Genomic DNA, 42,843 nt, shown 5'->3' with positions numbered 1-42,843 from the left:
ACCTTCAAAGCGATAACCGCCCCCAACGGGGCCAACATTGCAGGCGATCTCACAAACCCGGAGATTGCCGCACGGGCCTTGGCGCTGCACTTCGGGGACAAGCTCGACGAAGTCTTTCGGGAACTGCAGGGATACGTCGGGCAGCGGGGCGACGAGGAAGAGGACGACTTCTGAGGCTGCCCTCTGCATCCCCTTGATGTGCATTCTGCATAGGCTGTCGCTTTCAGGCCTGCCTTGGGAACTTCGCCATGGCCAGCGCCATAGCGGCCACCGTTACGTCCCCGTAGTCGTCCCCTGCGGTCCTCGGGGCGTGGCCTTGAATGGCGTCCACCACCCGACCGTCCATGCCGACCGAACGGGCGACCGTCTTGAACCGATGTCGCCAGCCGTGGTTGGGCTGCACTCTCGGATCCTTGACAGTTTCCCGTGCGGCCTCCGCAAGGCGGTTCTTGACGCCCTGTAGGGGGCCGAGAACGTCGCCCTCCTTCGCCGGGGTGAGGAACAGGTGCCCGTCCTTGCTGCCCCAGGCGAACTCGGGGAACCCCTTGCCGACAAGGTGATCGTGCAAGACGACATCCCGCGCCTGATCAGTCTTCACCGTCCCGGCTTCCGGGCTGATGTGGATCACCCAATGGCCGGAGACTTGCCGCACATCTTCCTTACGGAGCTGCGCCACTTCGCCGACACGGGCTCCCGTATAGGCGCACAACCACGGCACCCACCTCTTGGCGGCGAAGGTCTTCGGGCGCTCGTTCCCCCGCTGGTGCGCGTCGGCCGCCTTCAGGAGCGCCCCGGCTTCGTCATCGGTGAAGCCCTTCGGCCGCGTCACCTTCCGCTTGCCGAGCTTGATCGTGATGCCTTCGGCGGGGTTGCTTGGAAGCCGCTTGTTGGTGACGGCCCAGCCGAACAGGGTCTTGAGCCCGGATAGGTCGCTGTCCTTCACGGTCTTCGCGGAGATGGGCTTGCCGGTTCTCGGATTGACCGAGGCCAGCCGGTGATCCTTGAAGCCGACGACATCCTCCGGTGTCACCCGAGTGGCATTGTTGTGGCCGAGGAAGGCGACGAAGTTGTCCACCGTGTTGCTGTAGCTCTCATAGGTGCTTGGCTTGCGACCTGTCGCCTGCGCCTCCCGCCACCAGTCGGCGAGGATGTCCGTCAGGCTGGCCTTGTCTCTGGCCACCGCTGCGGGCTTGGGGGCTCCCTTCGGCGCCCACTCCGGGAACCGGGAAGCCCTCGGGTCGGGACTGTAGTCCCCTTCGGCGTTGCGCTTGAGCTGCTCGCCGGCCTGCTGAGAGGCTTCGCTGATCGCGACGAGGAGCCGGGTCCGCGAGGCGGCATCGATGTTGAGGCCGTGCTGCGCCAACAGGAGATCAACCGTGGGCCCGAACCATTGCTCCAGCTTTCCGGCGTCCCGCGCCTCCCGGTCGAGCCGCAGCCAGTGATGCCATATGGTCGGCTCGCCGGGCTCTTCCGCCATCTGCGTCGTGATGTCCCGGTAGAATACCCCAGCGAGCGCGACGATCTCTTTCTGCGTGAGAGCCACTGCGGGCGAGCGCAAAGCCTGCCAATGCCGGTCTACCTCGGCGGCGATTTTCGCGTGCTGTGTGCGTGCCTCGGCAGGGTCTTTCGTGCGGAGTGTGCGAAGCTCTTCCAGCTTGCCAACTACGGCCCGGAGGTCCTTCGGAACCACCTTCCGAAACCAGTAGACGCCAGTCTTGGGATGCTTGAACGGACGCGCCATCGAAAGAACCATTGGACCACCCGATTGTATCACTCGGGTGTCCGCAAGTCGCTGATTTTCGCTAAGTTCTTGAGGTTGGTAGTCCTCAAAGAAAAGTGGTGCCCAGGAGAGGACTCGAACCTCCACGCCCTTGCAGGCGCCAGCACCTGAAGCTGGTGCGTCTACCAATTCCGCCACCTGGGCAACGGCGGTTCGTTTACGGGGGCAGAGTCGTCCTGTCAACGGCCCTGTCGCGGCGAAATGAATTTGTTTTCGCAGCCCTGTGGAAACCGCCTTCGCCGCCAGGGTGAATTGTTGGCTGTTTCGGCCCGGAAGCGGCGGATCGGCGTCAAACGCGGTCAAAGCCGCGCGGCGGATAGGGCGGAACGCCGCAGGGAGCGGGATAGGAGAGGCGCAGGCCGCAAAAGGCATTTCCACTTTGGCGGAACATGATCTAGGAGGGCAGAAGCATTCTAAACGGAGCTTTCGCGATGGCTTCCCAGGCCCCGGCCCAGCAACTCGTCACGGTCTTCGGCGGCTCCGGTTTCGTCGGGCGCCATGTCGTGCGTGCGCTCGTCAAGCGCGGCTACCGGGTGCGGGTTGCCGTGCGCCGGCCGGACCTCGCCAATTTCCTCCAGCCGATCGGTACCGTTGGCCAGATCCACGCCGTTCAGGCCAACCTGCGCTATCCGGCTTCCGTCGCTGCGGCGGTGAAGGGGGCTGATGCCGTCGTCAATCTCGTCGGCATCATGCAGGAGCAGGGCCGCCAGAGCTTTGCGGCCGTGCAGGCGAACGGCGCGCGCGCCATCGCCCAGGCCTGCGCCGCTGCCGGCATCGCGCGGCTGGTCCATGTCTCGGCGCTCGGCGCCTCCGCCGAATCGGCTTCCACCTATGCTCGCTCCAAGGCTGAGGGTGAGGCGGCGATGTTCGCCTCCGTTCCCGGCGCGGTCGTGCTGCGTCCGTCCGTGATGTTCGGCCCCGAGGATACATTCTTCAATCGCTTCGCCTCGCTCGCCCGCATGCTGCCCATCGTGCCGCTGGTCGGCGATGGCGCGACGAAATTCCAGCCGGCCTTCGTCGGCGATGTCGCCGAGATCGTTGCTCGCGCCGTCGATGGCGTGGTGGCGGGCGGCCGCGTCTACGAGCTTGGCGGGCCTGAGGTGCAGAGCCTGCGCGAGATCGTCGAGGAGGTCTGCAAGGTGACCGGCCGCAAGCGTCTGCTCGCGCCGCTGCCGTTCCCGCTGGCCCGGATCATGGGCAGCGTCCTGCAGGTCGCCGATCCCCTGACGCTCGGCCTGATCCCGGACGAACTGGTGATGACGCGTGATCAGGTCACTCTGCTCGAGAGCGACAATGTCGTCTCAGCGGAAGCCAAGGCAGAGGGCCGCGATTTCGCCGGGCTCGGACTGGCACCGACCTCGTCCGAGGCGGTCATCTCCTCCTATCTCTGGCGCTTCCGCAAGACCGGCCAGTTCGACACGCTCCAGGCCCGCTGAGCGGCGGACGGAGCAGCCCTGTGTCGTTCGATCTCGTCATCTACGATTGCGACGGCACGCTGATCGATACCGAGACGCTCTATGGCGAGGTCAGCCTCGCCATGTGCCATGAGGCCGGTCTCAGCCACTGGACGCTCGACCATTATGTCGATCAGCTCGTCGGCATCCCCTGGGCCGACGGCATGAAGATCATCGAGGCGGCGCTGGGACGGCCTCTGCCGGGTGATTTCGAGACGCGTATCGAGGATGCGGTCGCTCTCCGCCTGGAGGCCGAACTGCGCGCGCTTCCCGGGGTGCGTGAGGCGCTGACCGAGATGGCCGGGCGTCGCTGCGTCGCCTCCTCGACGGTGCTGGAGCCGCTCAGGCGCAACCTGGGGCTCGCCGGCCTGATCGATCTGTTCGATCCTCATGTCTTCTCGGCCTCGCAGGTCGCGCGCGGCAAGCCGGCGCCGGATGTCTTCCTGTTCGCGGCGTCGCAGATGGGCGCTGAGGCCGGGCGCTGCCTCGTTCTGGAAGATTCGGTGCCGGGCGTACTGGCGGCGCGGGCGGCGGGCATGCAGGTCGCCGGTTTCACCGGTGTCGCCCATGACAAGGGGCGCATGCGCGAACGCCTGCTGGCCGCAGGTGCTGCGGGCGTCATCGACGATTTCAGGGAGTGGCCGGCGGAAGCGGCGCGCCTAGCGGGACTGCGCGCCGCCTGAAACCTGCTCTCAGAGCATGCTGGGCAGCACGCGATCCGGCGGCTTGTGGCCGTCCATGAAGGTCTTGATGTTGACGATAACCTTCTCGCCCATGTCGGCGCGGCCCTCATGAGTGGCCGAGCCCATATGCGGGAGGACTACGACCTTGTGCTGGCGCGCGAGCTTGAGCAGGCGCGGATTGACCGCTGGCTCGCTCTCGAACACGTCGAGGCCGGCACCGGCGAGCTCGCCGGCTTCCAGCATGCGGGCGAGCGCCGTCTCGTCGACGACCTCGCCGCGGGCCGTGTTCACCAGAATGGCGTCCGGCTTCATCAGCTTGAGGCGGCGCGCCGAGAGCAGGTGATAGGTCGCCGGCGTGTGCGGGCAGTTGATCGAGACGATGTCCATCCGCGCCAGCATCTGGTCGAGCGAATCCCAATAGGTCGCGTCGAGCTGCTCCTCGATGCGCGGATCGACCCGGCGGCGGTTATGGTAGTGGATCGAGAGGCCGAAGGCGGCGGCGCGCTTCGCCAGCGCCTGGCCGATGCGGCCCATGCCGACGATGCCGAGGCGCTTGCCGGTGATGCGCCGGCCGAGCATCCAGGTCGGCGACCAGCCGGCCCAGTCGTCGTCGGGGATGACGCGCGCCCCCTCGGCGATGCGGCGGGCGACGGCGAGAATCAACGCGATCGTCATGTCGGCGGTGTCGTCGGTCAGCACGCCCGGCGTGTTGGTGACGGTGATGCCGCGCTGCACCGCGCTGGCGACGTCGATATTGTCGACGCCGTTGCCGAAATTGGCGATCAGGCGCAATTGGTCGCCGGCCTGCGCGATGATGGCGGCGTCGATCTTGTCGGTGACGGTGGGCACGAGCACGTCGGCGGTCTTCACGGCCTCGACCAGCGCTGCCTGCGACATCGGCTTGTCGTCGATATTGAGCTGGGCGTCGAACAATTCGCGCATCCGGGTTTCCACCACGGCGGGCAGCTTGCGCGTCACCACCACCACCGGCTTCTTCTTCGTCATGGCGGCACCCCTCCGTCATCAGCCGTATCGGCCTGATATCCTCAACCCGTCATTAACCCTGGTGGCCCAGGAATGGGAGTTGCTGCGCGGCAGCATGACTGTGTCTAGGCGGCAGCGCGGCGGATGACAACTTGCCCCTTCGCCGGGGGTAAGCGGATACGAAGGAGAGTGGCGGCATGAAGGTCTCGTCGATGCGCTGCCTGGCCCTGGCGGCGCTGGCCCTGATCGGCTTGCCCGCGATCGCGTCCGCGCAGGACATGCAGGCCGGCTCGGTCACCGGTTTGCCCGTGCCGCGCTATGTCAGTCTGAAGACGGACCGCGTGAACCTGCGCGAGGGCCCCTCGAAGGAGCACCGCACGCGCTGGGTCTATCAGCGTGCCGGCCTGCCGGTGGAGGTCACCGCCGAGTTCGAGACCTGGCGCCGTGTCCGCGATGCAGACGGCACCGAGGGCTGGGTGCTGCACAGCCTGCTCTCCGGCCGCCGCACCGCGCTCGTCGCCCCATGGTCGAAGAAGAAGGACGAGAATTTCCCGATGCGCAGCGCCGCGAGCGAGGAATCTGCCGTCGTCGCCCGGCTGCAGCCCGGCGTTGTTGCCAGCGTCGCCTCCTGCGCCAACACCTGGTGCCGCGTCAGCGTCGGCAACATCAATGGCTTCATCCGCCAGGAGCGCCTCTGGGGCGTCTATCCCAACGAGAAGGTCGACTGAGGCCAGCCCGGCGTTACTGCGACGTCAGCGCCATCAGCGGACGGCCGCCGCGATCGAGCAGGACGAGCCGGCCCGTTCGGCGTTCGAAGCTCCAGCGATGCACGCGCTCCAGCGTTTTGAGGAAACGCTGCTCCTGCGCCATCTTATCGGGTTCGCAGGCCATCATCGTCGAGACCATGCGCGAGAACCGGATCACCCGGCCCTGAATGGTCGCGGTGCCGCCGAAGCCGTTGCAGCCGCCGCGGCCCGACACCTTGCCGTCCGCCGCGATGACGAGTGTGGTCGCGATCGAGGCCGGGGTCTCGGCGCCGCCGAGGCTGGCGAGGCGCCAGCTGCCGACCGGTGAGTTGGCGGGCGCAGGAGGCTGCTCCTGTCCGGCCACGCGCTGGACCCAGATATCGGTATTGTCCGGTCCGCCCGTGAAGACGCTGTGCCGCTCCGTAGTGATGAAGAGCAATTGCCCGCGATGGGTGATGCGCGCTTGCAGCGCGTAGCTGTGCCGGGGATCGATCCGCCTGCTATCGAAGCGCAAGGTCCATGGCGCCGGGATGCGGCGGCCGGACACGCGGGTCTCCGCGATGGTGCGCGCCGGCGCGTCGGCCAGCGAGACGTCGAGCAGCTTCACCTCCACGATGGCGCCGGGCGGCAGGGCCATGCGCTCGCGAAAGGAGACGGTGCCGCGCAAGCTGCGCGGCGCGGCGAGAGCGGGCGTAGCGGGGAGGGCGGCCGCCAGCAGAAGCCCTGCCAGTGCGCGGCGCGAGATCGGCGAATCGGTGAAAGCCATGCTCATCGTCTCCGGAACGGGCGGAGCTTCTGTCAGCTGTCGATCTTGCGCAGCCGGACGACGACGTCGACCCGCGCGATTTCGTAGCCGGCGGGCGGAACCGGCAGGCTGGCGACATCGATCTCATCGGCGGGGATGTCGATCACCCGGTTCTCACCGTCGACGACGAAATGATGGTGATCGTGGTCGGCCGTGTCGAAATAGGCCTTGGCGCCATCGAGCGTGAGCTCGCGCAGGAGGCCGGCTTCCGTGAACTGGCGCAGCGTGTTGTAGATCGTCGCGAGCGAGACCGGGATGCGCTCCTTCATCGCCTCTTCGAACAGCATCTCGGCGCTGACATGGCGCTGGCCCTTGGCGAAGAGCACCCAGCCGAGGGAGACGCGCTGGCGGGTCGGCCGCAACCCGACGCGCCGCAGCTTCTGCCGGACGTCATGGAAAGGACAGCCTTGCCGCGCGGCCGATCCATTGCCCTGATTCTGCGCGGTCAGATCGTTCATGCCTCTTCCCGTGTCCTTTTCCGCAACGGACGCCCGAGGCCCCGCCTGTTGTTTTGAAATTGTCAGAAGAAATGTAGGCCCTCGGCCCCCCTGTCGCAAGCATGGCTCCTGCTATCCTGGAGGCTTGGGGAGCCTGTGCCTTTGATCTGGCGCATGACGGGAGCGGTTTTTACCGCCGGCATGTGGGTCTTGGGACGTGCTGCCCTTTCGTTTCCTGCTCCCGCCGTGTTAGGCACGGCAGGCGAGACACCAGCCGAATCCGGCTTGTGCCAGGGAGCCTCACGGGAATGCAGCGTCAGTCGTCTTTCAGCTACGAGGAGATCCTCGCCTGCGGTCGTGGGGAACTGTTCGGGCCGGGCAATGCGCAGCTGCCGCTGCCACCGATGCTGATGTTCGACCGGATCGTCGAGATCGCCGAAGAGGGCGGTGAGCACGGCAAGGGCCTCGTCCGCGCCGAGTTCGACATCAAGCCCGACCTCTGGTTCTTCGACTGCCACTTCAAGGGTGATCCGGTGATGCCGGGCTGCCTCGGCCTCGATGCTCTGTGGCAGCTCACCGGCTTCTTCCTCGGCTGGCTCGGCCTGCCGGGCCGCGGCCGTGCGCTCGGCGTCGGCGAGGTCAAGTTCGCCGACCAGGTGCTGCCTTCGGTCAAGAAGGTCGTCTACGGCGTCGACTTCAAGCGGGTCTTCAAGTCCAAGCTCGTCCTCGGCATCGCCGATGGCTGGCTGGAGGCCGATGGCAAGCGCATCTACACGGTCAGCGACATGCGCGTGGGCCTGTTCAAGCCGGAAGCGGCCTGAGGAAAAACGTAGCCCGGCCTTGCGTGCAGCTGCCGCTCGGTCCATTTGCGCGGTATGTATGCAGGGCGGTCGGGCTTGTCCCGCCGTGCGCTGACAGCTGGAGTAAGCGAGCATGAGACGCGTCGTCGTCACCGGGATGGGCATCGTCTCGTCCATCGGCAACAACACGCAGGAGGTCCTGGCCTCGCTGCATTCGGCGAAATCGGGCATCTCCCATGTCACCGAATTCGCCGAGCACGGCTTCCGCAGCCAGGTCGCGGGCGTGCCGACGCTGGACCCCGCGACGGTGCTCGACCGGCGCGCGATGCGCTTCCATGGCGGCGGTTCTGCCTGGAACCAGGTCGCGATGGAGCAGGCGATCGTCGATGCGGGCCTGGAGCCCGCCGAGATCAGCAACGAGCGCACCGGCATCATCATGGGCTCGGGCGGCCCTTCGACCCGCGCCCTGATCGACGCCTATGACAAGGCCCGCGAAAGCGGCTCCTCCAAGAAGGTCGGCCCCTTCGCCGTGCCCAAGGGCATGTCCTCGACCGCTTCGGCGACGCTGGCGACCTGGTTCAAGATCAAGGGCGTCAACTATTCGATCTCCTCGGCCTGCGCGACCTCTAACCACTGCATCGGCAACGCCTATGAATTGATCCAGTGGGGCAAGCAGGACGTGATCTTCGCCGGCGGCTGCGAGGAGCTGGACTGGACGCTCTCCGTCCTCTTCGACGCCATGGGCGCGATGTCCTCCGACTTCAACGGCACGCCGGCCCGCGCCTCGCGCGCCTATGACGTCGCCCGTGACGGCTTCGTCATCGCCGGCGGCGCCGGTGTCGTCGTGCTCGAGGAGCTGGAGCATGCCAAGGCGCGCGGCGCCAAGATCTATGGCGAGATCGTCGGCTATGGCGCGACCTCGGACGGCTACGACATGGTCGCCCCGTCGGGCGAGGGCGCGGTCCGCTGCATGCGCATGGCGCTCGAAGGCGTGAAGAGCAAGGTCGACTACATCAACCCGCACGGCACCTCGACCCCGGTCGGCGACGGCAAGGAGATCGAGGCGATCCGCGAGGTCTTCGGCGCCGGCGACAAGGCGCCGCCGATCTCGGCGACGAAGTCGCTGACCGGCCATTCGCTCGGCGCCACCGGCGTGCAGGAGGCGATCTACTCGCTGCTGATGCTCAACAACGACTTCATCTGCGAGAGCGCCCATATCGACGAGCTCGACCCGGCCTTCGCCGACATGCCGATCGTGCGCAAGCGCATCGACAATGCCGGCCTCGGCACCGTGCTTTCGAACTCCTTCGGTTTCGGCGGCACCAACGCCACCATCGTGATGAAGCGCCTGGAGGTCTGAGAAGCGCCATGCTCTTCATGGTGATCGAGCATTTCGATCAGGCCCGCGTGAAGGATGTCTACGCCCGCTTCCAGCATAGCGGGCGGATGGCTCCGGCCGGCGTGCGCTATGTCGAGAGCTGGGTCTCGGCCGATCTCGGCCGCTGCTTCCAGATCATGGAATGCGACGATATCGCCCTGCTGCAGGAATGGGTCCTGCAGTGGAACGACCTTGTCCGTTTCGAGATCGTGCCGGTCTCCACCTCGAAGGCCGCCGCTGCCGCGATCACCAAGACCGACTAGCCAAGACGACCATGCTGGTGTCGGCAATGACCCGGCAATGTTGATGCGCCGTTCAGAGTTCGACCGATCAGATCCGCCGACTTTCCTCCGTTTCCCGCCTTCGGGCCAAGCCTGAAGACCCTTCCGAGTTTGCCATGCTCCCGCTGATGCACAACAAGCGCGGCCTCATCATGGGCGTCGCCAATCAGAATTCGATTGCCTGGGGCATTGCCCGCACCCTCCACGCCCATGGCGCCGAGATCGCCTTCACCTATCAGGGCGATGCGCTCGGCAAGCGCGTCCGGCCGCTGGCGGAGAGCATCGGCTCGAAGCTGGTCGTGCCCTGCGATGTCGAGGACACTGTGTCCGTCGATGCCGCCTTCGCGACCCTGGACGAGGCCTGGGGCGGCGACCCCGAGCGCAACACGCTCGATTTCATCGTCCATGCCATCGGCTTCTCCGACAAGAACGAGCTGAAGGGGCTCTATGCCGACACCAGCCGCGAGAATTTCTCGCGGACCATGGTGATCTCCTGCTTCTCCTTCACCGAAATCGCGAAGCGCGCGGCCGAGCGCATGCCCAAGGGCGGCAGCATGATCACGCTGACCTATGGCGGCTCGACCCGGATCATGCCGAACTACAACGTCATGGGCGTCGCCAAGGCGGCGCTGGAGGCGAGCGTGCGTTATCTCGCCGGCGATTACGGCCCGCGCGGCATCCGCGTCAACGCGCTCTCGCCCGGGCCGGTGCGGACGCTGGCCGGCGCCGGTATCTCCGATGCGCGCGCCATGCTGTCCTGGCAGCGCGCGAATTCGCCGCTGCGCAAGTCGGTTTCGCTTGAAGAGATCGGCGGCTCGGCGCTCTATTACCTCTCGGATCTCTCCGGAGGTGTCACCGGCGACGTCCATCATGTCGATGCCGGCTATCACATCACCTCGATGCCGGCGCTGGATTCGCTGCGCGCGGCCGATAGCGGCAACGGCGACTAGCCGGAACCCCATGGCCGGGGCGCGGTTTTCCTTCGAGCGAAAGGAGGGTGCGCGATGGTCATGGTCAAATACGAGGTGGTCGAGCACGACGGCGGCTGGGCCTACAAGGTCGACGGGGCTCTGTCCGAGACCTTCCGGACGCATGACGCGGCGCTGAAGGCGGCGACCCGTGCCGCCGCGCGCCAGACGGTCGCCGGCAGCACCGACGGGATCGTCTATCAGGACCAGAGCGGCCGCTGGCACGAGGAGCTGGCGGATGGCCATGACCGGCCCGCGACCCGGGTCGTTGACGGAAGCTGAGAGGCGCTTTCGCTCCGATGAATGGCTATGGGGCCGCCACGCGGCCCTTTCGCTTGCGCCTGGGCGTCAGCGTGCCGTGAAGAATGTCAGGAGCACCTTGTTCTTCTCGCCGAGCAGGCAGAGGAAGCGGCGCGGCTTGTCCGACCGGTCGGTGCGCAGATAAGCCTCGCCCATGACGATGCGCGTGATCGGGATATCCTCGATCTTCGATTCCGACACCGCGACCGTGGCGCCGTCCTCGTCGATATAGATGTCCTTGATCTCCGGCTCCTTGGCGTGGAGCGTCTGCAGCGCGGCGGCCTTGCAGGTCGCGATTTCCGGCGTCGCGGGTTTCTCGCTCTTTGGTGGAACTTCTTGGGCTAGAGCCGCGATGGGGACATAGAGGGCGGCGGAGATCAGGGCCGGGGCGAGGAAGCGCAGCATGCTGGGAGCACTCAGGTTGATCGGTGAGTGCTGAACGCGCGAGCGCGGCGTGGGTTCATGAAGCGGTGCTTTTGAAGGGTGTCATCCCGTGCGCGCTGCGGCGCGAAGTGCCGCTGCGCAGACACGGGACCGTGCGCAGGATAGGGTGCTGTCTCGCGCTCACCGCGAGGCCTGCATGACCGCTCGCATCTATGCCGTCTACATCCTCGCCATCCGCAAGGACGGCCCGCTTTATATCGGCATCACAAACGACCTGGAGCGCAGGATCGCGGAGCACAAGAGCCACGCGATCAAGGGACATGCGGCGAATTACAACATCGACCGGCTCGTCTATGTCGAGACCTTCGACGATCCCACCCATGCGATCGAGCGCGAGAAAGTCCTCAAGACATGGCGCCGCGCCTGGAAGGTTGCGCTCATAGAAAAGGAAAACCCGGCGTGGACGGACCGCGCCGGGTGAATTCAGCCTCACTTGTCATGCGGTCCCGTGTCTGCGCAGCGGCATTCACATGCCGCAGCGCGCACGGGATGACGCGCTTCAAAGCGGGGTTTTTACAGCCCCAGCTTCTTCTTGCGCTGACCGAGCGTGCGCAGGCGCAGCGCGTTGAGCTTGATGAAGCCGGCCGCGTCGCGGTGGTCGTATGCCACGGCGCCTTCCTCGAAGGTGACGAGGTCCTGGTCGTAGAGCGAGTAGTCGCTCGACCGGCCGATGACATGGACGCCGCCCTTGTAGAGCTTCAGGCGCACGTCGCCGGTGACGAATTCCTGGCTCTTGTCGATCAGGGCCTGCAGCATCTCGCGCTCCGGCGAGAACCAGAAGCCGTTATAGATCAGCTCGGCATATTGCGGCATGATCTGGTCCTTGAGATGCGCCGCGCCGCGGTCGAGCGTGATCGACTCGATGGCGCGATGCGCCGCATGCAGGATCGTGCCGCCGGGCGTCTCGTACATGCCGCGCGACTTCATGCCGACGAAGCGGTTCTCGACGAGGTCGAGCCGGCCGATGCCGTTGTCACGGCCGAGATCATTGAGCTTGGCGAGCAGCGTCGCGGGCGAGAGCTTCTCGCCGTCGATCGCGACTGCGTCGCCCTTCTCGAAGGAGACCGTAACGATGGTCGGCTTGTCCGGCGCGTCTTCCGGCGAGATCGTGCGCGAATACACGTAGTCGGGCACTTCGACCGCCGGGTCCTCCAGCACGCGGCCCTCGGAGGAGGCGTGCAGCAGGTTGGCGTCGACCGAGAACGGCGCTTCGCCGCGCTTGTTCTTGGCGATCGGGATCTGGTGCTGCTCGGCGAAAGCGATCAATTGCTCGCGCGAGCGCAGGTCCCATTCGCGCCAGGGCGCGATCACCACGACATCGGGCTTGAGCGCGTAAGCCGTCAGCTCGAAGCGGACCTGGTCGTTGCCCTTGCCGGTCGCGCCATGGGAGACGGCGTCGGCGCCGGTCTTCTCGGCGATCTCGATCAGCTTCTTGGCGATCAGCGGGCGCGCGATCGAGGTGCCCAGCAGGTAGACGCCCTCATAGGCGGCATTCGCGCGGAACATCGGGAAGACGTAGTCGCGCACGAATTCCTCGCGCAGGTCCTCGATATAGATGTTCTCCGGCTTGATGCCGAGCAGCAGCGCCTTGTCGCGCGCCGGTCCGAGCTCCTCGCCCTGGCCGAGATCGGCGGTGAAGGTCACGACCTCGCATCGATAGGTGGTCTGCAGCCATTTGAGGATGATCGAGGTGTCGAGACCGCCGGAATAGGCGAGGACGACCTTTTTCACGCTGCTGTCAGCCATCTGTCTGTTTTCCTTCTGGCAGCCCCCATGGGCCGCGTTTCGGACGCAATGGCGCACTATCGCAGCGTTCGGGGCGAAGCAATCGGAACCTTCTGATCGATCCCGCGTCGTCCGGTGATGGATGGGCGCGGGTGAACGCGTCGTCCCTCCATTCCACAGGCGCCATTCGCGGCGCTTGCGGTCGCGTTGCGAAGAGCGCAGGCTCGATCGGGCGCGACACGACATGACGACCTGTTCGGAGGCTGAATGCCGAATCGTCCCGTTCTGGACTTCTGGTATGAGTTCGCGTCGCCCTATTCCTGCCTGAGTGCCCTCAGAATCGAAGAGTTGGCCGATAAAGCCGGCGTCGCCTTGCGCTGGCGTCCCTTCCTGCTCGGGCCGATCTTCGCGGCGCAGGGCTGGAACACTTCGCCCTTCGCGCTCTATCCCAGCAAGGGCCGCTACATGTGGCGCGATACGGCGCGGCGTGGGCGGCGCCAGGGCGTCACGATCGTCAAGCCCGAGAATTTTCCCCAGAATTCGCTGACGGCCGCGCGGCTGGCGCTCGCCGGCCGCGATGGCGGCTGGACGCCGACCTTCTCGAAGGCGCTGTTCCGCGCGCATTTCTGCGAGGGCCGCAACATCGCCGAGGAGGCCGTGCTGAGCGCCGCGCTGAAGGAGGCGGGCAGCGATCCCAATGTCGCGCTGCCGCTCTCGCGCAGCGAGGAGGTCAAGGGCCGCCTCAAGGCCGAGATCGAATATGCCAAGTCGATCGGCATCTTCGGCGCGCCCTTCTTCGTAGCTGGCGACGGTGAGCTCTTCTGGGGCGACGACCGCCTCGAGGAAGCGCTGGGATGGGCGACGGAGGGGCGGTGACCCTCGCCCGGCGCCACCCTCGCGCGCTGTCCGGCGCCCGGCGGCTTCAGAATCTCGGCCTCGCAGTGGAAGTCAGGCTCTGGGCGATCGGCGAAGCCGGCGCGCAGCGCTGGAATCGCTGGAGCACTTTCTATCCGCTGGTCATTGAGATCGATCCGGCGAAGCGCGCCGCCTGAGCCATGCCGCTCGCCGCTGTCAGCTCCGGTTGTTCGTCTTCAGGCAGGTCGGGCTGGAGGCTGATCTCCAGATGCCGTTGATCTTGCACCCGCTATAGGGGGTCGAGCAGAGGCGTGCCACGCAAGCGCTGGGATTGTTGCCGGTCTTGCATTTCTGCTCGCAGGAGGCGTTCATCTGCGAGCATGAGCTGCGCGCGGGTTGGCATGCTTCCTGTGCGCCAGCGTTCTGATAGCCTGCGACAAGAATCCAAAGGCCGAGCGCGATCGCGAGGGCCGCTTTCATGGCCGTTCTCCGTCTTGACCAGGGGGTAAGATAGATCGGCGGCGCTTTTATCGTCCACGGCTCGCGCGATGCAGATGGGTTACCCGGCCGGAGGCCTCTGCCAGGGACCGCGCGCCGCAGTCTCCTCGACCATCGTCGGCAGGTCCTGACGCTCGCCGATCTTCGGCGGATGCGGCGGCATCGCTGGCATCCGCCCGCCGGCGGTCTCGACCAGCGCCTGCACGCGCTTGGTGACGGAGGGGTGGGTCGAGAACAGGTCGGCGAAATCATCGGGGTCGTTCTCGAAGCACATGTCCATCACGCCGGACGGCACGCCCTCGATATCGGCCCGGCCGGAGATCTTGAGCAGGGCCGAGATCATCGCATCCGGATTCTTGGTCAGTTCGACCGCGCCGGCATCGGCGAGATACTCGCGCGAGCGCGACAGCGAGAGGCGGATCAGCACGGCCAGGAACCAGGAGATCGCGATCACCGCGATTCCGACGATGATGGCGAGCCCGTTGCCCTTCTTGGCATCGTCGGAGGACACCCTGATCCGGCTGCGCCCGAGGCCGCGGAAGACGAGCTCGCCGATGAAGGAGACGATGCCGGCGATCACCACGGCGATCACCATCAGGCGGACGTCGCCGTTGCGGATATGGGTGAGTTCATGCGCCAGCACGGCCTCGACCTCGGCGTCGTTGAGCTGGGCGAGAAGCCCGGTCGTCACGCTGACGGTGAACTGGCTGTCATTGACGCCGCTGGCGAAGGCGTTGAGCGCGTCACTCTCGATGATGGCGAGCTTCGGCATCGGCAGACCGCGCGAGATGCAGAGATTCTCCAGCATCCGGTAGAGCTTGGGATTGTCCTCGCGCGCCAGCCCCTTCGACCCGGTGACCGCATTGATCATCGCGACATTCATGCGGAAGCCGATGAAGACCCAGAGCATCGCGCCCGCGGTAATGAAGGGGAACCACGAGCGGAAGACGCGGCCGGCCTCGCCGAAGGCGGTGCGCCCGCGCGGCACGCCGCCATAGCCGAAGGCGACGAGCAGCAGGCCCCAGGCGGTGAGATAAACCAGCAGGAAGAGCCCGACGATCAGGAGGTTCGACCTGATCCGGTTGTTGCGCTGGTGGGTATAGAGCCCGAAGGCCTCGGCCATCGCAGCTGCTCCGCCTGCTGGAAGTGTTATTCCGCCGTCAGAATTTCACTGTGGGTGCGACTTCGATCTGAGCCCGCGTCTGTTCGCCGACATCGAAGAATTCGCGCTGGGTGAAGCCCATCTGCGGCGCGAACAGCACGGCCGGGAAGGCCTGGATCGCGGCGTTGAACTCGCCGACCGCATTGTTGAAGAAGCGCCGTGCCGCCGCGAGCTTGTCCTCGACATTGCCGAGGTCGACCTGGAGCTGCTGGAAATTGGCACTGGCCTTGAGGTCGGGATAGGCCTCGCCCAGCGCGAGCAGCCGGCCGACGGCGCCGGAGAGCTGCTGCTCGGCCGCCGCCTTGTCGTGCACGCCGGTTGCGCCCTGCGCCGCGTTGCGCGCGGCGATCACCGCGTCAAGCGTCGATTTCTCGTGGGTCGCATAGCCCTTCACCGTCTCGATCAGGTTCGGGATCAGGTCGTGGCGCTGCTTCAGCTGGACGTCGATATCGGCGAAGGCCTGGTTCACGCGCTGCCGCATCGCGACGAGCCCGTTATAGGTCATGATCAGGTAGACGACGAGAACGACGATCAGCCCCAGAATGGCCCAGCCCATGGCACCCCTCCCAAATCGTGGACGAAATCCGCCCGCAGCCTCGCACGAAGCGTGAGGCCGGGGAAGCTATGCGATATCGGCAGGTGCCGGCTCCCTCGAATAGGGGATACCCCGCGAGCAAATGGCGCCCTTGGGACAAATAAAGAGGAATAAGATCGGCTCCCCAGGCAGGGCTTCGGCTTGCCCTGATGGCCGGCTTGCATTACATCGCCCCTGTCCGAAGGGCCGTGATCGATCATGCGCCGGGGGCGGTCTGCAAGACCTGCTCCCGTTTCGTGCTTGAGACGCGCCGTCCGGATACGGATCGAGCCGCTGGTCCTGGCGCCTCCGCCGGCCCCGTCTGACGGGGAGGCGGATACCTCCGAGAGGAGGTGCCGACGGCCGCGATCCGGAACGCAGCACCAACCACGGCGCCTATAGCCGGACATCCGCGGGATACGCGGCCGGCTCCCAGGAGATTACATGTCTGCAGTTGAAAGCTACAGCGCGGGTCGCGAGGATTTCGCCGCCCTGCTCGAAGAGTCCTTCACCCGTAACGAGGCTCTCGAAGGTTCCGTCATCAAGGGCAAGGTCGTTGCCATTGAGAAGGACATGGCGATCATCGACGTCGGTCTGAAGACCGAAGGCCGTGTCGCCCTCAAGGAATTCACCGGCCCCGGCCGTGACCAGGAACTGAACGTCGGCGACGAGGTCGAGGTCTATCTGGACCGGATCGAGAACGCGCTCGGCGAAGCCGTCATCTCGCGCGACAAGGCTCGCCGCGAAGAGAGCTGGGTCAAGCTCGAGAAGGCCTTCGAGGCCCGCGAGAAGGTCACCGGCATGATCTTCAACACCGTCAAGGGCGGCTACACCGTCGACCTCGACGGCGCCGTGGCCTTCCTGCCGCGTTCGCAGGTCGACATCCGCCCGATCCGCGACGTCGGCCCGCTGATGGGCCAGCCGCAGCCCTTCGAGATCCTCAAGATGGATCGCCGCCGCGGCAACATCGTCGTGTCGCGCCGCACCGTCCTCGAAGAGACCCGCGCCGAGGCTCGTTCCGAGCTCGTCGCCTCGCTCGAAGAGGGTCAGGTCATCGACGGCGTCGTCAAGAACATCACCGAATACGGTGCGTTCGTTGACCTCGGCGGCATCGACGGCCTGCTGCACGTCACCGACATGGCGTGGCGCCGCGTGAACCACCCGTCGGAGGTCGTGACCATCGGCCAGACGGTCAAGGTCAAGATCATCAAGATCAACCAGGACACGCACCGCATCTCGCTCGGCATCAAGCAGCTGCTGGCCGATCCGTGGGATGGCATCGCCGAGCGTTACCCTGTCGGCACCCGTCTCAAGGGCCGCGTGACCAACATCACGGATTACGGCGCGTTCGTCGAGGTGGAGCCGGGCATCGAAGGCCTGATCCACGTCTCCGAGATGTCCTGGACCAAGAAGAACGTCCACCCCGGCAAGATCGTCTCGACCTCGCAGGAAGTCGACGTCGCGATCCTCGAGGTCGATCCGGTCAAGCGCCGCATCTCGCTCGGCCTCAAGCAGACCCTGCGCAACCCGTGGGAGCTCTTCGCGGAGCAGCACCCGTCGGGCTCGACGGTCGAGGGCGAGGTCAAGAACAAGACCGAGTTCGGCCTGTTCCTGGGTCTCGAAGGCGATATCGACGGCATGATCCATCTCTCGGATCTCGACTGGAACCGTCCGGGCGAGCAGGTCATCGAGGAATACAAGAAGGGCGACGTCCTGCAGGCCGTCGTTCTCGATGTGGACGTCGAGAAGGAGCGCATCTCGCTCGGCCTGAAGCAGCTCGGCGGCGATCCCTTCGTGGATGCCGGCGAGTTCAAGAAGGGCCAGATCGTCACCTGTGAGGTGGTCGAGGTGAAGGAGTCGGGTCTTGACGTGAAGATCGCCGACACCGACATGATGACCTTCATCAAGCGCGCCGAGCTGGCTCGCGATCGCTCCGAGCAGCGCCCCGAGCGCTTCGCGGCCGGCGAGCGCATCGACGCCCGCGTGGTGCTCTTCGACAAGAAGGCCCGCAAGATCCAGGTCTCGATCAAGGCCCTGGAGATGGCTGAGGAGAAGGAGGCGATGGCCCAGTACGGCTCCGCCGATTCCGGTGCCTCGCTCGGCGACATCCTGGGCGCTGCGCTCAAGAAGGCCACCGACAAGAAGTGAGGTTTCGGCCGCGAAAGCGGCCGGCCTTTGAATTCGGCCCGCGCGGAGCGATCCGCGCGGGCTTTTGTTTCGGTTGATTTTGCCCAGCCCTCATCCCGAGGCACGCTGCAACATGCTTCGGGATGAGGGCTGGGTCGTCTGTCCCGCAAGAGGAGAAGCGCCATGACCCCCGCCGCTATCGGCATCGACTTCGGCACCACCAACAGCGTCGTTGCGCTGGCGGGGCCGGACGGTTCGGTCATGACGCGCTCCTTCGCGACGAAGCAGGGCGCGGTCGACGCCTATCGCTCGGCGCTGATGTTCTGGCGCGAGGGCCGTCCGCCGGAGACCAGCATCACCCATGTCAGCGGTCCCGATGCGCTCGACATGGCCCTGGGGATGACGACCGAGCATCGCTTTCTGCAATCGCTCAAGACCCATCTCTCCAGCCGCGCCTTCCAAGAGACCCGGCTCTTCGGCAAGCTCTTCCGGCTGGAGGACCTGATCGGCGTCTTCCTGTCCGATCTCACGGCGGATCTGCCGGGCCATGACGCGCTGCCCTTGGTCTCCGGCCGCCCGGTCGTCTTCGCCGGCGAGCGGCCGGACGAGGAGCTTGCGGTCGGCCGCCTGAAGGGCTCCTACGGCAAGGCCGGCATGAACCAGGTCGATTTCGCCTATGAGCCGCTCGGCGCCGCCTACTGGTACGCCCGCGACCTGAAGACGCCGCAGACCATGCTGGTCGCCGATTTCGGCGGCGGCACCAGCGACTTCTCGGTGATGCGCTTCGAGCCCGGCCGGAACGGCGGGCTGGAGGCGATCCCGCTCTCCCATGCCGGTGTCGGCGTCGCCGGCGACACCTTCGACTACCGCATCATCGAACATGCGGTGTCCCCGGCGCTCGGCAAGGGCACGGATTATCGCTCCTTCGGCAAGCTCCTGCCGGTGCCGGCGCATTATCACGCCGCCTTCGCGCAATGGCACAAGCTCTCGTTGATGAAGAGCCGCGAGACCATGGCCGAGCTCAACGCCCTGATCCGCGAAGCCGTCGAGCCCGGCAAGCTGGAGGACCTGCTGACGGTCATCGAATACGATCTCGGCTACGAGCTCTACCGCGCTGTTTCCGCCGCCAAGGTCGCTCTCTCCGATAAGGAGGAGACGACGCTGAGCTTCAACCAGATGGGCGTCACCATCGAGAAGCCGATCCGCCGCACCGATTTCGAGCGCTGGATCACTGATGATGTCGGCGCCATCGAAACCGCGCTCGACCGCGCGCTGGCCGAGGCCGGGCTTGGCGGTGAGCGCATCGAGGCGGTCTTCATGACCGGAGGCACCTCCTATGTCCCGGCCGTGCGCAGCCTGTTCGACCGTCGCTTCGGCGCCGGCAAGGTGCATATCGGCGACGCCTTCCGCTCGGTCGCCAGCGGCCTCGCGCTGCTCGCGCTCGACCGGGCGCGCGCCTCGGTCGCGGCCTGAGGCGGCGCCTCGCGCCTTGCCCGGCCGGGCCAGCAGGTCTACATCACGGACCCAGCCGCCAGGAGCCTTCCGATGTCATCCGATGCCGATCTGCTCGCAGACCGCCGCAGCCTGCGCCGCAAGCTGACGCTCTGGCGCGTCCTCGCCGTGCTCGGCGTGATCGTCGCGGCGGTGATCGGCGGCCTCGCCTGGAAGGGCGACAGCACGGGCAGCCTGTCGAGCGCCCATATCGCCCGCATCACCGTTTCCGGCTTCATCTCCGGCGATCGCCGCACGCTCGACCTGATCAAGTCGGTCGAGGACAGCAAGGCGGTTTCCGCCGTCGTGCTCCGCATCGACAGCCCCGGCGGCACGACGTCCGGCTCCGAGGCGCTGCACACGGCTTTGCGCCAGCTCGCCGCCAAGAAGCCGATGGTCGCGGTCGTCGACGGCGTCGCGGCGTCGGGCGGCTATATCGCCGCGATGGGTGCCGACCGCATCGTCGCTCGCCAGACCTCGCTCGTCGGCTCGATCGGTGTGCTCTTCCAGTTCCCGAACGTCTCGAACCTGCTCGACACCGTCGGCGTCAAGGTCGAGTCGATCAAGTCGAGCCCGCTCAAGGCGGCGCCCAGCGGCTTCGAGCCGACCTCGCCGGAGGCGCGCGAGGCGCTGCAGCGCGTCGTCAACGACAACTACACCTGGTTCAAGGACATGGTCCGCGATCGCCGTCGTCTCGCCGAGGGCGAGGTCGCCACGGTTTCGGACGGGCGCGTCCATTCCGGCCGCCAGGCCGTGAACCTGAAGCTCGTCGATCAGATCGGCGGCGAACCTGAGGCGATTGCCTGGATGGAGCGCGAGAAGAGCGTCGCCAAGGACCTGAAGGTCCGCGACTGGCGCCGTCGCAGCGAATCCTCGTCCCTGGGCCTGTGGAGCTTCGCCGAGGCGATGGCGCGCGGCGCCGGCCTCGATGCGCTCGCGGCGACGATCGCGCGTGCGGCGGATCAGCCGGTCGGCTTGCGGCTTGACGCGCCCTTGGCGCTCTGGCAGCCTGCCGCTGAAAAGTGATGTTGATACAAATGGTTATACTCCAGCGATGATTAAATCCGAACTCGTTCAGCGGATCGCCGACCGCAACACCCACCTCTACCAGCGCGACATCGAGAACATCGTCTCGGCTATTCTGGACGAGATCGTGAAGGCGTTGGCGCGGGGCGACCGGGTGGAGCTGCGCGGCTTCGGCGCCTTCTCGCGCAAGGGCCGCTCGGCCCGCATCGGCCGTAATCCTCGCACGGGCGACGCGGTGGAGGTCGAGGAGAAGTTCGTCCCCGTCTTCAAGACGGGCAAGGAGCTGCGGCTGCGCCTCAACGGCAAGGATTGAGCGCAAGCGTAAGGCCCCGCAGCCGCACGGAGATTGTGATGAAGGCCTTTTTCAAGGCGCTGGTGCTGGTTCCCGTCGCGCTGGTGATCGTGCTGTTCTCGATCGCCAATCGCGGCCCGGTGCGCGTTTCGCTCGATCCCTTCAGCCGCGACCTGCCCATGCTCTCCTACGAGCTGCCGCTTTTCGCGGTCGTGCTGGCCGCCATCGCCGTCGGCGTGCTCGTCGGCGGCCTGGCTTCCTGGATCGCGCAGGGCAAGCACCGCAAGGCGGCGCGCCGCAATCGCCGCGAGGCGGAGGCGCTGCGCTCCGAAACCCAGGCGCTGCGCTCGGCCGTGCCCGACTCCGCGCTGCCGGCACTGACCAACGGACGGAATTGATGCGACTTTTCGATGTGGCCGAGATCGATGCGGCCCTGAGTTACCCCGGCCTCATCGACATCCTCGACGACGCCTTCCGCAGCGAGGTCATCGCGCCCAAGCGCGGCCAGTACGCGATCCAGCGCCCGGACGAGACCGACGCCATCCTGCTGACCATGCCGGCCTGGAGCGGGCCGGACGTCGCCAATCCCTATATCGGCACCAAGATCGTCTCGGTCTTCTTCGGCAACGGCAAGCGCAACCTGCCGGGCGTGATGGGCGCCTATCTGCTGATGGACGGCGCGACCGGCAAGCCGCTCGCGGTGATGGACGGCAACCGTTTGACGACCTGGCGCACGGCGGCGGCCTCCGCGCTGGCCTCGCGCTACATGTCCAATCCCGAATCCAGCCGCATGCTGATGGTCGGGGCCGGCGCGCTTGCGCCCTTCATCATCAAGGCGCATCGCTCCGTCCGTCCGCTGACCGAGATCGCGGTCTGGGCGCGGCGGCCTGAAGCGGCGGAGGCCACCGTCGCCGAACTGGCGAAGGACGGCATCGAGGCCCGCGCTACGACCGATCTCGAAGGCGAGGCCCGCACCGCCGACATCATCTCCTGCGCCACGAACGCGACCGAGCCCTTGATCCACGGCCACTGGCTGAAGCGCGAGGCGCATCTCGATCTGATCGGCGGCTTCACCATGCAGATGCGCGAGGCCGATGCCGACGCCCTGCATCGCGCCCGCGTGATCGTCGATTCCAGCAAGGCGATCGATGAGGGCGGAGACGTCGCCGTCGCCATCGCCGAAGGCAGCTACAGCGCCGACAGGATCGCGGGCACGCTGGCCGATCTCTGCCATGGCCGGATCGCCGGGCCGGTCGAGGGCGGCGGCATCACGCTGTTCAAGTCGGTTGGCGTCGCGCTCGAGGATCTGGCGGCCGCCGTCGCGGTCTGGGAGCGTCGCGCCTAAGCGGCACTCTGCTTCGGTCCGGGGAGGGATAGCCGGTGGCGATCGATCTGACGGACGAAGAGCGAAGCTATGTCGCGCAGGCGGCAGCGGCCGATGCCGGCTTCCTGCCGGCTTTCCTGTCGTCCCTGCCTTATCTCGCGCCGGTCGTGCTCTTCGGCACCTACGGCGCCTGGATCGGCGACGTCACGGCCGTCGCGCTCGCTCTGGCCTGTCTGGTGGCACTCAACCTGTGGTGGATTCAGAGCCAGTGCCGGTCGGCGGTGCTGTTCAAGGCGATCTGCGCCAAGATCGCGGCCGAGCCCGCCGCAACCGATCGGCCTGACGCGACCTGACCGGTCACAGCCGTCCCGGATCAGGCGATCCTTGCGCCGCCGATGGCGCCGAGCAGCCACAGGATCAGCACGATCGTCAGCACGAGGCCGAGCACGCCGCCGAGCCCTGCCGTTCCATAGCTGCGATGGCCGTAATAGCCGCCACCGCCCAGAAGCAGGACGAGCAGCACGACGATGAGGACGGTGGACATGGCGAACTCCCGTTTCGTGACGCCCGTTCCGGGCGCGGTCTGACGGGAAACGCCAGCTGCGAACGCTGGGTTCCGCAGCGTGAGCGTGGCGTCACTCCACCTTGAGCCCGACCTCCTTGATCAGGTCGCCCCAGCGCTTCATTTCAGCCTGCAGGAAAGCACCGAGCTCTTCGGGACTGTTGCCGACGGGCTCGGCCGCGAGCGCATCCATCTTGGCGCGCACCGCCGGGTCGGCGATCCCCGCCTTGGTATCGGCCTGGATCTTGGCGATGACGGCGGCCGGCGTTCTGGCCGGCGCGAACAGCGCGAACCAGGAGGAGACGTCGAAGCCCGGCACGGTCTCGGCGATCGGCGCGAATTCCGGCGCCGTCGGCGAGCGCTTCGCCGTGGTGATGCCGAAGCCGCGGATCGAGCCGGCGCGCACATGGGGCAGCGCCTGCGGGATATTGTCGAAGATCAGGTCGATGCGCCCGCCGATCAGGTCCTGCGTGGCTTGGGCCGTGCCGCGATAGGGCACATGCACCATCTTGGTGCCGGTCAGCTTCTGGAACAGCTCGCCGCAGAGATGCACGGAGGTGCCGACGCCGGATGAGCCATAGGTCAGCTTGCCGGGATTGGCCTTCGCATAGGCGATCAGCTCGGCGACATTGTTCACCGGCAGGGTCTTGTTGGCGACGAGCAGGTTGGGAACCATCGCGACCATGGTGATCGGCGCCAGGTCCTTGGCCGGGTCGTAGGTCAGCTTCTGATAGAGATACTGGTTGGTCGCCATGCCCACCGAGACGATCAGGAAGGTGTCGCCGGTCGGCTCGGCCTTGGCGACGGCGTCGGTGCCGATATTGCCGCCGGCGCCCGGCCGGTTCTCGACCACGATATTTGTGCCCCAGGTCTGGCCGAGCTTGTCGGCGACGAGCCGCGCCAGCACGTCGGTCGCGCCGGCCGGCGGGAACGGCACCACGAGCTTGAGCAGCCGCCCCTGCGGCCAGGGTTGCTGGCCAAAGCCTGCGCTCGGCGCCGCGAGAAGGGCGCCAGCGCCGGCAAGAACACTGCGGCGGTCGATCATGGCCGTCATCGATATCTCCCTGAAGGGCGCGTCTTGCGTCGCCGTTGCGCAAGGCTGCAATTCGTTGCGCCGCTTGTCCAGCCATCGCGCTTGACCGCCATGGACGGTCGCGGCGATTCTCACGCCATGCGCATCATCTCCCGAATCGCGGTTCTATTAGTGCCGCTCGTCCTTCTGCCGGCAGCAGGTCAGGCCCAGTCGACGGCTGACCAGGAGGCGAAGACCCGCGCCGCCAATATCGCGGCCTGGCCCGATGCCGCCCGCTCGCTCTTCGGTCAGAAGACCGAGCCGGCGAGCATGCAGGCGCGTGCCATCGGCTCCTATGCACGCGGCTGCCTTGCTGGTGCCGAGGCGCTGCCGGTCGATGGGCCGAGCTGGCAGGTCATGCGGCTGAACCGCAACCGCAACTGGGGCCACCCGATCCTCATCGACTATCTGGAGAAGCTCGCCCGCGACGTGCCGCGCATCACCGGCTGGGCCGGGCTCCTCGTCGGCGACATGTCGCAGCCGCGCGGCGGCCCGATGCTGACCGGTCATGCCTCGCACCAGATCGGGCTCGATGCCGATGTCTGGCTGACGCCGATGCCGCGCGGCCGGCTCGACCGCGAGCAGCGCGAGAACATGTCGGCGGTCAACATGGCCCGCTCCGACTGGCGCGATGTCGATCCCCGCCACTGGACGCCGGCCCATACCCGCCTGATCCGCACCGTCGCGGCCGAGCCGAAGGTCGAGCGTATCTTCGTGAACCCTGCGCTCAAGGTCGCGCTCTGCCGCGAGGCCGGCGCCGACAAGAGCTGGCTGGAGAAGGTACGGCCGATCTGGGGCCACAACTATCATTTCCATATCCGGCTGGCCTGCCCGGCCGGCATGGCGAGCTGCCAGGGGCAGGAACCGCCTAATTTCGGCGATGGCTGCGGAGCGGAGCTCAGCGGCTGGGTCGAGCGCCAGCACGAGGCGATCTTCAATCCGCCGAAGCCCAAGCCCGGACCGAAGCCCAAGCCGAAGCCGCCGATGTCGCTGGATGCCTTGCCGCCGGAATGCCGGCAGGTTCTTGTCTCGCGCTAGGCCGGCGGTTTATCGCCGCGGCGGCGTGCGGCCGGAGCTATAGGCGAAAGGATCGTTCCGGGGATTGATCGGCAACGCTTCCTCGGAATCCTGCTGGTCCATGACGCCGGAGCCGCCGCCATCGCCGAAGGCGGCCTCTTCCTCCGAGGGCTCGACGGCGCCCGGCAAGGCGAGTGGCCCGCGGTTCTCACTCGGCAAGGGCTGCGGCTGGTAGCGCCCTTGCTTCTGGCGTGCGTCGTATTGCTCGAGGAAGCGTTGCTGCGCATCGAGACCTTGCGGCTGGCCGCGGCCGTAGCTCGCGACCGGATAGCCGCCCTGCACGGCGCCGGGCGGACGCAGGCCTTCGCTCGGCTGCCGCATCAGCCCGCCGCCAGCGACCATGGTGCCGGCCGGCGCCACGCCGCGCGGCAGCGTCTGGGCCGACGAATAGGAGCGTGCCGGGTCCGGCGGCTGCAGGTTGTAGTTCGGCGTGTACTTGATCACCGGCTTGCAGATGTGCCGGCCCTTCGAATGCCGGGCCAGGTCGATATGGAAATGATCGTAGTGGAAGGGGTCTGCGCCCGGGCCGAGCACCGTCGAGAAATGCTCGCAGGCTCCGACGAAGACCTCGCGCAGGAAGTTCTGCTCCTCGGGCGAGCCGCGCCAGCCGTCCTTCACCGTGATCACGCGGTTATCGTTGAGCCGGAAGGAGAAGATGTCGACGGCATTGCCGAAGGCGTGCTCCGATGTGCGCGACGTGCCCGTGCCGTTGTTCATCGCGCGGCAGGAATAGGAGCCGGCCCGCATCTCGATGACCTGGGCGCCGAGCACGTTCATCGCGGCCGGCTGCACCACCTCGGCCAGCCACTTGTCGGTGGTCGCGACGACCGGGCAGGAGAGGGTGGCCGAGCTGGTCAGCCCGATGCCGCCGTTGGAGAAAGCCGAGACCTTCAGCGGCTGCTGCATGCCGCAGGTGCCGGGCCCGTCGATCGCCTTGCCGCGCAGGCTGACATAGGACGAGATCTGCACCTGGCGCGAGGCCATGCAGGCCGCCTCCGCCTGGTCGCGCCAGGCGGCGCGCTGCGGCTTCTGGAACTTGCCGCAGCCCGCAAGGCCGGCTGCGCCGACGATGCCGAGTGCGATGAGGGCGAGATGAGCGCGTCGCATGACCATTCAAATGCGAACCGCTTGGTGAACGGTTTCTCAACCGAGTGCGCCCTGGCCGCCACAGGCGGATTAACTTTGGCACCGTGGTGAACCGGGCCTTAATGCGCCGTTTTCGGCCTTAACCGGTGCCTTTTCGGCAGCTTGCCGGTGCTTTCTGGATGTCGCCAAGATCAGCCTGTCGAGCTCGCAGGTCGAACCGTGGCGAAGCCGTGGCGGCGCGCTGGAGAGTGCTCGCGGCGAAATCGCGCAGTGAGAAATATCCCCAAATCTATTCAATGATTTAACCGATGATTAAGGGTGATCTAGCCTCCGTCCGGGTCCCGCCATGATGCCGCCCCCTTGCGGCCTTCGTCAGTTCTGGTAGCCTCCACGACAGGTCAATGACACAGGAGGGTGTGATGAGTGTCACGCTACGTCTCGACCGATTGATCATGGGTGCGGCCTTCGTTTTCATGATGGCGATCGTTCTGGGAGCGTTCTGACAACGGGTCAGTCTCGAAGTCGCTAGGACCACAAGAGCCATGAAAAACAGCGCCGCCGGGACCAATCCCGGCGGCGCTTTTATGTGCGTAGGCCGTTTTCCGATTCGGAAGGCTCAGCTTTGCGGGCAGGCGGTTTCCGTCACTTCCCAGGACATCATGTTCACTACCCGCCCGCAGGTCGCGACCCGTCGCCCCTGCGTGGTCCTGATGCATGATTTCGCGCCCTCGGCGATCTTGCGGCCGTCGTTCCAGCAGAAGCAGAGCGGCTCCGGCGCCTGGGCGAGGCGCGGCTTGTCGAGGGCGATCGCAGGGTCTCCGGCCGCAGCGGCTTCGCTCAGCAGGAACAGAACCGCTAGCGCGAGCATCCAGCTCAGCATGCGGTGTCGGTGAGGCCTCGGTCCGGATCCGATCATGGCTCTCTTCCCGCGTCTCGTGTCGCGAGACGGTTCGTCAGCCTATCATATCGGTCCGATTGCAACGAATGATTATGTGCCGATTTGAAATAGTAAGACTTTTCAGTCTGTTAGCCGGAAGGGGCCTTGCGCGGGGTGTCGGCTCTCTCCATATTGTGCGGCGGTGGGCCCATGGTGGGCTCCGGGAGGAACAATGTCTCTGATTTCGCTCGCCCGTCGTGGACGTGCCGTCGCCCTGGTCGCCGGGGCCCTGTTGCTCGTGCCGCTCGTTGCCGAAGCCCGTCCGGGCGGCGGCCGCAGCTCGGGCAGCCGTGGGTCGTTCACCAATAGCGCGCCGCCGTCGACCAATACGACGCCGGGCGGCGCCCAGACTTTCCAGCGCTCGGCTCCGGCTTCGCCCTCCATGGCTGGCCCCGCGGCTGCCGGTGCGGCGGCGCAGGCCGCGCGCCCGTCCTTCGCGCGCAACATGATGATGGGCATCGGCGCCGGCCTGCTCGGCGCGGGCCTGTTCGGCCTGCTCTCGGGCTCCGGCTTCTTCAGCGGCCTGGCCTCGCTGGCCGGCATGCTCGGCTTCGTTCTGCAGCTCGCGCTGATCGCCGGCATCGTCGTGCTCGCCATCCGCTTCTTCCGTCGCCGCTCCGAACCGCAGCTCGCCGGCGCGGGCGCGCCCTATGCCCGTCAGGGCTATGATGCGCCGCAGCCGCAGCCTGCCGCCGCCCGCATGGGCGGTTTCGGCGGCGGTGCCGCCGCTGCTGTCGTCCAGCCGCAGCCGATCGAGCTGTCGGGTGACGACTTCAATGCGTTCGAGCGCCTGCTCGGCGAGATCAACACCGCCTACTCGAACGAGGATGAGGCCGGCCTGCGCCAGCGGACGACGACCGAGATGTTCGGCTATTTCGACGAGGATCTCAGCGACAATGCCCGCCGCGGCGTCGCCGACCGCGTCTCCGACGTCAAGCTGCTGCAGGGCGACCTGTCGCAGGCCTGGCGCGAGGGCGATCTCGACTACGCGACCGTCGCGATGCGCTTCAGCCTGATCAACGCGGCCTATGACCGCAAGACCGGCAAGATCGTCGACGGCAGCGCCACGCAGGCTCAGGAGGTCAGCGAGTACTGGACCTTCGTGCGCGAGCGCGGCGCAGCCTGGAAGCTCTCGGGCATCCAGCAGGCGGCCTGAGCGCCGTAAACGTCTGATAATGAGAAACGGCCGGGGCAACCCGGCCGTTTTGCTAAGCGCGGCTTTCGGGTGGGCCGCTGGCGGAGCGGAGCCTATTGCGCTACTGGCGAACAGAGCCAGCCCGGAGCCCGCCTTCCATGAGTGATATGCGTCTCGTCGTCGTCGGTGCCGCCGGGCGGATGGGCCGGATGCTGATCCGCGCCATCGATCAGGCTGAAGGCTGCACGCTCGTGGCGGCGATCGAGCGGCCGGGCTCGGCCGCGCTCGGCGAGGATGCCGGGGGTCTCGCCGGCCTGCCTGCGTCCGGCGTCAAGGTGACGAGCGATGCCGCTGCCGCCTTCGCGGCCGCCGATGGCGTTCTGGATTTCACCGCGCCAGACGCGACGGTCGCCTTCGCCAAGCTGGCGGCCGAGGCGGGCATCCTGCATGTCGTCGGCACGACCGGGCTGGAGCCCAGGCATCTTGCCGAGCTGGCCGAAGCGGCGAAGCGCACGCCGATCATCCGCTCCGGCAATATGAGCCTCGGCGTCAACCTGCTGGCGGCGCTGGTGCGGAAGGTCGCGGCGACGCTCGGCACCGACTGGGACATCGAGATCGTCGAGATGCATCACCGCATGAAGGTCGATGCGCCTTCCGGCACCGCCGTCCTGCTCGGCGAGGCGGCGGCAGAGGGCCGCGCCGTCGATCTCGCGAAGGCGCGCGTCGCTGGCCGCGACGGCATTACCGGCGTACGCGAGCCCGGCACGATCGGCTTCGCGGCGCTGCGCGGCGGCACCGTTATCGGCGACCACAAGGTGATTTTTGCGGGTGCCGGCGAGCGGCTCGAACTCGCCCATGTTGCGGAGGACCGCAGCCTCTTTGCGCAGGGGGCGGTCAAGGCGGCGCTCTGGGGCAAGGGGCGTGAAGCGCGCCTTTACTCCATGGCTGACGTGCTCGGCCTCGACGCGCTCTGACCATGACCCGGGTTGTCGTCGCTCCGGGCGTCGTCCACTGGCCGGGCAAGCTGGCGCCAGAGGAGCAGGCCGCGCTGGTGGCGGAACTCAGGGCGGTCGCGCGCAAGGCGCCGTTCTTCCAGCCGCGCATGCCCAAGAGCGGCAATCCCTTTTCGGTCCGCATGACCAATTGCGGCTCGCTCGGCTGGGTCTCCGACATCAACGGCTATCGCTACCAGCCCGAGCATCCCGAGACCGGCGAGCCCTGGCCGATCATGCCGGCGCCGCTGCTCGACCTCTGGCGGGAACTGGCCGGCTATCCGCATCCGCCCGAGGCCTGCCTCGTCAATTTCTATGCGGCCGGCGCCAAGATGGGCCTGCATCAGGATCGCGACGAGCAGGATTTCGATGCGCCGGTCCTGTCGGTCTCGCTCGGCGATGCCGCGCTCTTCCGCATTGGCGGCACGACGCGCGGCGGCAAGACGACCTCGCTCAAGCTCGCTTCAGGCGACGTGCTGCTCTTCGGTGGCGAGGCGCGGCTGGCCTATCACGGCATCGACCGCATCCTGACGGGCTCGTCCACGCTGCTGCCGGAAGGCGGACGGATCAACCTGACGATGCGACGGGTGACGAAGCCGAAATCTTAGTCCGGCGCTTTGCCGGGCAGGTTCGGGAACGACCAGCCGAACAGCAGCGAACCGGCTCGGAGGCCGAAGCAGGCTGCGATACCTCCGAGCATCACGACCGGTCCGGAGAGACCAAGCCCGGTCAGCAGCGCCGTCATGGCGGCGCCTGCAGTCGCGGCGGTGACGTAGAAATCGCGGCTCCACAGCACCATCGGCCGGTCGCCCGCGAGAATGTCGCGCAGGATGCCGCCGAAGGTTGCGGTCATCGCGCCGAGCGCGACGGCCGAGAGCACGGGCACGGCCGCGTCGAGGCCCTTGAGCGTGCCGATGACGGCGAAGAGCGAGAGGCCGGCGGCATCGGCCCAGAGCAGCAGCTTGCGCCCGGCCCAGCCTTCGAGCATGCCGGGCCGGATATAGGCCAGTCCCCAGGCGCAGAGCGCGACCGTCGTGCAGACGATGACGTCGCTGGGGTCGCGCACCCAGAAGATGCCGCGCCCGAGCAGGACGTCGCGCAAGGTGCCGCCACCGACGCCGGTGACGGTCGCGAGAAGGATGAAGCCGAACGGGTCCATGCCCTTGCGGGCGGCGACGAGGGCGCCGGTCAGCGCGAAGATGGCGACGCCGGCGGCCTCGAACACGGCGTCAGTGCTGGGTCGGCTCGCCGGCCGGCGCGTCCGGAGTCTTCGGCGCTCCCGCCGAGACGCCGACCAGGGCCGGACGCAGCACGCGCTCGCCGATCTTGTAGCCGATCTGCACGACCTTCGAGACCAGCCCCTTGGCGATCGAGGCGTCGGGCGCCTCGAACATGGCCTGGTGCAGGTTGGGGTCGAACTTCTCGCCCTGCGGATCGATCCGGCGCACGCCGTGGCGCTCCAGCGTCTTGAGCAGTTCGCGCTCGGTCAGCTCGACGCCCTCATGCAGTGCCTTCACCGCGGCATCGGCCGTCTTCATCGCGTCGGCCGGCAGGCTTTCCAGCGCCCGGCGCAGGTTGTCGGAGGAGCCGAGCATGTCGCGGGCGAAGCTGGTCACGGCATAGGTCTTGGCATCGGCGATCTCGCGCTCGGTGCGGCGGCGCAGGTTTTCCATCTCGGCGAGCGTGCGCAGCAGCTTGTCCTTAAGGTCGTCGCGTTCGGCCTGGAGCTTGGCGAACTGCGCCGCGAGGCCTGCCTCGGCGGTGGCCGCCTGCTCGGGCGCATCCGCGCCGGCTTCGAGGTTGGGGTCTTCCGTCGCAGGGTTCTGCGTCATTTTATCGTCACGTCCCTTTCTCAGCATTTTCAAGCGAAGTGGATACCGGTTCGCGTGAAGAAAATGCGGCAACTAAAGAGCTGGCTGCGCCGCCCCTTGCGGGGCCCAGGCCGGTCATGCCGGGTTGCAGCCGCGTTCGTGCCGGATATCGGCCTTATGGTCGTTTAAATCAAGCGCGGGCCGGCACTTTCGCCCTGGCCGCCGCCGGCTTCTCGGCCTCGAACTTGAAGACGTCGATGAGTGCCTTGCGGATCGTCAGTTGCCGGCCGGTCGTGACGATCTTCGCATGGGTCAGGTCGGTGATGTAGAACACGTCGACCGCCTTCTCGCCGAAGGTCGCGATATGGGCCGAGGCGATGTTGAGGTTGAGCTTTCCGATCGCCGTGGTGAGATCGTAGAGCAGGCCCGGTCGGTCGAGGCCGGACACTTCCAGCACCGTGTGGCGCGCCGAGAGCACATTGTCGATCACGACCTCCGGCTCGACCTGGAAGGTCTGGCCGCGCGGCGGCGGGGCGCGGCGCTGCGCCACGAGATCGGCGATCTTGATCTCGCCCTTCAAGGCTCGCTCGATCGCGGCGGCGATGCGCTCGGCCCGGCGCAATTCGTCGTCGTCACGGTCGAATGCGCGCGAGACCGAGATCGTGTCGAGCACCAGCCCGTCGCTGGTCGTGAAGATCTGCGCATCGACGATATTGCCGCCGGCCGCCGCGCAGGCGCCGGTGACGATGGCGAGCAGGCGCGGATGGTCGGGCGCTAGCACGGTGAGCTCGGTCACGCCGCGGAACTTGTCGGTCTCGACGATCGTCGCCGTGGTGCGCCCGGCCTGTTCGGCCTCGCGCAGGAAGCGCGCATGCTTCTCCTGCTCGTCCGGATCGACCTTGATCCAGTAGGCCGGGTAGTGCCGCGCGACATAGGCGTCGCGTTCCTCGGCGCTCCAGTCGGCGAGGCGCCGACGCAATTCGTCCTGCTTCATCGCGACGCGCGCCTTGCGCTCGACCGCCGAATGCCCACCGGCGAGCACAAGCTCCGTTTCGTAATAAAGCGTGCGCAGCAGCTGGCCTTTCCAGCCGTTCCAGACGCCGGGGCCGACCGCCTTGATGTCGGCGACGGTGAGGACGAGCAGCAGCTTCAGCCGCTCCAGCGTCTGCACGGTCGCGGCGAAGCTCTCGATCGTCTTGGGGTCGCCGAGATCGCGGCTCTGCGCCACCGTCGACATGTCCAGGTGATGCTCGACCAGCCAGGCTACCGTCTCTGTCTGCGCGGGCGTCAGGCCGAAGCGTGGTCCGAGCTTGCGGGCGATCCGCGCACCGGCGATCGAATGGTCCTCCGGCCGGCCCTTGGCGATGTCGTGCAGGAAGAGCGCGACATAGAGCGCCCGCCGGTTGGCGATGGTCGGCATGATCTCGTTGGCGAGCGGATGCTCGGCCTCCAGCACGCCGGCATCGATCTCAGCCAGCACGCCCATCGCGCGGATCAGGTGCTCGTCCACCGTGTAGTGGTGGTACATGTTGAACTGCATCATCGCGACGACGCGGCCGAAATCCGGGACGAAGCGGCCGAGCAAACCGGATTCGTTCATGCGCCTGAGCACGACTTCGGGGGAGCGCCGGCCGGTCAGGATCTCCAGGAAGATGCGGTTGGCTTCCGGCTCGTTGCGCAGGCCCGGCGTGATCAGCCGGAGCGACTGCGTCACGAGGCGGCTGGCATCCGGGTGGATGGCGAGGTCCTCGCGGCTGGCGATGGCATAGAGCCGGAGCAGGTTGACCGGATCGCGCTCGAAGGCGCTGTCATCGACGACATCGAGGCGCTGGCTCGTCAGCTTGAAATCGGCATGGCCGAGCGAACGCTCGCGCTTGCGCTTGGCGAAGGTGCCGAGCAGCTTCGACAGGCTGGCGCGCGGCTTCTGCTGGCGGGCCTCCAGCGCGGCGCAGACGATGGCGGTGAGATCGCCGACATCCTTCGCGATCAGGAAGTAGGCCTTCATGAAGCGCTCGACCGGTGCCTGCCCGCTGCGGCCGGCATAGCCGATTTCCGCTGCGACCTGCCGTTGCAGGTCGAAGGACAGTCGCTCCTCGGCCCGGCCGGTGATGAAATGCAGCCAGCAGCGTACGCGCCAGAGGAATTCCTCCGAGCGCTGAAACATCTGGAGTTCCTGTTTGTCGAACAGCCCGGCTTCGACGAGGTCGCGTACGTCATGGACGCGGTAGGCGTATTTGGCGATCCAGAACAACGTGTTGAGGTCGCGCAGGCCGCCCTTGCCGTCCTTGACGTTGGGCTCGACCAGATAGCGCGAGGCGCCCGCTCGCTGCACCCGGAGCTCGCGCTCGGCGAGCTTGGCCTCGGTGAAGGCCTGGGCCGTGCCCTCGACCACTTCGGCATCGAAGCGGCTGACCATCTCGTTGAAGAGCGAGCGGTCCCCCACCAGAAAACGGGCTTCCAGCAGGGCTGTGCGGATCGTCATGTCGGCACGGGCCTCGCGCACGCAATCGTCGATCGAACGCACGGAATGGCCGGTTTTCAGCTTCAGGTCCCAAAGCGGATAGAGCATCGACTCGATGACGCTCTCGCCCCAGGCCGTCTGCTTGTGCGGGAACAGGAAGAGCAGGTCGACATCCGAGCCCGGCGCCAGCGTGCCGCGCCCGTAGCCGCCGACGGCGACCACAGCGATCCGCTCCGATTGCGACGGGTTGTCGGCCGGATAGAAATAGCTGGTCGCCGCGCTGTGCAATCCGAGCACCACGGCATCCATCACCGCCGAGAGCCGATGCGCACAGGCCAGGCCGGCGCGCGGCCCCGCCAGGATCGCTCGCGCGGAAGCGTGGCCTTCGTCGAGCACCTGCCTGAGCCCGGTGACCAGGGCTTGCCGCATCTGCGCCTTGTCGCGCCGGCTGATGGTCTCGAACAGCCGCGCGATCCCGGCCTCGGGGCTGTGCAGCATCTCGGCGAGCGACAGGGCGGGCTTGGCAGGAGGCGTGGTCACGAAGGCTCCGGTCCGGCGAGCATCGCCTTTCGTAACATGGGTAAGGGGGTAGGGAGAGGATAAAATTAAACGCTACAAGATGTGAAACGCAGATAAAAACACATTCAAGCGTGTTGTTTGACAAACAGAACGACCAGACCTATAGATCGGATACGCGCCGATTTGAGCCACCAGCTTGCGGGCGCGAAACAAGTGCAGCTAAAGCATGGGGCAAAGGACGCCACCCGTCCCGATCCCTCGCACCATCGACAGAGGGATAAGCCCCATGACCAGCATCACCCGCCGCCTCGCGCTCGCCTTTGTTGCCGCTGCCGGCCTTGCCGCGCCGGCCTTCGCGCAGGCACCCAAGGAAATCCGGATCGACTACGCGACCTATAATCCCGTCAGCCTCGTGCTGAAGGAGCGCGGTATTCTCGAGAAGGCGCTTGAGGCCGATGGCATCAAGGTGCGCTGGGTGCTGTCCGCCGGATCGAACAAGGCGCTCGAATTCCTCAATGCCGGATCGATCGATTTCGGCTCAACCGCTGGCGCCGCCGCGCTGATCGGCAAGATCAACGGCAATCCGATCAAGTCGATCTATGTCTATTCCCGGCCGGAATGGACGGCGCTGGTCACCGGCGCCAAGAGCGAGATCGCCAAGGTCGCCGATCTCAAGGGCAAGCGCGTCGCCGTCACCCGCGGCACCGATCCGCATATCTTCCTCGTCCGCGCGCTGGCCGATGCCAAGCTGACCGAGAAGGACGTCAAGCTCGTCCTGCTCCAGCATGCCGATGGCCGCCTCGCGCTGGAGCGGGGCGATGTCGACGCCTGGGCCGGGCTCGACCCGTTGATGGCCGCTGCCGAGGTCGAGAGCGGCGCCAGGCTGTTCTACCGCAAGGCCGAGGACAACACCTGGGGTATCCTCAATGTCCGCGAGGCCTTCGCCAACGAGAACCCGGCGCTGGTGAAGAAGGTGCTGGCCGCCTACGAGGAGGCCCGCGCCTATGCGCGCGCCAATCCGGCCGAGCTCAAGAAGGTTCTGGTCGAATACACCAAGCTCTCCGAGCCGGTGATCGAGCGCCAGCTCACCCGCACCGAATTGACCCATTCGGCGATCGGCCAGGCGCAGGTCGACACCATCACCGCCGCCGGTCTTGCACTGAAGGAAGCCGGCGTGCTGCCGGCCACGACCGATGTGAAGGCCGCCGTCGACAGCCTCATCGACCGGCGCTTCGCCGCCACCAACTGACGGGCGAGCGCACGGCGATGAGCGTCCTGGAGATCGCAACCGCCGTGGACGAGCCGGAGCGGCGCCCCGCCGCCCCGCGCCGCTCCTACCGGCTCGCGATCGCCGGTTTCGTTCTGCCGGTCGTGCTGGCCATCCTCTGGGAAGGGCTCGTCGCGGCCGGCATCGCCAATGGCCGCCTGATGCCACCCCCAAGCGTCGTCGGCCGCACGCTCTGGGGGCTCGCGGCCTCGGGCGAGCTTCTGACCCATGCGGGAGCAACGCTCTGGCGGGTCGCCGCCGGCTTCGGCCTCGGCGCGCTCGCCGGCACGGTCCTCGGAGCGGTGACGGGCGCTTTGCCCGTCGCCCGCAGCCTGCTCGACCCGACTTTGCAGGCGCTGCGCGCGATCCCCTCGATCGCCTGGGTGCCGCTCTTCATCCTCTGGCTCGGAATCTTCGAGGCCTCGAAAGTGGCGCTGATCGCGGTCGGCGTCTTCTTCCCGGTCTATCTCGGCGTCGCCGCGGCGATCCAGGGCATCGACCGCAAGATCATCGAGGTCGGCCGCGTCTTCCGGCTCTCGCGCCTCGCCATGGTCCGCCGCGTTCTGCTGCCGGCGATTCTGCCGGCCTGGATCACGGCTCTGCGCTCTGGGCTCGGCCTCGGCTTCATGTTCGTGGTCGCGGCCGAGATCATGGGGGCGAGCGAGGGGCTGGGTTATCTGCTCGTGGACGGCCAGCAGCTCGGCCGCCCCGATACCATCATCGCGGCCATCATCAGCTTCGCCGTGCTCGGCAAGCTGGCGGACGGCCTGCTCGTCGCCATCACGCGGCCGTTCCTCGCTTGGCAGGATACGGCGCGCGACAAGCTTTGAGGGGCGTCCCGGTGCTGAGCTTCGACCGGCTCTCCAAGACCTATGCCGACGGCACGCGCGCCTTGTCGGCGATCACGCTCGATGTCGGGCGCGGCGAGATCGTCGCCCTGCTCGGCGGCTCCGGCTGCGGCAAGACCACCTTGCTGCGCCTTGTCGCCGGGCTCGACCGGCCGAGCGAGGGCGCGATCCGCCTCGATGGCGAGGCGATCGCCGAGCCGCGTGCCGATGTCGGCGTGATCTTCCAGGAGCCGCGGCTCTTCCCCTGGCTCAGCGTCGCCGAGAATGCCGGCTTCGGGCTGTCGCATCTCTCCGCCTCCGAGCGCGACGGGCAGGTGACCAGCGCGCTCGTCCGCGTCGGTCTCGCCGGCCACGAGGAGCGCTGGCCGCGCGAGCTTTCCGGCGGCCAGCAGCAGCGCGTCGCCATCGCGCGGGCCCTCGTCACTCGGCCGAAGCTCCTGCTGATGGACGAGCCCTTCTCGGCGCTGGACGCCACGACGCGGGCGAGCCTGCACGGTCATCTGTTGGCGCTCTGGCAGGAGAGCCGGCCGACCGTGGTCATGGTCACGCACGATGTCGAGGAAGCCGTGACGCTGGCAGACCGCATCGTCGTGATGCAGCCCAAGCCCGGCCGCATCTTCGACGAACTCGACAATCCGCTCGCCCGCCCGCGCGACCGGCTCTCGCCGGCCTTCGAGGCGACGAAGCGCGAGGTCTTGCGCGCGCTCGACCGTTCCTTGCGCGACGAGGCCCCCCATCAGGAGAAGGCGGCCGAGACCGCCGGCATGTGGTGGTGAGTGCCGTTTGACAAAACGGACGCTTAGACCTTAGAAGAGGACACGCGCCGATTTGAGCCTCAGCTTGCGGGCGCGAAACAAATGCAGCTAAAGCGCGGGACGACGGGACGGCTGATGCCGTCGACGCTCCTTCCGCTTTGTCATGGATGGAGCCAGCGATGTCCGGCACGCTTCACGATTTCTCCCGCTCTCCCGAACATGCCCTGCCGCGTCCTCGGGCCGGCGAGATCGTCGCCCTGCTCGGTTCGCCCGAGGCACGCAAGGTGGCGCTGCGCGCCTTCTCCGGCCTGCAGACCGAAGAGGGAGCGGTGCCGACGGCCGAGATTGGCCTGCTCTGCGCCCGGCCGCGTTTCTTTGCCTGGCTCGATCTCACCGAGAACCTCGCTTTCGCCTTGCCGAAGGCAACGCCGTTCGAACGCGAGGGCTTGATCGCCAATGTGCTGGTCCGCCTTGGCCTCGCCGGTCAGGCGAAGCAGCGGCCGGTAGAGCTCTCGCCGGAGGGGCTGCTGCGGCTCGCCATCGCTCGTCTCCTGCTGGTCCGGCCGCGCCTGCTGCTGATCGACGAGCCCTTTGCCGTGCTCGAGGCCGAGGCGCGCGCGCGGCTTGCCGCCTTCCTGCCGGAACTCTGCACGCAGGCGCGCCCCGCTGTCGTCATCGCCACCGGCTCCGTCGAGGAGGCGCTGCGCCTAGCTGATCGCATCCATGTCCTACCGCAGGCGGGACCGGCCGCTTTCAGCCTCGACAACCTGCTGGCGCGCCCGCGCGAGGAGCGCTCGGTCGGTTTCGTCACCCTGCGACGGGAATTGCGCCGGGCGCTCGAAAAGGAGACCCGGCCGGCCGCGCCGGAGGTGGAGGCGGCGGCCTGAACCGGCTACAAGCCGCCGGGCCGCCTTAGGAGAAATACGATCATGGACGTCACCGCGCTGCGCGCCTTGCAGGCCCCGCTCAAGGATGAGTATCGCACCAATCCTGAAGCCGCGATCATCACGCTCAAGGCCCATGGCGAGCTCGACGACCAGCATATCGCCTGCAAGGTTGAGACCGGCCGTGCCATCGCGCTCGCCGGCCTGCATCCCGCCACCGGCGGCTCCGGCGCCGAGCTTTGCTCCGGCGACATGCTGCTGGAGGCGCTGGTCGCCTGCGCCGGCGTGACGCTGAAGGCGGTCGCGACCGCGCTGGAGATCGAATTGAAGAAGGGCGCTGTCCGCGCCGAGGGCGATCTCGATTTTCGCGGCACGCTCGGCGTCGCCAAGGATGCCGCGGTCGGCTTCAAGGCGATCCGCCTGTTCTTCGACGTCGAGAGCGACGCGCCGCAGGACAAGCTCGACACGCTGCTCAAGCTCACCGAGCGCTATTGCGTGGTCTTCCAGACGCTGAACGTGAAGCCGGAATTGTCGGCGACCTTGCAGAAAAACGCCTCCTGACACGGGTCAGGAGGCGCCTGGAGACACGGTTGTATGGGGAGGAGCTAGAACTCTTCCCAGCCCGTGCTGCCGTTGCGGGCATTCACTGCGCGCTTGGCGGGGGCGGGCTCGGCCTTCGCTGCGGCGGGGCGCCGCGATTGCTGGAAGGCCGCTTCGGCGAGCTGGCGCAGACGATCCGGTTCAGATGCAGCCGAGCTGATCGAGGCGGGTGCGCGCGACGCGGCAGCACCGCCCTGATTGGTCCGGAAGGTCGCGACCAGCGCATTGAGCTGCTCGATCCTGCCCGAGAGCGAATTCGCCGAAGCCGCGCTCTGCTCGGACAGGGCCGCGTTCTGCTGCGTCATCTCGTCGAGATGCGCGACGGCCTGGCTCATCTCGTCGATGCCGTTGGCCTGCTCACCCGAGGCCGCCGAGATGTCGGCGATGGTCGCAGCCACCTTCTGCGAAGCCGCCAGAATCTGCGTCAGGGATTCTCCGGCCTTGCGTACCAGCTTCACGCCTTCGCCGACCTCGGTATTGGACGAGGAGATCAGGGCCGAGATGTCCTTGGCGGCTTCGCTGGAACGCTGCGCCAGGGTCCGCACCTCGGAGGCGACGACGGCGAAGCCCTTGCCGGCGTCGCCGGCGCGCGCCGCCTCGACTGCCGCGTTGAGCGCGAGCAGGTTGGTCTGGAAGGCGATGTCGTCGATCACGCGGATGATATCGGAGATCTTCTGTGAGGCGGTCTCGATCCGGGCCATGGCATCGACCGCCTGCCCGGCGATGGTGCCGCCGGAGCGCGCAGCGCTCGCCGCCTCATCCGCAGCGGTCGCCGCCGAGCGGGAAGCCTGGGCGGAGGCCTTGACCGAGGCTGCGAGCTCCTCGGTCGTGGCTGCGGTCTGTTCCAGCGAGGAGGCCTGTTCCTCGGTGCGCTTCGACAGATCGTCGGCGCCCATGCTGATCTCGCGCGCGGCGAGCCCGACATCGGCCGAGGTGGTCTGGATCGTCGCAACCGTCGCCGAGAGGCGGTCCACCGTCTCGTTGATCGCGCCCTTCAGATCGGCGAAGCGGCCGCGATAGCCGGTTCCGATCTGGCGGGTCAGGTCGCCGCCTGCGATCGCCTGGAGGATGTCGGCGAACTCGGTCGTGGCGCTGTCGACGACACGGTTGATCTCGTTGATACCGGCGACCAGCCGCTGCATCTGCTCGTCGCCGTCATCGATCTGGAGGCGAGCCGAGAAATCGCCGGCCGCAGCCGCTGCAACGACCTCGCTGACATCCGAGACGACCGCTTCCATCGACTGCGCACGGGCGAGGCGAGCGGCTGCCGCGGCGCGCTCCTGCTCCTCCAGCGCCCGCACCCGAGCTGCATTCTCCTGGAAGATCTGCAGGGCTCCGGCCATGTCGCCGATCTCGTCGCGGCGACCGATGCTGGGCACCGTGACGTCCTGCTCGCCGCCGGCGAGGCGCTTCATCGCGTCGGTCATCCCGGCGAGGGGACGCACGATGCCGCCGATGACGAAGGCCAGCGCCAGCGCGGCGACCAGCAGGGCGCTGCCGGCCATGACCAGCAACAGGATGCTGGCTGAGCTGGCGGTAGATTGGGCCACGATGCCCTGGTTGCGCGCCTGCGACAGTTGCAATGCGGTCAGCTCGCCCAGCTTGGCCGTGATGGGGTCGATCGCATTGTAGAGTTCGTCGGTGGCGAACATCCGCAGCGCGCTCTCGTCGCGTTCCTTCAGGATACCGATCAACTTGGCGACGGCAGCATCGCCAGTCTTCATCAGCGCTGTCGCCTGCTCGGAAAGCTGCTTCTCGTCGGCAGAAGTGACACTCGGTAGGTAGGCCTTCCAGCCCTTGTCGATGTTCCCGACTGCTTCCTGGACGCTCTTCAGCGCGTTCGTCCAGGTGATCTGGTTGCTCTGCGCTTTCCAGATCGTGTCAACGACATTGACCGCATACATCTCGCTGACGACGCGCAACTGCTCCATCGGGATGACATTGCTCTGGACTACGTCATCGATCCGCTGCGTCACGGATCGAAGGGCCAGGAATCCACAGGTGCCGACGATAAGGACGCAGAGGGTCAGCGCGACGAGCGCGCCCGCCAGCTTGGTCTTGATGCTCAGGGCCATGATGAACTTTCCGGGAAGAGGCCGCGATGGTGAGGAGAGGCGGTGGGGTCTATGCGGTCATGCCTATTTTCGAGGCAGTCGTCGGGCTCGTCCGGTTCGAATCATGGCAGGCGACTGTATTTGGGTGGCGATTTCTCCTGAAATTTTCAGAGAATGCTTAAGGTTGCTCTAACGGAAATCGGGGGCGGGCACGCAAGGATTGCGTTGCCTGTTCGGCAACATCAATTCCATCTGTGCTTGTATTGAATTTTACAAGACAAGTCCTGGGCGAAAATTTCGGCTGCAAAGCGAGCTGCCGCTATTCGGCCGCGCGCTTCAGCTCCAGCCCCTTGGCGAAAGGTAGTTTTGGTTCGCTCTTCTCGTCGTCGAAATCGAGCGCGCCGATCTTCTCGGCGCGGCTGGTGACCTTGCCGGCCGAGGTCTTGATCTGGCCGACATCGTCCTGCGCCTGCCGGAAATGGTTGTCGAGCTTGTCGACGCGCTCGCCGAGCCGGCGAACGTCGTCGAGCAGCTTGCCGACTTCGGTCTGGATGACCTGCGCCTCCTCGCGCATCCGGGCATCGCGCACCAGCGATTGCATCAGCTGGATCGCCAGCGCCAGCAGCGAGGGCGAGACGATCATGATGCGGGCCCGGTGCGCCCGCTGCACGACATCGTCGAAATGCTCGTGCAGGTCGGCATAGATCGATTCCGACGGCACGAAGAGCAGTGCCACGTCCTGCGTCTCGCCCGGCAGGAAATAGCGCTCTGCGATGTCCTTCACATGCACGCCGACATCGCTGCGCACGCGCTGGCCTGCGGCCTTCTTCGCGTCGTCGCCACGGGCCTCGCGCAGCAGCGTGAAGCTCTCCAGCGGGAACTTGGCGTCGATGACGAGGCCACGCCCATCGCCGGGCAGCGTGACGAGGCAGTCCGGCCGCTTGCCGTTCGAGAGCTGGGGCTGGAAGGCGAAGAAGGCAGCGGGCAGGCCGTCCCTGATGATCGCCTCCATCCGGCCCTGACCATAGGCGCCGCGCGCCTGCTTGTTGGCGAGCACGTCCCTGAGCGTCACCACCTCGGAGGTCAGGTCGGTCAGGTTCTTCTGGGCGCTGTCAATGACGGCCAACCGCTCCTGCAGCTTGCCGAGGCTCTCGGTGGTCTGCTGGACATTGCGTTCGAGCCCGGCACCGACCTGCTGGCGCAGTCCGTCCATCCGCTCGGCGACGAGCCGGGCGAGATCGCCCTGCCGGGTCGAGAGGATCTCGGCCATGGACTGCATCCGGCCGGCAAGCTCGGCCTGCTGGCGGTTCATCTCCGCGACCTTGTCGTCCATCTCGCGGGCGCGCTCCGCCGCCATCGCGGCCTCGATCGCGCGGCTCTGGCCGCCGCGCCAGCCGGCGATCACCGCCATCAGCAGCAGGACAAGGCTCAGGGCCCCGAAGCCGAGCGCGGCTTCGGCCCAGGTCACCGGGCGTTCCAGCAGGGTGAAGGCGATCTCGCTCATGCGCGGGAGCCTAGCCGATTCGATTTGAAATAGCGAACGAAAGCGGAACAGTTTGACCGCTCCTTCACAAATGCTTATGTCCCGGGCTCAACAGCTCTTTTCCCCTGGAATCCCATGGCCATTCGCCCGCTCGTCATCCTGCCCGACGCCCAGCTTCGCCTCGTCTCGAAGCCGGTCGAGGCAGTCACGCCCGAGATCAGGACCCTGGTCGCGGACATGTTCGAGACGATGTATGACGCCCCCGGCATCGGGCTTGCCGCGATCCAGATCGGCGTACCGCTGCGCGTTGTGACGATCGACCTGTCGAAGCCCGAGGCGAAGGAAGGCGAGGAGCCGGAGCCGCGGAAGCCGCAGGTCTTCATCAATCCGGAGATCACCTGGTCCTCCGAGGAATTCAGCGCCTATGAGGAGGGCTGCCTCTCGATCCCCGAATATTACGAGGAGGTCGAACGCCCTGCCGAGGTCAAGGTTCGCTTCATGGATCTCGATGGCAAGACGCAGGACGTCGAGGCCGACGGCTTGCTCGCGACCTGCCTGCAGCATGAGATCGACCATCTCGACGGCGTGCTCTTCATCGACCATCTCTCGCGATTGAAGCGCGAGCGCGTCACCAAGAAATTCGCCAAGGCGGCCAAGCGTTCGGCGGCCTGAGATCTGCGATCCGCGCGACGTCGCCCTGACGGAGCGCAGCGTAGAGCCGGGATCCATGCCGGACCGCATCCGGCAACGGTTCAGGCACGGTCCCGGGGGCCCTTTCGGTGCCCGGGATGACATTCGTTTATAGGTAAGGTCGAGCGTATGAGTTTGCGCGTCATCTTCATGGGCACGCCGGATTTCGCTGTGCCGGTGCTGACCGAGATCGTCGGCCAGGGCCACGAGGTCGTCTCCTGCTATACCCGCGCTCCGGCGCAGGCGGGCCGCGGCCTCGAACTGAAGCCCTCGCCGGTGCATCGGGCGGCCGAGCGCTTCGGCATTCCGGTCTTCACCCCCAGTACGCTGAAGACGCCGGAACAGGCCGAGATCATCGCCTCGCATCAGGCCGATGTCGCCGTGGTCGTCGCCTACGGCATGATCCTGCCCCAGGCGATCCTCGACCTGCCCGAGCTCGGCTGCCTCAACCTCCATGCCTCGCTGCTGCCGCGCTG

46 protein-coding genes and 1 tRNA gene are annotated in these 42,843 nt (G+C 66.8%); 29 read left to right on the top strand and 18 right to left on the bottom strand.

Translation table 11 applies throughout. The features are described 5' to 3' along the window. Window positions 1-223 precede the first annotated feature (223 nt). Both NUV79_RS22850 and NUV79_RS22845 read right to left on the bottom strand, forming a co-directional pair. The gene (locus tag NUV79_RS22850) at window positions 224-1,753 is read right to left on the bottom strand and encodes a DUF6538 domain-containing protein (protein ID WP_257735372.1); all 1,530 of its coding nucleotides are present in this window, start codon (window positions 1,751-1,753) and stop codon (window positions 224-226) included. An 84-nt stretch (window positions 1,754-1,837) separates the two neighbouring features. Further along, window positions 1,838-1,924, bottom strand: a tRNA-Leu gene (locus tag NUV79_RS22845). Window positions 1,925-2,211: 287 nt separating this feature from the next. Here NUV79_RS22845 and NUV79_RS22840 point away from each other — a divergent pair. Together NUV79_RS22840 and NUV79_RS22835 are read left to right on the top strand one after the other, a co-directional pair. After that, window positions 2,212-3,216, top strand: coding sequence for a complex I NDUFA9 subunit family protein (locus tag NUV79_RS22840; protein WP_257735371.1), 1,005 nt, complete (start codon window positions 2,212-2,214; stop codon window positions 3,214-3,216). Window positions 3,217-3,236: 20 nt separating this feature from the next. Further along, complete coding sequence (locus NUV79_RS22835) at window positions 3,237-3,917, top strand: HAD family hydrolase (RefSeq protein ID WP_257735370.1); 681 nt, start codon at window positions 3,237-3,239, stop codon at window positions 3,915-3,917. A gap of 9 nt (window positions 3,918-3,926) precedes the next feature. Here NUV79_RS22835 and NUV79_RS22830 read toward each other — a convergent pair whose 3' ends face one another. After that, window positions 3,927-4,922 carry a 2-hydroxyacid dehydrogenase gene (locus NUV79_RS22830; RefSeq protein WP_257735369.1) on the bottom strand — a complete coding sequence of 332 codons (996 nt, stop codon included), beginning with the start codon at window positions 4,920-4,922 and terminating at the stop codon, window positions 3,927-3,929. A 176-nt stretch (window positions 4,923-5,098) separates the two neighbouring features. Here NUV79_RS22830 and NUV79_RS22825 point away from each other — a divergent pair, with 176 nt between their 5' ends. Next, the gene (locus NUV79_RS22825) at window positions 5,099-5,629 is read left to right on the top strand and encodes an SH3 domain-containing protein (RefSeq protein ID WP_257735368.1); all 531 of its coding nucleotides are present in this window, start codon (window positions 5,099-5,101) and stop codon (window positions 5,627-5,629) included. 13 nt (window positions 5,630-5,642) lie between these two features. Here NUV79_RS22825 and NUV79_RS22820 read toward each other — a convergent pair whose 3' ends face one another. Further along, window positions 5,643-6,413, bottom strand: coding sequence for a YbaY family lipoprotein (locus NUV79_RS22820; protein ID WP_257735367.1), 771 nt, complete (start codon window positions 6,411-6,413; stop codon window positions 5,643-5,645). Window positions 6,414-6,445: 32 nt separating this feature from the next. Then, window positions 6,446-6,910 (bottom strand): iron response transcriptional regulator IrrA, encoded by a 465-nt coding sequence (gene irrA / locus NUV79_RS22815; RefSeq protein WP_257735366.1) that lies wholly within the window; start codon window positions 6,908-6,910, stop codon window positions 6,446-6,448. A gap of 287 nt (window positions 6,911-7,197) precedes the next feature. Between irrA and fabA the strand changes: the two genes are divergently transcribed. The 5 genes from fabA to NUV79_RS22790 all read left to right on the top strand — a co-directional run bounded on the left by fabA (window position 7,198) and on the right by NUV79_RS22790 (window position 10,598). Continuing rightward, on the top strand, window positions 7,198-7,710 hold the full coding sequence (gene fabA, locus NUV79_RS22810) for a 3-hydroxyacyl-[acyl-carrier-protein] dehydratase FabA (protein WP_047578039.1): 513 nt from the start codon (window positions 7,198-7,200) through the stop codon (window positions 7,708-7,710). A 112-nt stretch (window positions 7,711-7,822) separates the two neighbouring features. After that, complete coding sequence (gene fabB / locus NUV79_RS22805; protein WP_257735365.1) at window positions 7,823-9,049, top strand: beta-ketoacyl-ACP synthase I; 1,227 nt, start codon at window positions 7,823-7,825, stop codon at window positions 9,047-9,049. An 8-nt stretch (window positions 9,050-9,057) separates the two neighbouring features. Further along, window positions 9,058-9,330, top strand: coding sequence for a DUF3303 domain-containing protein (locus tag NUV79_RS22800; protein WP_257735364.1), 273 nt, complete (start codon window positions 9,058-9,060; stop codon window positions 9,328-9,330). A 134-nt stretch (window positions 9,331-9,464) separates the two neighbouring features. Next, entirely contained in the window at window positions 9,465-10,298 is an 834-nt protein-coding gene (fabI, locus tag NUV79_RS22795) for an enoyl-ACP reductase FabI (protein ID WP_257735363.1), read from the top strand. A gap of 54 nt (window positions 10,299-10,352) precedes the next feature. Continuing rightward, window positions 10,353-10,598, top strand: coding sequence for a DUF2188 domain-containing protein (locus NUV79_RS22790; RefSeq protein ID WP_257735362.1), 246 nt, complete (start codon window positions 10,353-10,355; stop codon window positions 10,596-10,598). Between the two features lie 66 nt (window positions 10,599-10,664). Here the strand turns inward: NUV79_RS22790 and NUV79_RS22785 are convergent, their stop codons facing one another. Next, on the bottom strand, window positions 10,665-11,021 hold the full coding sequence (locus NUV79_RS22785) for a hypothetical protein (protein ID WP_257735361.1): 357 nt from the start codon (window positions 11,019-11,021) through the stop codon (window positions 10,665-10,667). Window positions 11,022-11,196: 175 nt separating this feature from the next. On the opposite strand from NUV79_RS22785, the gene NUV79_RS22780 reads away from it, so the two are divergent. Then, window positions 11,197-11,481: a GIY-YIG nuclease family protein gene (locus tag NUV79_RS22780; RefSeq protein WP_257735360.1), complete on the top strand. Its 285-nt coding sequence runs from the start codon at window positions 11,197-11,199 to the stop codon at window positions 11,479-11,481. A 92-nt stretch (window positions 11,482-11,573) separates the two neighbouring features. On the opposite strand, the gene NUV79_RS22775 is transcribed toward NUV79_RS22780, so the two are convergent. Next, window positions 11,574-12,806 carry an argininosuccinate synthase gene (locus NUV79_RS22775; RefSeq protein ID WP_257735359.1) on the bottom strand — a complete coding sequence of 411 codons (1,233 nt, stop codon included), beginning with the start codon at window positions 12,804-12,806 and terminating at the stop codon, window positions 11,574-11,576. 246 nt (window positions 12,807-13,052) lie between these two features. Between NUV79_RS22775 and NUV79_RS22770 the strand changes: the two genes are divergently transcribed. Both NUV79_RS22770 and NUV79_RS22765 read left to right on the top strand, forming a co-directional pair. Beyond that, on the top strand, window positions 13,053-13,661 hold the full coding sequence (locus NUV79_RS22770; protein ID WP_257735358.1) for a 2-hydroxychromene-2-carboxylate isomerase: 609 nt from the start codon (window positions 13,053-13,055) through the stop codon (window positions 13,659-13,661). Next, window positions 13,658-13,837: a hypothetical protein gene (locus tag NUV79_RS22765; RefSeq protein ID WP_257735357.1), complete on the top strand. Its 180-nt coding sequence runs from the start codon at window positions 13,658-13,660 to the stop codon at window positions 13,835-13,837. The genes NUV79_RS22770 and NUV79_RS22765 overlap by 4 nt, the downstream gene beginning before the upstream one ends. Before the next feature lie 362 nt (window positions 13,838-14,199). On the opposite strand, the gene NUV79_RS22760 is transcribed toward NUV79_RS22765, so the two are convergent. Both NUV79_RS22760 and NUV79_RS22755 read right to left on the bottom strand, forming a co-directional pair. Further along, on the bottom strand, window positions 14,200-15,261 hold the full coding sequence (locus NUV79_RS22760; protein ID WP_257735356.1) for a M48 family metallopeptidase: 1,062 nt from the start codon (window positions 15,259-15,261) through the stop codon (window positions 14,200-14,202). 37 nt (window positions 15,262-15,298) lie between these two features. Next, window positions 15,299-15,856, bottom strand: coding sequence for a LemA family protein (locus NUV79_RS22755; protein ID WP_257735355.1), 558 nt, complete (start codon window positions 15,854-15,856; stop codon window positions 15,299-15,301). 462 nt (window positions 15,857-16,318) lie between these two features. Here NUV79_RS22755 and rpsA point away from each other — a divergent pair, with 462 nt between their 5' ends. The 7 genes from rpsA (at window position 16,319) to NUV79_RS22720 (ending at window position 22,487) form a co-directional block, all read left to right on the top strand. Then, entirely contained in the window at window positions 16,319-18,022 is a 1,704-nt protein-coding gene (gene rpsA, locus NUV79_RS22750; protein ID WP_047579771.1) for a 30S ribosomal protein S1, read from the top strand. A gap of 162 nt (window positions 18,023-18,184) precedes the next feature. Beyond that, window positions 18,185-19,474 (top strand): Hsp70 family protein, encoded by a 1,290-nt coding sequence (locus tag NUV79_RS22745; protein ID WP_257735354.1) that lies wholly within the window; start codon window positions 18,185-18,187, stop codon window positions 19,472-19,474. 72 nt (window positions 19,475-19,546) lie between these two features. Next, a complete protein-coding gene (gene sppA / locus NUV79_RS22740; RefSeq protein ID WP_257735353.1) occupies window positions 19,547-20,518 on the top strand; it encodes a signal peptide peptidase SppA in 972 nt (323 codons plus the stop codon). 28 nt (window positions 20,519-20,546) lie between these two features. Beyond that, window positions 20,547-20,831, top strand: coding sequence for an integration host factor subunit beta (ihfB, locus tag NUV79_RS22735; RefSeq protein ID WP_199085290.1), 285 nt, complete (start codon window positions 20,547-20,549; stop codon window positions 20,829-20,831). Window positions 20,832-20,869: 38 nt separating this feature from the next. Next, the gene (locus NUV79_RS22730) at window positions 20,870-21,208 is read left to right on the top strand and encodes a LapA family protein (RefSeq protein ID WP_257735352.1); all 339 of its coding nucleotides are present in this window, start codon (window positions 20,870-20,872) and stop codon (window positions 21,206-21,208) included. Next, on the top strand, window positions 21,208-22,155 hold the full coding sequence (lhpI, locus tag NUV79_RS22725) for a bifunctional Delta(1)-pyrroline-2-carboxylate/Delta(1)-piperideine-2-carboxylate reductase (RefSeq protein ID WP_257735351.1): 948 nt from the start codon (window positions 21,208-21,210) through the stop codon (window positions 22,153-22,155). The genes NUV79_RS22730 and lhpI overlap by 1 nt, the downstream gene beginning before the upstream one ends. 35 nt (window positions 22,156-22,190) lie before the next feature. After that, window positions 22,191-22,487, top strand: a complete 297-nt coding sequence (locus tag NUV79_RS22720; protein ID WP_257735350.1) for a hypothetical protein — start codon at window positions 22,191-22,193, stop codon at window positions 22,485-22,487. 20 nt (window positions 22,488-22,507) lie between these two features. Here the strand turns inward: NUV79_RS22720 and NUV79_RS22715 are convergent, their stop codons facing one another. Together NUV79_RS22715 and NUV79_RS22710 are read right to left on the bottom strand one after the other, a co-directional pair. Continuing rightward, window positions 22,508-22,678, bottom strand: a complete 171-nt coding sequence (locus NUV79_RS22715; RefSeq protein WP_257735349.1) for a DUF3309 family protein — start codon at window positions 22,676-22,678, stop codon at window positions 22,508-22,510. A gap of 91 nt (window positions 22,679-22,769) precedes the next feature. Beyond that, window positions 22,770-23,750, bottom strand: coding sequence for a tripartite tricarboxylate transporter substrate binding protein (locus tag NUV79_RS22710; protein ID WP_257735348.1), 981 nt, complete (start codon window positions 23,748-23,750; stop codon window positions 22,770-22,772). Window positions 23,751-23,867: 117 nt separating this feature from the next. On the opposite strand from NUV79_RS22710, the gene mepA reads away from it, so the two are divergent. Further along, window positions 23,868-24,806: a penicillin-insensitive murein endopeptidase gene (gene mepA / locus NUV79_RS22705; protein WP_257735347.1), complete on the top strand. Its 939-nt coding sequence runs from the start codon at window positions 23,868-23,870 to the stop codon at window positions 24,804-24,806. Between the two features lie 9 nt (window positions 24,807-24,815). Here mepA and NUV79_RS22700 read toward each other — a convergent pair whose 3' ends face one another. Both NUV79_RS22700 and NUV79_RS22695 read right to left on the bottom strand, forming a co-directional pair. Further along, the gene (locus NUV79_RS22700; protein ID WP_257735346.1) at window positions 24,816-25,958 is read right to left on the bottom strand and encodes an extensin-like domain-containing protein; all 1,143 of its coding nucleotides are present in this window, start codon (window positions 25,956-25,958) and stop codon (window positions 24,816-24,818) included. A 589-nt stretch (window positions 25,959-26,547) separates the two neighbouring features. Then, window positions 26,548-26,811 carry a hypothetical protein gene (locus NUV79_RS22695; protein WP_257735345.1) on the bottom strand — a complete coding sequence of 88 codons (264 nt, stop codon included), beginning with the start codon at window positions 26,809-26,811 and terminating at the stop codon, window positions 26,548-26,550. Between the two features lie 229 nt (window positions 26,812-27,040). Between NUV79_RS22695 and NUV79_RS22690 the strand changes: the two genes are divergently transcribed. The 3 genes from NUV79_RS22690 to NUV79_RS22680 all read left to right on the top strand — a co-directional run bounded on the left by NUV79_RS22690 (window position 27,041) and on the right by NUV79_RS22680 (window position 29,603). Next, window positions 27,041-28,024, top strand: coding sequence for a Tim44 domain-containing protein (locus NUV79_RS22690; protein WP_257735344.1), 984 nt, complete (start codon window positions 27,041-27,043; stop codon window positions 28,022-28,024). Window positions 28,025-28,170: 146 nt separating this feature from the next. Next, window positions 28,171-28,977, top strand: coding sequence for a 4-hydroxy-tetrahydrodipicolinate reductase (dapB, locus tag NUV79_RS22685; protein WP_257735374.1), 807 nt, complete (start codon window positions 28,171-28,173; stop codon window positions 28,975-28,977). 2 nt (window positions 28,978-28,979) lie between these two features. Continuing rightward, window positions 28,980-29,603, top strand: a complete 624-nt coding sequence (locus NUV79_RS22680; protein ID WP_257735343.1) for an alpha-ketoglutarate-dependent dioxygenase AlkB — start codon at window positions 28,980-28,982, stop codon at window positions 29,601-29,603. Here the strand turns inward: NUV79_RS22680 and NUV79_RS22675 are convergent. The 3 genes from NUV79_RS22675 to NUV79_RS22665 all read right to left on the bottom strand — a co-directional run bounded on the left by NUV79_RS22675 (window position 29,600) and on the right by NUV79_RS22665 (window position 33,765). Beyond that, entirely contained in the window at window positions 29,600-30,220 is a 621-nt protein-coding gene (locus NUV79_RS22675; RefSeq protein WP_257735342.1) for a trimeric intracellular cation channel family protein, read from the bottom strand. The genes NUV79_RS22680 and NUV79_RS22675 overlap by 4 nt on opposite strands. Window positions 30,221-30,224: 4 nt before the next feature. Further along, complete coding sequence (gene grpE, locus NUV79_RS22670; protein WP_257735341.1) at window positions 30,225-30,827, bottom strand: nucleotide exchange factor GrpE; 603 nt, start codon at window positions 30,825-30,827, stop codon at window positions 30,225-30,227. A 169-nt stretch (window positions 30,828-30,996) separates the two neighbouring features. After that, window positions 30,997-33,765, bottom strand: coding sequence for a [protein-PII] uridylyltransferase (locus NUV79_RS22665; RefSeq protein ID WP_257735373.1), 2,769 nt, complete (start codon window positions 33,763-33,765; stop codon window positions 30,997-30,999). A 307-nt stretch (window positions 33,766-34,072) separates the two neighbouring features. On the opposite strand from NUV79_RS22665, the gene NUV79_RS22660 reads away from it, so the two are divergent. The 5 genes from NUV79_RS22660 (at window position 34,073) to NUV79_RS22640 (ending at window position 38,101) form a co-directional block, all read left to right on the top strand. Further along, window positions 34,073-35,035 (top strand): aliphatic sulfonate ABC transporter substrate-binding protein, encoded by a 963-nt coding sequence (locus tag NUV79_RS22660; RefSeq protein ID WP_257735340.1) that lies wholly within the window; start codon window positions 34,073-34,075, stop codon window positions 35,033-35,035. A gap of 17 nt (window positions 35,036-35,052) precedes the next feature. Further along, a complete protein-coding gene (locus tag NUV79_RS22655) occupies window positions 35,053-35,883 on the top strand; it encodes an ABC transporter permease (protein ID WP_257735339.1) in 831 nt (276 codons plus the stop codon). An 11-nt stretch (window positions 35,884-35,894) separates the two neighbouring features. Next, window positions 35,895-36,677 (top strand): ABC transporter ATP-binding protein, encoded by a 783-nt coding sequence (locus tag NUV79_RS22650; protein WP_257735338.1) that lies wholly within the window; start codon window positions 35,895-35,897, stop codon window positions 36,675-36,677. Window positions 36,678-36,835: 158 nt separating this feature from the next. Further along, the gene (locus tag NUV79_RS22645) at window positions 36,836-37,543 is read left to right on the top strand and encodes an ATP-binding cassette domain-containing protein (protein WP_257735337.1); all 708 of its coding nucleotides are present in this window, start codon (window positions 36,836-36,838) and stop codon (window positions 37,541-37,543) included. 42 nt (window positions 37,544-37,585) lie between these two features. Further along, window positions 37,586-38,101: an OsmC family protein gene (locus NUV79_RS22640; protein ID WP_257735336.1), complete on the top strand. Its 516-nt coding sequence runs from the start codon at window positions 37,586-37,588 to the stop codon at window positions 38,099-38,101. Window positions 38,102-38,145: 44 nt separating this feature from the next. Here the strand turns inward: NUV79_RS22640 and NUV79_RS22635 are convergent, their stop codons facing one another. Both NUV79_RS22635 and NUV79_RS22630 read right to left on the bottom strand, forming a co-directional pair. Then, complete coding sequence (locus NUV79_RS22635; RefSeq protein ID WP_257735335.1) at window positions 38,146-40,215, bottom strand: HAMP domain-containing methyl-accepting chemotaxis protein; 2,070 nt, start codon at window positions 40,213-40,215, stop codon at window positions 38,146-38,148. A 298-nt stretch (window positions 40,216-40,513) separates the two neighbouring features. Beyond that, on the bottom strand, window positions 40,514-41,698 hold the full coding sequence (locus tag NUV79_RS22630; RefSeq protein WP_257735334.1) for a DNA recombination protein RmuC: 1,185 nt from the start codon (window positions 41,696-41,698) through the stop codon (window positions 40,514-40,516). 114 nt (window positions 41,699-41,812) lie between these two features. Here NUV79_RS22630 and def point away from each other — a divergent pair, with 114 nt between their 5' ends. After that, window positions 41,813-42,349, top strand: coding sequence for a peptide deformylase (def, locus tag NUV79_RS22625; RefSeq protein WP_257735333.1), 537 nt, complete (start codon window positions 41,813-41,815; stop codon window positions 42,347-42,349). 147 nt (window positions 42,350-42,496) lie between these two features. Next, window positions 42,497-42,843, top strand: a 347-nt coding sequence (locus tag NUV79_RS22620) for a methionyl-tRNA formyltransferase (protein WP_308218243.1), incomplete at its 3' end; no start/stop codon positions are given.

Source organism: Allobosea sp. 47.2.35, from assembly GCF_024655635.1.
Classification (GTDB): domain Bacteria; phylum Pseudomonadota; class Alphaproteobacteria; order Rhizobiales; family Beijerinckiaceae; genus Allobosea.
The sequence above is the reverse complement of the archived record's forward strand: the minus strand, read 5'-3'. Positions and strand labels throughout refer to the sequence as shown.

Coding starts and splice junctions, on each gene's coding strand:
- NUV79_RS22850 (WP_257735372.1), bottom strand. CDS start 1,753: ATGGTTCTTTCGATGGCGCGTCCGTTCAAGCATCCCAAGACTGGCGTC.
- NUV79_RS22840 (WP_257735371.1), top strand. CDS start 2,212: ATGGCTTCCCAGGCCCCGGCCCAGCAACTCGTCACGGTCTTCGGCGGC.
- NUV79_RS22830 (WP_257735369.1), bottom strand. CDS start 4,922: ATGACGAAGAAGAAGCCGGTGGTGGTGGTGACGCGCAAGCTGCCCGCC.
- NUV79_RS22825 (WP_257735368.1), top strand. CDS start 5,099: ATGAAGGTCTCGTCGATGCGCTGCCTGGCCCTGGCGGCGCTGGCCCTG.
- NUV79_RS22820 (WP_257735367.1), bottom strand. CDS start 6,413: ATGGCTTTCACCGATTCGCCGATCTCGCGCCGCGCACTGGCAGGGCTT.
- irrA (WP_257735366.1), bottom strand. CDS start 6,910: ATGAACGATCTGACCGCGCAGAATCAGGGCAATGGATCGGCCGCGCGG.
- fabA (WP_047578039.1), top strand. CDS start 7,198: ATGCAGCGTCAGTCGTCTTTCAGCTACGAGGAGATCCTCGCCTGCGGT.
- fabB (WP_257735365.1), top strand. CDS start 7,823: ATGAGACGCGTCGTCGTCACCGGGATGGGCATCGTCTCGTCCATCGGC.
- NUV79_RS22800 (WP_257735364.1), top strand. CDS start 9,058: ATGCTCTTCATGGTGATCGAGCATTTCGATCAGGCCCGCGTGAAGGAT.
- fabI (WP_257735363.1), top strand. CDS start 9,465: ATGCTCCCGCTGATGCACAACAAGCGCGGCCTCATCATGGGCGTCGCC.
- NUV79_RS22790 (WP_257735362.1), top strand. CDS start 10,353: ATGGTCATGGTCAAATACGAGGTGGTCGAGCACGACGGCGGCTGGGCC.
- NUV79_RS22785 (WP_257735361.1), bottom strand. CDS start 11,021: ATGCTGCGCTTCCTCGCCCCGGCCCTGATCTCCGCCGCCCTCTATGTC.
- NUV79_RS22780 (WP_257735360.1), top strand. CDS start 11,197: ATGACCGCTCGCATCTATGCCGTCTACATCCTCGCCATCCGCAAGGAC.
- NUV79_RS22775 (WP_257735359.1), bottom strand. CDS start 12,806: ATGGCTGACAGCAGCGTGAAAAAGGTCGTCCTCGCCTATTCCGGCGGT.
- NUV79_RS22770 (WP_257735358.1), top strand. CDS start 13,053: ATGCCGAATCGTCCCGTTCTGGACTTCTGGTATGAGTTCGCGTCGCCC.
- NUV79_RS22760 (WP_257735356.1), bottom strand. CDS start 15,261: ATGGCCGAGGCCTTCGGGCTCTATACCCACCAGCGCAACAACCGGATC.
- NUV79_RS22755 (WP_257735355.1), bottom strand. CDS start 15,856: ATGGGCTGGGCCATTCTGGGGCTGATCGTCGTTCTCGTCGTCTACCTG.
- rpsA (WP_047579771.1), top strand. CDS start 16,319: ATGTCTGCAGTTGAAAGCTACAGCGCGGGTCGCGAGGATTTCGCCGCC.
- NUV79_RS22745 (WP_257735354.1), top strand. CDS start 18,185: ATGACCCCCGCCGCTATCGGCATCGACTTCGGCACCACCAACAGCGTC.
- sppA (WP_257735353.1), top strand. CDS start 19,547: ATGTCATCCGATGCCGATCTGCTCGCAGACCGCCGCAGCCTGCGCCGC.
- ihfB (WP_199085290.1), top strand. CDS start 20,547: ATGATTAAATCCGAACTCGTTCAGCGGATCGCCGACCGCAACACCCAC.
- NUV79_RS22730 (WP_257735352.1), top strand. CDS start 20,870: ATGAAGGCCTTTTTCAAGGCGCTGGTGCTGGTTCCCGTCGCGCTGGTG.
- lhpI (WP_257735351.1), top strand. CDS start 21,208: ATGCGACTTTTCGATGTGGCCGAGATCGATGCGGCCCTGAGTTACCCC.
- NUV79_RS22715 (WP_257735349.1), bottom strand. CDS start 22,678: ATGTCCACCGTCCTCATCGTCGTGCTGCTCGTCCTGCTTCTGGGCGGT.
- NUV79_RS22710 (WP_257735348.1), bottom strand. CDS start 23,750: ATGACGGCCATGATCGACCGCCGCAGTGTTCTTGCCGGCGCTGGCGCC.
- mepA (WP_257735347.1), top strand. CDS start 23,868: ATGCGCATCATCTCCCGAATCGCGGTTCTATTAGTGCCGCTCGTCCTT.
- NUV79_RS22700 (WP_257735346.1), bottom strand. CDS start 25,958: ATGGTCATGCGACGCGCTCATCTCGCCCTCATCGCACTCGGCATCGTC.
- NUV79_RS22695 (WP_257735345.1), bottom strand. CDS start 26,811: ATGCTGAGCTGGATGCTCGCGCTAGCGGTTCTGTTCCTGCTGAGCGAA.
- NUV79_RS22690 (WP_257735344.1), top strand. CDS start 27,041: ATGTCTCTGATTTCGCTCGCCCGTCGTGGACGTGCCGTCGCCCTGGTC.
- dapB (WP_257735374.1), top strand. CDS start 28,171: ATGCGTCTCGTCGTCGTCGGTGCCGCCGGGCGGATGGGCCGGATGCTG.
- NUV79_RS22680 (WP_257735343.1), top strand. CDS start 28,980: ATGACCCGGGTTGTCGTCGCTCCGGGCGTCGTCCACTGGCCGGGCAAG.
- grpE (WP_257735341.1), bottom strand. CDS start 30,827: ATGACGCAGAACCCTGCGACGGAAGACCCCAACCTCGAAGCCGGCGCG.
- NUV79_RS22665 (WP_257735373.1), bottom strand. CDS start 33,765: ATGCTGCACAGCCCCGAGGCCGGGATCGCGCGGCTGTTCGAGACCATC.
- NUV79_RS22660 (WP_257735340.1), top strand. CDS start 34,073: ATGACCAGCATCACCCGCCGCCTCGCGCTCGCCTTTGTTGCCGCTGCC.
- NUV79_RS22655 (WP_257735339.1), top strand. CDS start 35,053: ATGAGCGTCCTGGAGATCGCAACCGCCGTGGACGAGCCGGAGCGGCGC.
- NUV79_RS22645 (WP_257735337.1), top strand. CDS start 36,836: ATGTCCGGCACGCTTCACGATTTCTCCCGCTCTCCCGAACATGCCCTG.
- NUV79_RS22640 (WP_257735336.1), top strand. CDS start 37,586: ATGGACGTCACCGCGCTGCGCGCCTTGCAGGCCCCGCTCAAGGATGAG.
- NUV79_RS22635 (WP_257735335.1), bottom strand. CDS start 40,215: ATGGCCCTGAGCATCAAGACCAAGCTGGCGGGCGCGCTCGTCGCGCTG.
- NUV79_RS22630 (WP_257735334.1), bottom strand. CDS start 41,698: ATGAGCGAGATCGCCTTCACCCTGCTGGAACGCCCGGTGACCTGGGCC.
- def (WP_257735333.1), top strand. CDS start 41,813: ATGGCCATTCGCCCGCTCGTCATCCTGCCCGACGCCCAGCTTCGCCTC.